Here is a 57,099-nt window from a genome sequence, read left to right as displayed (position 1 = left end):
GGGACGCTCCTTTTTTTTCAAAGCCAGAATCTTGGCTCTGACAGGAATGTTCAGGCTCCCATCCCTACTGGCACCCACTCAAGCCATCAACCAAAACCATCTACAGGGCAGAAGGACCGGTCCATCTGAGCCAATGGGATAACGGCTGAAAGAAGTCCAACCCCCTTCCCTGTATAATGAAGAAAGACCGTGTCCCGCTATAGGCGAGAACGGCCCTTCCATGCGTGCTATGAAATGTATTACCAGTGCTACCGCTTAAGCTTCATCCCAAAAACGCTTCAAATTTTTCAACCCGATCGCAGAGCCGACCCGGCAATCCTCCATGCCCTCGAACTCAAGCGTAATATATCCGTCATAGCCTGATTGCTTGATAAGCTTAATGATCTCCCGCATCGGCAAGTCGCCCTGGCCCAGAATCGCTCCCCGCAAAAAGTTGTCGTTGGCCGTGAGGAACCAGTCTCCCTCGCCCGGATGCTCATAGAACGGACGCACATAGAAATCCTTCACATGGACGAGCGAAGCATACGGCAAGTTTTTCTTCACGCCGACAAGCGGGTTCTCATCGACGCACAGAAAGTTCCCAACATCGAGCGTCGTCTTGAAGTTCGGACGGTTTACCGATAACAATACTCGCTGCACACGGTCGCTCGCTTGAGCAGAGAAGCCGTGGTTTTCCAAGGTCGTCGTAATTCCGAATTGTGAAGCATAATCCGCAATCCGGCGGCTACCTTCCACCATCAAATGCAGATTCGCCTCGAACCATTCGATCGTCATCTGCTCCTTCGGCAGAGTGAACGCCGTGACATCATGGCGCATATGCTTGATCCCCATGCGATGCAGCAGATCGACATGCTGCTTGACGCGCTCGACTTCGGCCTCGAATGCTTCATCCGTCTCCTGAACGAAGTTAGCCGGCATCGAATAGTTCGAGAGATCAATGCCCCGCTCCTTCGCCTTGTCGCGGACGGCATCCGCCAGCTCCAGGTTATCAACTAACGTGAACCCGTAAGGAACAATCTCCATATGCTCCCCGCCGTTGTCGGCAATCCAGTCGATAACATCCAATACCGTCATCTCGCCTGCTCTGATCGCTTGCAGCAGACTGTACGTGCTGAGACCTGCTTTCATCGCATCCACCTCTTCACTAATATGATACTTTCCCAGGGACAACTCTGGGATACCGATAACACAAATCCGTAAATGTAATCGCTTACCTCTGATTAAACTATACCATAGTTCACTCTCCAAAGGAAGAATCCTGCCACGCTCCAAGAAAAAAGCTGCCGATGCGTTCGGCAGCCCCTGTACTGATGCTGATGAATTGATCCAAGTGCTAAAAACCTGTTCCGTAATTATGCCGCGATGCCTAAAGGAGAGAATAAGATATATACGGCCACCATTAACAGCACCATGACGATCGTAAAGACTTTCGCATGCTTCCAAGGCGTCAAATCGACTTTGCCCGATTCGAATAGCTCGAAATCCTGCTCGCGCGGCTTCCATTTTCCGATAAGAAGCATGACCAGAACACACACCGGGAATAATACGCTTAAAATGTACAAGAAATTGATCGTGCCCATAAAGAACTTGGATAAGGTATATAGCACGATATGTACGACCAATGCAATCTTCGGCGCGATAGCCGGCACTTTTTTGCTGAAAAAACCGACGACGACCGCGGCAATGATCGGGATATTGTAAAACCCGAACATCTCCTGCAAGTAGTAATACAATCCTGAAGGCGCATACAAAATGAATGGCGCTACGATAACGGCAACGAGGCCCAGCGCGATGGCAAACCTTCTGCCTGCCTTCACCAATTGTTGCTCTGTCGCATCCGGCTTGAATATCGGCTTGTAAATATCGAGCGTAAACAAGGTCAACGAGCTGTTCAAAGCTCCGTTAAAGGAGCTTAAGATCGCGCCGAACAACACAGCGGCGAAAAATCCGGACAGCAGCGTGGGCAGGACTTCAATGACAAGCGACGGATAAGCCATATCGGCATTGCTTAACGAATTGTTGAACAGATGGTACGCGATTATGCCCGGGAGCACCAGATAGAAGGCGCCGAAGATTTTGAACATCCCGGCATACAGCACGCCCTTCTGTCCTTCCTTCAAGTTCTTCGCCCCCAGCGTACGCTGGACAATGGCTTGATTCGTACACCAATAGAACAGATTGTTGAACAGCAGCCCTGCAAAGATTGTTACCCATGGCACTGGAGAGGAACTGTCCCCTATCGAGTTTAATTTCTCGGGCTCTTTGTGCAGCAAGGTGCTCACACCTTCGACCAAGCTGCCCCCTCCAAGCGCGAACAGGCCAAGAAATGTAATCAGCAGGCCGCCGACAATAAGCCCGACGCCGTTCAACGTATCCGAGAACGCGCATGCGCGCAGTCCCCCGAGGACGACATAAGCGATCCCCGTAACTCCAATCGCAAGCGATACGATCAAAATGATATTGAAGTCATTCAAGCCGAATAGGTCTGAAATATTGAATATCGTATCCAGCACCAGCGCTCCGGAATACAGGACCGTCGGCAAGTAAGCCATCGCGTAACCCAGCAAAAAGAGAACGGAAATAATCTGGCGCGTTCGCAAATCGTAGCGCTGCTCCAGAAAATCAGGGATGGTCGTAATTCCCGTCTTCAAATAACGGGGCAAAAACACAAACGCCATAAAAATCAACGCAATCGGCGACGTGACTTCCCAGGCCATCACGACCATGGACGTCGCATAGCTTTGTCCGTTCAAGCCGACCATTTGCTCCGTCGACAAATTGGTCAACAGAAGCGAGAAAGCGATTACAACACCAGTCAAGCTGCGCCCGCCAAGGAAATATCCATCCGAGCTGTTGAGGTTGATGTTGCGCGTTTTGTACCAGGAGTACCAGGCGACAATCCCGGTGTACAACAAAAAGGTGATGACGGTAATGTAGGTCATGAGTGCCCTCCTTTTCCACGCCTAGAGAGTTCTGTAAAGAGCTACCTCGTATCGTGCGAGCCGATTAAGGCTGCGGGCGCAGCCACCTCAACCAAGCGGCCGGTGTCATACGATTCCTTGCATGCATATCCAAGCGCGGTCGACAGCACCCCGTCTTCGACCCTGACTCCGGGTTGTCTCCCCTCAAGAATGGCCTGCACAAATTCAATCGCCTCATCCAAGTATGCCTGCTCGAACCGCTCCAGGAAGCCTTGCGCACATTCGCGCACAACGCCGCGGTCATCCATGATCGCCACCTGGTTTTTCTCAGGAACCGTGCCGATGCGCAGCGTACCAAGCGTCCCGATAATCTCCGTCTCGATATGATAGCCATGCGCGCAATTGCGCCCCGCTACGAAGACCCCCATCTTATTACCGGCAAATTGAACCAGAGCCGCCCCTGTCTCGGCGTCTTGCAGCTGCGCCAGCTCCGTATAGCGGTGAGAGCCGCCGATGGCCCACACCCGCTCCGCTTCCACGCCCAAATACCAGCGCCCCAAATCCAGGTCGTGAATGGCCATATCGAGGAACAAGCCGCCGCTGTAGTTGCTCTTGGCGAACTGCAAAAGGCCGGGCATCGCTTGGGCCGGATCGAGCCCATAGCAGCGGATGAGCACGGGCTCGCCGATCGCTCCCGCTTCGATTTTCCGCTTAGCATACACGTAGGAGCGATCATACCTCCGCATAAAGCCGAGCATGAATACCTGATGCGGATGGCTCCGCACCGCCTCTTGAACACGAAGCGCTTCTTCCATATAAAGCCCGAGCGGTTTTTCGCTGAAAACGTGAAAGCCTGCCGCCAGTGCCTTTTCAATCTGATCGCAATGGTAGGAGGACGGCGAAGCGATGAAAATTGCGTCCAGCTCCTTGTTCCGCAGCATCTCCTCATAATCGGTATAACCGTAAGGAACGCCAAGCTGCGCCTGCGCTTCTTCAACCTCCTCCGCCTTGATGCTGCATACCGCCGTTAGTCTGCAGTTCGGAATGCGATGCGCCAAGTTCTCGGCATGCTGCCGTCCGAGCCGCCCCAAGCCGACGAGTCCTACCGATACGACTCTGTTGTCTCCCATAGGTCCATCTCTCCCCTTCGCCTGACTGAACTCGCAACTTATACGCCAGCTTGGCGCAAAATATAGTCCCTCGCTAACAAAGCGTACTCGAACGGATTTGCTTTGGCGGGATCCTGTTCCGCTTCCACGAGCATCCAGCCGCGGTATCCGGCCGCGGACAAGGCCCGGAATAGCGGCGCGAAGTCGATGCAGCCGTCTCCAGGAACGGTAAATACGCCTTCCTTCACCGCCTGCAGGAAGCTGAGCCCCTCCTCGCGCACGCGGCGCGCCACGTCGGCGCGGACGTCCTTCAAATGAACATGCTTAATCCGGTCCATATATCGGTTCAATATGCTAAGCGGCTCCTCGCCCGAGAACACAAGATGTCCGGTATCATAGAGCAAAGACACCAATTCCGGATTCGTTCCCTCCATGAGTCGGGCGATCTCCTCGGTCGTCTGCACGCCTGTGCCCATATGATGATGGTACACAACGTCCATATCTTTTTCCTTAGCCAACTCGCCAAGCACATGCAGACCGTCGGTTAAGCGCTTCCAATCCTGCTCGCCGAACACCGGCTTACGCTCGAAGAGCGGGGTATCCATCATGCCTTGGACGCTATGCCCCTGCTCAGATACGACAATCACCTTTGCCCCCATCGCGTCCAGGAAGTCGCGGTGTTGAACAAATGCCGCTGTCGTCTCTTCGAGCGGTTTTACCGTAAGGAAGGCGCTGAACCAGGCGCTGGCCACCTCCAGCTTCCGCAGACGGAGCGCCTTTTGCAGCGCGCCGATATCCCGCGGGTATTTGTTGCCCACCTCCGTGCCCGCAAATCCGGCGAGCGCCATCTCGCTTACACATTGCTCGAACGTATTCTCTCCGCCCAGCTCCGGCATATCGTCATTCGTCCAGCCGATGGGCGCAATCCCTATTTTTACGCTGCCTGCTGCAAACATGTCCATTCCTCCCTGATGTCATCGCTCCTTGGCAGAATGCGGGGCGGGCCGGGCGCCGCGTCGGCGAAAGCATGCGCATCTTAGCATGTTCCCCCGTCTGCCCGCCCGCTCCGCCAAGGCGCGATATTTCATTGTAGTCTTCGTATTAATAAGGTCTTGCTTGCTGCAAAAATCGCCGCCGCTCCTCGCTCGCGCGCGCAATGTCCGGCTTGCCGGACACTTCTGCGACGCCGACATTCCACCAAGCGCCGTAACCATTTGTCATCGTCTTCGGCAGCACTTTGATATCGATAAGCGTGGAGACCGTCTGCCGCTTCGCGTCGGCGACGGCCTGCTCCAGCTCCTCCAGCGTGCGAGCCGTATAGGTTATCACGCCGTAGCCTGCGGCGCTGCGGGCGAAATCAATCCCGACAAGCGGGCCGTCCAGCTTGCCGGTGGATGCATTGCGGGCGCGGAATTCCGTCCCGAAGCTGCCCATGCCGTGGCCCATTTGCAGGTTGTTAATGCAGCCGAAGCCATTGTTGTCGAACAGCAGCACGTTAATCTTCTGTCCTTCCTGAATGCTCGTAACGAGCTCGGAATGAAGCATCAGGTAGCTCCCGTCCCCCGCGAACGCATACACTTCGCGATCCGGCTCCGCCATCTTTACGCCGAGCGCCCCTGATATCTCATACCCCATGCAGGAATATCCGTACTCCATATGGTACGAATCCGGCGCTTCGGCCACCCACATCCGCTGCAGGTCGCCAGGCAAGCTCCCCGAGGCGCCTACGATGACCGCGTCGTCTTCGAGCAGCCGGTTCAAAGCCGCCAGCACCCGGGTCTGCGTCAGGCAGCCGCCGAGTGCTTCGGCATATTCCAGCAGCGCCTCGTCCAAATGCCCCGCGACTTCGGGCGTGAACGAACCGGGCGCGTACTGGATGCCGGCCAGCCGCTTCCACTCCTCGCCCCAAGCGGCGCGCGCCCCTTCAATCTCGGTCGTATAGCCCGAGCGGTACCCGGCCGCCTCCAGCCGCTGCCGCAGCGCCATCAGCGCGGCCTTCGCATCGGCCACGACCGGCGTCGCCTCCAGCTTCAGCACATGGAACTCGGACACGTTCACCGTCAGGATGTCCGTGCCGTGACCGCTGAACAGCTCCTTCGAGCCGGTCGTGAAGTCGGTGAAGCGCGTACCGACGCCGATAATAAGATCGGCCTCCTTGGCGATCGCGTTCGCCGCTCCGTTGCCCGTCACTCCGATGCCGCCGAGATTGAGCGGATGCGAACCCGGCACCGCGCTCTTGCCCGCCTGCGTCTCCGCCAGCGGAATGTGCAGAGCTTCCGCAAAGGCTTGCAGCTCCGACCCGGCCTCGGAGTAACGCACGCCGCCCCCGCAGATAATCAGCGGCTTGCGCTTGTTCATGATGAGCCGGAACGCATCCTCGAGCGCCGCTTCAGCGGCCGGGCGGCGGTCTATCCGATGCACGCGCTTCGCGAAAAACGATGCAGGGTAATCATACGCTTCCCCCTGCACATCCTGCGGCAGCGCGATCGTGACCGCTCCCGTATCGGCCGGATTCGTCAGCACGCGCATCGCATGCAGGAGCGCGGTCATCAATTGCTCCGGCCGCATGATGCGGTCCCAATATTTGCTCACCGCACGGAACGCGTCATTCGTCGATACCGTCAGGTCGTGCGGCTGTTCGATCTGCTGCAGCACCGGATCGGGTTGGCGCGAGGCGAACGTGTCCCCCGGCAGCAGCAAGACCGGAATCTGATTGGCCGTCGCCGTAGCTGCGGCCGTCACCATATTGGCGGCGCCAGGCCCGACCGACGACGTGCAGGCGCAGATCTGCCTGCGCCGCATCTGCTTCGCGAACGCCACTGCGGCATGGGCCATTCCTTGCTCGTTGCGCCCTTGGTATACCTCCAGGCCTCCGCTGTCTTCCTCCAGCGCCTGGCCTAATCCGAGCACATTGCCATGGCCGAATATCGTAAAAATCCCTTTGACAAAGCGCTGCTCCTCTCCGTCAAACTCGATATACTGCTGATCGAGAAATTTGACGAGCGCTTGGGCCGTAGTCAAGCGAATCGTTTCCATTCCGAACACCGTCCTTACCAGCGTGTAGTAATCATCTTTTTGCGCGTATAAAATTCCACCCCATCCGTTCCGTTCGCATGCAAATCGCCATAAAAGGAATCTTTCCAGCCCGAGAACGGGAAGAATGCCATTGGCGCCGGAACGCCCACGTTCACGCCGAGCATGCCCGCATCGATATGCTCCCGGAACTGGCGCATATAAGCGCCGCTTCCCGTAAACAGGCAGGCGCCATTCGCGAACCGGGATGCATTCGCCCACGCGATGGCTTCATCCAAATCGTTCACGCGCACAACCGACAGCACCGGTGCAAAAATCTCATCCTGCCAAATTTTCATTTCCTGCGTCACGTTATCAAAAATCGTCGGCCCCATAAAGTAGCCCTCGCCGCTCGCTTCCGCATCTTGACGGCCGTCGCGGACAAGCCGCGCCCCTTCCTGGACTCCGGAGTCGATATAACCAAGGGCACGTTCCTTATGCGCTTCACGGATAACCGGCCCGAGGAAGACGTCCTCCCGTGCTCCATTGCCGATAATGAGCTCATCGGAGGCTATGGCCAGACGCGATACCAGCTCATCCGCGACCGATTCCTGCACGAGCACAACCGCGCAAGCCATGCAGCGCTCTCCGGCGGAACCGAAGGCCGCATTGATGATTTGCGTCGCGGCTTGCCCCAAATCCGCATCCTCCATGACAATCGAGTGGTTTTTGGCTCCGGTCAATGCTTGCACACGCTTCAGGTTCGCCATTCCGCGCTTGTAGACGTACTCGCCGACAGGCTGGGAGCCAACGAAGGAAATCGCCTTGACCAACGGATGATCAAGCAAGCCGTTCACGACGTCATGCGCGCCATGCACGATGTTGAGGACGCCGCGAGGCAAGCCCGCTTCCTCCATCAGCTCCGCCAGACGGCAAGCGAGCAGTGGCGTGCGCTCGGACGGCTTTAGCACAAACGTGTTGCCGCAAGCGATCGCGAGCGGAAACATCCAGCACGGCACCATCATCGGGAAGTTGAACGGGGTAATGCCTCCGACGACGCCGATCGGGTAACGGTACATCCCGGATTCGATGTTCGTCGCGATGTCAGGCAATTGCTTGCCCATCATGAGCGTCGGCGCGCCGGCAGCGAATTCGACGCACTCGATGCCGCGCTGCACCTCGCCGTACGCTTCTTTGTAGTTTTTTCCGTTCTCCAATGTTATCAGCTTCGCCAACTCGTCCCAATGCTCGATCAAGAGCTGCTGGTATTTGAACATAATGCGTGCCCGGCGCGGCACAGCAGTGCGGGACCACGTCTTGAACGCCTCTGCGGCCGCCTCGGCCGCCTCATTCAGCTCTTCCCTGCTTGAGAGCGGCACGTGCGCAATCATTTCACCTGTCGCCGGATTATAGACCGGCTCCGTCTTCCCTGATATCGACGCCTTCCATTCCCCTCCGACATAGTTGCGAATGGTTTTTGCCTCTGTCATGCTCCATTCTCCTCCTGTCATGTCCGTAGTTGAATCACACACCATACTTATCCGGTTCCCATTCGTCCGGTTCCCACTCGGGATTTCGGGCCGGTGCGGCCGCACCGCCTTCAGGTCCGCCTTCCCGTGCCCAATCATTATTCTCCTCGCTCCGCGCTATCGATGAACGCGTCCAGCTCTTCCACCGTCGGCATCGCCTCGGAGCAGCTGTGGCGGGATATGACGATGGCAGCCGACGCGCTGCCGTATTCCATTGCCCGCGGCAGCTCCCATCCTTGCATCAAGCCATAAATCATGGCGGACGCGTAGGAATCGCCGGCACCGAACGTTTTCAGCACCTTCGTCTTGAAAATGCCGCCTCTATAGGCTCCGCCCTCCTTCGTGTAAGCGATGGAGCCGTCTCCCCCGTGCTTGATGAGCACCACTTGCGCATGATGCCCGAACCATTTCTCTGCCGTCAGCCGATCATCCGCCTGATGACCGGCGAACTTCTCCATCATGTCGAACTCTTCGCGGGTGCCGATAATAAAATCGCACTTCTCAGCCGCAAGCTGATAGTAGATCGACGTCTCGGCTATGTTTTTCCACGTGTAAGGACGGTAATCCAAATCAAAGAACACGAATACCCCGTGCTTGCGGGCATAGTCCAAAGCGACAAATACCGCCTCGCGCGACGGGCTGGCGGCCAGCGCCGTGCCCGACACAAGCAGCGCCTTCGTCTGCTTAATATACGACTCCGACACTTCCTCCGGCTTCAGCAGCAAGTCGGCCGCGTTGTCCCGATACATAAGAATGCTACAGTCGGTTGGACTTTTGATTTCGGTAAAAGCCAGCCCGGTCACGGCGCCCGTCTTATCCACGGACAGTTGTGACGTATCTATCGATTTATCTTTTAAATACTGCTCGATGTAACGACCCATTTGGTCATCGGCCAGCTTGCCGATGAAGCCGCTCTTCATCCCAAGGCGGGCTGCGCCAATCGTAATATTGGCCGGAGAGCCCCCGACGTATTTCGTGAACGTCCTCGTCTCCTCCATCGGCCGATGAATCTCGTTCGCATTCAAATCAATGCACAATCTCCCGATCGCAATCAGATCAAACGGGCGATTCTCTGGAAATACCAATGCACCCATGCCCTGTCAGCACCTCCGTGCGTTCTGCTTCAAGCCATGGCAGGCAGGCTGAAGCAAAGCGATGATGTAATTACTGCATCCATGCATTTGAGTTAAGCGCTTACCTTACGGCTAATTATAGGCACACCTTTTCGGCGATGTAAACGCTTTTTTCTGCAAATTTTAAGTTCTTTATTTCACAATGTATCCTTTTATCATATTGAAAATATATCGCGTTAGATTGAGGATTGATGCGGATTTATCGGACTCCTAAAGATTTTCGCCTTGATAACGCATTATTTATCGCGTATAGTTGATTATGAGTTAAGCGCTTTCCCTTGCTTTACCTAGATTTTATGCTACCGAGAAAGCGGGGATATTCATGCTTCAAGTGGGAATCATCGGTGCCGGGCGCATCGGCAAGCTGCACGCCGGCCATATTCAACAGATGCGCGATGCGCAAGTTCGCGCCATATCGGACGTATGTATCGCGGGGTTGGACGGTTGGGCTTCCGGGCTTGGAATTCCGGTGGTGACAAGGAATTACCGCGACTTACTGAATGATCCGGACATTCAGGCCGTGTTCATCTGCTCGCCAACGAGCACGCACGCCGCAATCATTGAGGAGGCAGCCCAAGCAGGCAAGCATATTTTCTGCGAGAAGCCGGTCAGCTTCTCCGTGAACACTACGGAGCAGGCCGTGGCTGCGGTGAGAGCAGCAGGCGTGAAGATGCAGGTTGGGTTCAACCGCCGTTTCGACCATAATTTCCAAAAAGCACGTGACATCGTGCAAACGGGCAAGATCGGGACTCCGCATCTGCTGCGCATCACGTCCCGCGATCCGGAGCCGCCATCGGCCGAATATATTGCCACATCAGGCGGCTTGTTCATGGACATGACGATTCACGACTTCGACATGGCGCGCTACGTCATGCAGAGCGAAGTGATCGAGGTGTATGCCCAAGGGGCCAATCTGATCGATCCGCGCATCGGTGAATTGGGCGATATCGATACAGCCATCGTCAGTCTCCGCTTCGCGAACGGCGCCCTGGGCATCATTGAGAACAGCCGCAAGGCCGTTTACGGCTACGATCAGCGTCTGGAAGCATTCGGTTCAGCGGGCAGCGTCACGACAGACAATGACCGCGCATCCACCGCTCTAGTCTCTACGGCGGACGGAGTGCATATGGACAAGCCGTTATATTTCTTTTTGGAGCGGTATACACAAGCCTATATTCACGAGGTCGAAGAATTCGTTCGCGCCGTGCTTGAGGATCGGCCTGTCGCGTGCGACGCGAACGACGGACTGCAGGCGGAACGAATCGCCCGCGCGGCGAAAGAGTCGCTGCACAGCGGATGCCCTGTCAAGCTGGAGCATGAGTCCGTATCTGTGCACGGGCGGTAACAGCAAGCCCGGACAGGAACTTCCGGCTGAGATCTGCAGATGCGGAATGCTCATCCGGCCAAAAGGTTCTCTGTCCCATGAGGCCGCCTGTGGAAAAACTATTGGCTCGGGAGGAGATTCTTTCATGTCTAAATTAGTGGTTGCACCTGGACCGAGAGACGAACACGGCCAAATACTATCCGTCACGCCGCATTCCGCCGGCTGGGAGTATGTCGGCTTCGAAGTATATTCCTTGCGCCAGGGCGAGATCTTGGAACGGGCAACGAACGACCGGGAGGTCTGCCTCGTCCTGTTGAGCGGGAAGGCAAAGATAGAGACCGCCAAGCAATCGTTCGGTACGCTTGGCCATCGAATGAGCGTCTTCGATCGCATCCCTCCCTTCTCCGTCTATGTGCCGAATGATGACCGCTACACCGTTCAGGCAGAGACGGCACTGGAATTGGCCCTCTGCTCGGCGCCGGGCAAGGGAACATACCCCGCCCGCGTCATCGCGCCTGAAGATGTCGGCGTAGAGACGCGAGGTTCAGGCAGCATGGAGCGGCATATCCATAACGTTTTGCCGGAGCAGAAGGAGGCAGATAGCCTGCTCGTCGTGGAGGTCTTTACGCCCGCGGGACATTGGTCGAGCTATCCGCCGCACAAGCATGACCGGGACGATTTGCCACGGCAGTCGTATTTGGAGGAGACCTACTACCACGAAGTCAATCCCGCACAGGGCTTCGTCATGCAGCGGGTCTACAACGACGATCGCACGCTCGACGAAAACATGGCGGTTCCGCACCGGCATGTCGTACTGGTTCCGGAAGGGTATCATCCCGTCTCGGCGCCTCCGGGCTACGACTCCTATTATTTGAACGTCATGGCGGGCCCGAAGCGGACCTGGAAATTCCATAACGATCCGGCTCACGAATGGCTGTTCGCCAAGTAGTCTTCTTTCGTTGTTCCACATCATCACGATTCGGCAAGGTCGAGGAGAATGGATGTAGTCCATTCTCCTTTTCTTATCTAGAGATGTCGTCCTTTCTCCATTTGTTTCTATACATGTAGTCCATTCCCCATTTGTTGTCTATAATTGAGATAGTTAAGAGTATGCATGATAGGTTTACGTGGTAAGCCAGTTAGAGAGGTTTGTTTATGAAAGCAACCATTTATGATGTCGCAAAAGCTGCCGGCGTCTCTATCGCCACGGTGTCCAAGGTGGTCAATCAAACGGGCAACATCAGCGGGAAGACGCGGGAGCGAGTCACCCATGTTATGAAGGAACTGCAGTACCAGCCAAGCGTCGTCGCGTCGGCGCTCACGGGCAAAAAGACGTCCACCTTCGGCCTGCTCATCTCCGATCTGGCCAACCCCTTCTTCGCCGAGGTCGCCCGCAATTTGGAGGATCAGGCCCAGGCGGAAGGCTACAGCATCGTTATGTGCAGCACCGACAACAAGGACGACAAAGGCCTTAACTATATTTCACTGCTGCAGCGGAGGCAGATCGACGGCCTTATCGTCGCCTGCGAATTTTCGCGTTGGCCGCTGCTTCAGGAGAGCATTCCCGAGGGCTTCCCTGTTGTGCTCTTCTCCAAAGATATTCCTTCCTTATCCATGCATACCATTACCGTGGATGATCATAAAGGAGGCTACGTGGCGATCCAGCACCTGATTGCATTGGGGCACCGCCGCATCGGCATCGTCACGGAGGACAGCCCAAGCGGCGAGTACCGGGTGCGAGGCGCGAAGCATGCGATGAGCGACGCCGGCATTGCCGTCAATGAGGATTGGATTGTGAAAGTGAACTCCTCGTTAGAGGACGGCTTGGCGGGTGCCGCCCGCGTGCTGGGAACCGAGTCCCGGCCTACGGCATTGTTCACCTGCAACGACCTGCTCGCCGTCGGATCCATGCAATCAGCACAACAGCTGGGGCTGCGCGTGCCGGACGACCTGTCGATCATCGGCTTCGACGACACGATTCTGTCCCGAATCGTCGTCCCTCGCCTAACGACAATACTGCAGCCGATTCCGGAGATGGCCAAGGAGACGATTCAACTGCTGCTGCGCCAATCCGACACCCCAGATATGCCGAAGCAAAAAATTATGTTCCAGCCCCAGCTCGTGGAGGGTAACTCCACTACCGCGGTGGTTGAGCAATAAAACACAGGCAGGGCCGGAGCACCGTCCGGCTCTCCCATACCCCGCTTCCTCCGTATATTTCGTAGCCATTGTGAGTAGGGGTGTTATACCTCTTATAGCCAGTCTCCCTAAAACTCAGGATGCAGCGCCCGATCCCCCGGGAGAAAGAATCACGTCCTTCAGGAAAATGTACGTAGCAAGGAAGGCTCTTACTTAGCTCTTACTTAGCTCTTACTTAGCTCTTACTTAGTTAATTAGCTCTTTCTTAGCTATTACTTAGCTATTACGTAGCTATTAAGTAGCTTTTACTTTTTCGCCTTTGCCCTATTATTTGCTGTTACTTTGTGGTTGCCTGGCTGCTACTGACTATTACGTTGCATTTACTTTGTATTACCGTGCCCCTACCTCCGCCCCCCCCCTTTAGGCTCTTATAGCCGATATCCCCATAACTCAGGAATGGCGAGTCGATATATTCTCCAAGAAATTTCACACCGCATTTCGGGAAAAACCAGAAAATAAAAATCGACAGCACGAAATAAGCTGTACTTACCCGATTGTCACTGAAGTACCTAATAAGGAACGGGAACAATCCCATATATACTCAGGCAGCCGCAAGGAAGCGGCAATAGTTTCGCGAGGAGGTTGTCCGCCATAAGTACCGCTTTCTTGCCCCGTTGTCTGCACAGCATATCGTAGCCAAGGGTTCCCATCCTTCCGTATCGCGGGCCCTGCTATTTTCACGGTAACAAAATTCATCCAGGTAATACTGCAGATACTTGCCGCTAATCCCGCGGAACGTATCGCATAACCAACGCTGCGCTCGACGAAATGTAGCATACAATGGACTGTTATGCTTGACCCGAAAGCGCTGGCGGATAATAGAAACGTTCGACTCCGGAGCAGAAATATGTTCTTCGATAAAACGATCACGGCCGCAAGGAAGCAGCAGCTTCCCGGACATGTGCCGCCGGTTCACTTGCTTCATTTTATAGTGCCGTCCATCCCCATTCGGGGCCAGCGAAGCCGCCACAATAATCGGTTGCTCCCGCGGCGCAAGATCGACACTGGGATACAGTCTAGGGCCATTGAAGGCAATAAAGCCATGCACATGCTCTTCAAGCGGCTCCCTTTCATCAGCACAACTAATCGCGGTACGAATTTTATGCAGCATCGCCCATGCCGTCTTGTAAGTGACATCAATAATCGAGCGTAGTCTGACCGCATTAATGCCTTCCTTTGGATTAGCGACGAGCCAAATTGCGGCGATCCACTTCCGTAAAGGGGTTCTGCTCCCCTCGAAGATCGTGCCTACCGTCAAGGATGTCTGATGGCGGCAAGAGCCGCATTCATACAGAGGAAGGCGACGTGTTCGGATAACGTAAGCTTGGGGATGCCGGCAATTCGGGCAGCGGAAACCATGAGGCCATTTGAACGAAAACAAAACAGGAACACAAGATTCTTCCGTGGGAAAACGATTCATCGCATCATCCAAAGTGCCTACACCCAACCAGCCTTTCATCACAGCACACCCCTTAATATTCAAATAAAACAAACATATGTTCTTATATTTAAGGTACCAAACATATGTTTCCACGTCAAGTGTATTAATGGAATAACGTTTATCCTTTTTGGGTAATATCACCAAAAAACAAGAGATTTGCAGCCTTTGCCCGATTAATGAATGAAATGCTTGTCTTGACTCTTGATTTCCCTGAGGGGTCGGGAGATTCACCATAAGGCCTTAAGGAGTACCTGACATCGGGCGATTCATCGTGTCATATGGAATAACCTGAACCGTTGGGAGAGTCATCGTATAGTCGTAGGGAGTACCTAAGCTGTTGGGAAGACCATCATCGTAGAATTGCAGGGATGCCTGAGTTGGGAAGACCATCGTAGAGTCACAAGGATACCTGGGCTGTTGGGAGAACAATAGACTCACAAGGGTACCTGGGCCGTTGGGAGAACAATAGACTCACAAGGGTACCTGGGCTATTAAGAGAACCATCCATCATATAGTCACAGGGATGCCTGAGCTGTTGGGACAACCATCATAAGGTCGAAGGAAGTACATGGACTGTTGAGACATTCATTTGGAAGGTTGTACGGATTCTTGAACGGTAGGAGATTCACCGGGATGAGATTTCGAGCGGCCGCCTGAGTGGCTGGGATAATCAGCATAAGAGTATGGGAGAAGCATGAGAAGCATTGTGTAAAATTGTGTATGGATACGAAGGAATCCTGAGCGAATGGGATTCTGGTCATAAGGCCGGAAAGAGCAGTGGGAATCTTGCAATGGGCCCAAATCATAACAAGGTAAGAGCGGTATTATGATAAGACAATAGAGCACTTGCATCGGCGGCACCAAGCACCAATTAGCGTAACAGCGTCAACGAGACAAAAAGCGTCAGCCTGCTCAAAGCAGCTACCCGCGCTTAAAGCACCTACCCGAACAAAAATGCCGGCCGACATAAGATGTCAGCCGGCACGTATTTCCTTCCTGAATCCAGCAGCCGGAGCATTAAAAATAACAGCCTGCTAGTGTGCTCTACCGTAGATAAATTGTCTGTCCGTTCCGCTGTTCTCTGTCTAAAAAAAAGGGATAGGCGCATTGTGAACGTTCGGTTTACTTCTCGACCAGCAGCGGAACGACAGCGCCCGCTTCGACGTCAATCAGTCCGAGGTCGGTAATCTTGAGCGAAGGGCTGACCGGAAGCGAATGCGTGCTGAGAGACATAATCGGGTTATAGTGCTCGTAGCCGAGGGACTCCATCGCTTCGCGCAGCCGCTTCACCGCCGGGCCGAATTCGTCGAGCGGCTGCTCCGACAGAATGCCGCCAACCGGAAGCGGCACATGGGCGATAACCTCGCCGCCCTCCACGACGCAGAAGCCGCCTTGATCGGCAATGACCGTGTTGGCGGCAAGCGCCATATCCTCGGTGGAGTGGCCGACGACGAGCAGGTTGTGGTTGTCATGCGAATACGTCGTCGCGATGGCGCCGCGCTTAATTGTATTGCCGGTAATCAGGCCGTACGCGCGGTTGCCGTTTTTGCCATAGCGTTCGAATGTCGCGATGAGCCCGTACGGGCTGGTTTCCCATTGAAGACGGCCGTCTTTTACCTCGACAGGCTTGTGCAGCTCGCTCGTATTCGTCGTGCCGTTCACGACTTCCATCACGCGGTACGAATGGGCTCCGTCCTTCGCCTCGATCCGGACCTCGAAGTCGGCCGCGGCCATCTCGGCAAGCTGCACGCTGCGGTAGAAATGGGCCGGGAAGCGACGAGCGGCTTCCCCCTGCTCATAGGGCGCTCCGGCTTCATACGCCAGCTGCCCGTTCTTATATACGGCGTCGATCGTGAACTGCTCCAGGTTGCTGAGCAGGACGAAGTCCGCTGCCTTGTTCGGAGCAATGGCACCACGGTCATGCAGCTGCATGCGCCGGGCCGGCGTGTAGGTCGTCGCGTAGATTGCTCGTTCCGGAGCCATCCCCATCTTGATCGCCTTGCGCACGATATGGTTCAGATGTCCGTCCTGAACGAAGGAATCGGCCATGACGTCATCCGTGACGAAGCAGAACAGCTCCGCCACGTCTTCCTCGATCAAAATCTTCATGATGTCCGGCGTCATCGACTTCTCCTGAATCTCCAGGAACATGCCGTTCGCCAACCGGTCGCGCATGCTGGCCGGCGCCTGTTCCGTATGGTCGGAGTCGACGCCCGCGAACATGAAGCGGGCCAGTTCCAGATCGACCAGCTTCTTCGGTGTATGCCCCTCGATGACCAGCTTCGGATAGTGCGAGCGGACATGATTGAGGATGCGGTTCGTCTTGCAGTCCGGATCGCGCAGCACGTCGACCGAATTCATGATCTCCCCGAGGCAGACGACGCGCTCTTCCTGAAGCAGCGCATCGATATGCTCGATATCGATCTCGCCGCCCGCCGTCTCCAGCGGCGTGGACGGAACCGAGCTTGGAATGGCGTACAAAATATCGGCGGCGCAGCCTTCGCTGGCCCGGATCATTTCCTGCACGCCCTCCAGCCCGAACACATTGGCCATCTCATGCGGCTCGGATACAATAGTCGTCACGCCGTTGCGAATAATTCCGTGCGAAAATGTATGCGGCGTCACCATCGTGCTCTCGATATGCAGATGGATATCAACTAGACCTGGAATCAGATAGCGGCCGCGGCCTTCTACCGTCTGCGCCGCCTCGAATGTCTCGTCTCCGCGCTGGCCGACATACAGACAGCGCCCGTCGAGCACGGCGACATTGCCCGGCACGAATCGCTTCAAATATACGTTGAACACTTGCACTTCTTTTATTAACAAATCGATCTTCATGGCTGCACTCTCCTTGTTGTCCTCGTTCTACCACTACTCACCAAGGCTTAGGCCTAAATACGATGTTCGCATATGTTCTATCTCGTGCTTACGCTTCGGCGCGAACCAGAACAACTTTCTCCTTCGGCAGCACCAGCTTGACCGCCGTGCCGCGTTCGAACGGCTGCTCCATTTCGCGGTTAACGGTGAAGTCGCCAAGGGCCGTCTCCACGACATATTGATAGCTCCGTCCGAGGAAGGTGCTGATTTTGATGCGGCCAGGAATCATATTCCAGCCTGCCGCCAGCTCCTCGGAGGTCAAGCCTCCTATAGGTCCAGCTATAGCTCCAGCCTCCTTGCCAGCGGCCCCGTTCAGCCCGCCAGGTCTGCTGTCCGTGAAGACCTTCAGTTCGCCCTCGGCCAGCACGATCAGATCATCCGGCCGGATGGCGCCTTTCATCGCATCGGTAATCGGATGTCCTGAGCGGTGGATGACCTGCAGCCGCACATCCCCCTCCCCTTCGAGGGTGATGACGTTGCCGTCCTGCTTCATGCTTCCGATGTTGATGAAGTTGTTGAACCCGATGAAGCGGGCAACGAATTCGGTAGCCGGGTATTTGTAGATGTTCGCCGGCGCGTCCAGTTGTTCGATGATACCTTTGTTCATAATCGCCACCTTGTCCGAGATCGAGAAGCATTCCTCCTGATCATGCGATACATAGACGGTCGTAATGCCGAGTTGCTTCTGAATACGGCGGATCTCGACGCGCATGTTGACGCGCAGATTGGCGTCCAGATTGCTAAGCGGCTCATCGAACAGCAGCAGATCCGGCTCGATGACGAGCGCACGGGCAATCGCGACGCGCTGGCGCTGGCCGCCGGACAGCTCGCCCGGAAAGCGCTTCTCGAAGCCCTTCAGATTGACGATCTCCAGCATGGCGAGGACGCGCTTCCCGATCTCCGCCTTGCCGACCTTCCGCAAGCGCAAGCCGTAAGCGACATTGTCGAACACAGTCATATGCGGGAATAGCGCATAGCTCTGGAAGACGAAGCCGAAGTTCCGCTTGTTCACCGGCATCTTCGTGTAATCCTTGCCCTTGAACATGAACTTGCCGTCCTTCGCCTCGAGGAAGCCCGCGATGAGGCGGAGCGTCGTCGTCTTGCCGCAGCCCGAAGGGCCGAGCAGGGAGATAAGCTCCCCTTCCTGAATATTGAGCGAGAAATCTTTTAAAATCGTATTTTTTTCATAGGCTACCGCTATATTTTGCAAGGATAGGTATTCCATGGTCGTCAGGCCTCCGTTTATGCTAGTTATTTTTCGTGAAGTAGGAGAGTCCCATCAGGCGCTCGATCAAGAACATCAGCAGGGCCGTCACGACCATCAGCAGCACCGAGATGGCAGCAATGGTCGGGTCGAAATAGTTCTCGACATAGGTCAGCATCTGAATCGGCAGCGTGCTGACCCCCGGTCCGGTCATGAACACCGAGATGTCGACGTTGTTGAACGATTCGAGGAACGCGAGCAGCACGCCCGCAATCAGTCCCGAGCGGATATTCGGCAGCACGACCGTGAAGAAGGTCTTCAGACGGCTGGCGCCCAGACTCATGGACGCTTCCTCGACCGCATAGTCGAAGTTCGACAAGCTCGATGCGATGACGCGAATGATGAACGGCAGCATCAGTACGATATGCCCGATTAACAGGCTGGTATAGATCGGCAGCTGGAACTGAACGACCAAATATTTGAGCATCGTGAAGCCGAGCACGACGCCCGGTATCAGGATGGGCGAGATGAAAATCGAATTGAGCAGCCCTTTGCCCCGGAAATGGAAGCGGCTGAGGGCATAAGCGGCGGGAACGCCGATAAGAAGCGCGATCAGGTTCCCCGCCAGCGCGACGACAATCGTCACCTTGAACGTCGTCATGAACATCTCGACGTCGAAAATATTGCGGTACCAGCGGAAGGAGAAGCCTTCCGGCGGAAATTTGAGCACGGAGCTGTCTCCGAACGACGTAGCCATTATGATAAGCAGCGGCCCCAGCAAAAAGAGAAAGACGAGAGCCGTAAACAGGGCAAGTCCGCGATGTGTGTCCTTCATGTTCGTTACCCCTTCGGATTCAATTTGCGCGCTAGCTGGTTCATCAATCCGATGATGATGAACGTGACGACAATCATCACTGTGGCGATAATGGATGCCATCGTCCAATCATTGAGCGTCATCGCGTTCTGATATAGGAACGTGGCGATAACGCGCTGCTTCCCGCCGAGCAGCTGCGGCGTCGTATAGGCCGTCAGGCTGCCGACGAAGACGAGAATGCTGCCGACGATGAGCCCGGGCACGCACAGCGGCACGATGATTCTCATGAAGCCTTTGAGGCGCGAGGCGCCCAGACTCTCGGAGGCCCGCAGCAGATCGCCGTCGATGTTCTCCATCACCCCGACGAGCGAGATGATCATGAGCGGCAGGAACAGATGGATTAGGCCAATTATCATGGCCGTCGGGGTGTACAATATTTTCAAGGGCTCGTCAACAAGGCCGATGCCGGTAAGCAGGTTGTTGACAATCCCGTTTTTGCCGAGAATGACCATCCAGCTGAACGAACGGACAATCGCGCTCGTCAGCATCGGGAACAGCGCCAGGGCCAGCAGAATGCCTTTGACCCGGGCCTTCTTTTTGGAAATGTAATAGGCCGTCGGGAAGCCGATAAGGATGCAGACGGCAGTCGTTACAAGGCTGACTTCCAGGGTCGTCAGCAAAATTTTCAAAATATACGGATCACCGAGCAGCTTGACATAGCCTTGAATCGTGAACTGCCCTTCATTGAAAAAGGTGGACCCGATCGTCAAAAAGATCGGAATAATCATAAAAACGGTAAGGAACAGAAGTCCCGGCAGCAGCAGCAGCCACAAAAATCGTTTTTTCATAGGTTGTGTTCTCCTGTTGTCTTGGCTTGTAATCCGCTAGGGTGGAATAAAAAAGAGGGTGCGTATTCCAGCAGCCCTCCCTACCTTCTATACATCCCGGCCTACTCGATCTCCCGGTTCCAGCGGTCGATCCAGTCTGCCATCTCTTGATTCACCTTGCGCAAATCCAATGTCTTCAGGTTCTCGACGACGTCTGCACCGTAGGTCATGCCTGTGGTTTGCTCTTCCGTCAAGGTAACGAGCTTGTTGGTCGGGGAATCGACCCGATCGAGCGCATTGGCTTGCTGCACTTCCTGGCTCAGATGCCAGTTGATGAATTTCTCAGCCAATTCTTTGTTCTTCGATCCTTTGACGACATTGACCGTGTTCAGCAGCGCATACGCGCCTTCCTTCGGCGTTACGAACTGGGCCGACGGCACCGCCTCCGACACACTGCCATAGAACGTGTCCTGCATCGGCGCGATGACAACCTCACCCTGCGCGAACATGTTCACGAGATCGGCCGACTTGGAGTAATATTTGACGACGCCCGGATTGATCTCTTTCAGCGCCTTGAAGGCCGCGTCGGTGGCCATATCCATGCTGCCTCCATGCTTGGCCGCCATGTCGATCAGCATCGGGCCGGTCGTAATCGTAATGTTCGGCAGCGAGAGCTTGTTCTGGAAGGCCGGCTTCCACAGATCCTCCCAGGATTCCACCGGCTCCTTCACCTCATCCGCGTTGTAGACGAGGCCGAGCTGCGCGACTGTATGTGCCGGGCCATAGTCTTGGCCAAGCGGGGCCTTGGCGATATCGTACAGGTTGTCGATATTCGGGATGTTATTGCGGTCGATTTTCTCGAACAGCCCTTCCTCGATGCCCTGCAGCGCGTAATAGTCGGACAAGTAGACCAGGTCGACCTTCGAGCTGCCCTGGCGAATCTTGTTGAGGCGGTCGGTGTTGTTGCCAATCTCGGTGACGATCTTGACATTGTATTGCTTCTCGAACGGCTCATACAGGTTCTTCTTCATTGCATCTTCGGCAAATCCCCATGTCGAGATGACCAATTCCGTCGGCTTGTCCTTGCCTCCTTCGGCATTGTTGCTGCCGGAGCAGGCTGCGAGCAGCGTGCCCAGGGCAAGTATCATAGCGAGAGTCGTTGCGAGTTTTTTCATGAAGTCAGTTCCTCCTGGATGCGATTCTTGGATGAAGCCAATGAACAGCTGGTATAACGTCTGCTGCACGGACGATGCCGTATGCATGCCGCCGGTGCGCTGAATCTATTAATGTCCGCCCATGAACACGTAGCGGAGAATGACGAGAACGAACAAAATCCACATCAGCCAATGTATTTTATATTTCTGCTCTCCCTTGCCGAATACGTTCGCGACGAAGGCCAGCAGCACGTAGCCGAGAATACCGAAGGAAATTCCGTTCGCGATGCTGTACGTGAACGGCATGAATGTAATCGTCATGAATGCCGGAATGCCGATAACCAGGTCATTGAAGTTGATCTCGCGCACGGCTTGCATCATCAGGACCCCGACGACAATCAGCGCCGCCGCCGTAGCCGGTCCCGGAATGAGGGCAATGACCGGCGCCAGGAACAAGGCGAGCAGGAAGCAGATGCCCGTCGTGACCGAGGTCAAGCCGGTGCGTCCGCCGGCTGCTACCCCGGCCGAGCTCTCGACGAAGGCCGTCACGGTGCTTGTACCGAGCACGGCGCCCCCGCCGACCGCGATGGAATCGACGAACATGGCTTTGCCGACGCGCTTGTTGCCTTCTTCGCGGTTCTTCATGAAGCCGGCGCGGTTCGCCGTGCCGACCAGCGTTCCGAAGGTATCGAACAACTCAACGAAGGTGAATGTCAAAATAATCGACACAATGCCGACGCCCATAATGCCGGCGAAGTCGAATTCGAACACCGTCATTTGCGTCAAGTCAGGCACCCATTGAGCGCCCTGCAAGGAGCTGAAATCAATCAATCCCATCGGAATGGCAATCAGGGCCGTTCCGATGATGCCGAACAAAATCGCGCCCGGCACGTTCAAAATCATCAATACCGAAATGAGCGCCAATCCGATAATGGTGAGCAGCACATTCGGGTCGGTGAAGCTTCCGAGTCCGAATACGGTCTCGAAGCCTTGCAGCGGCGTAAATACCCCACTGGGCACGTCGTTCACCGCTTCGACAGATACCGACAGCAGGCCGCTGTTCTTCAAGCCGACAATCGTAATGAATAATCCGATACCGACGGTAATCGCATGCTTCAACGCGTCAGGCACAGCTTCGAGCAGCTTCTGCCGAATATGCGTGATGGTCAGCAGGAAGAACACGATCCCGGAAATGAATACGGCGGTCAATGCCATCTGCCATGTAATCGGGTGATCCGAGCCGGCTGTCGATACGATGACCGTAGCGAAATATGCGTTAAGTCCCATCCCCGGCGCCAGCGCGACCGGGAAGTTGACGAAAATCCCCATCGCAATCGTGAAAATTCCAGCGGCAATCGCAGTCGCGAGAAAGACGGGATACCATTCCATGCCAGTCTTGCCGAAAGCGGTCAAAATGTTCGGATTGACGGCCAAAATATATGCCATCGTCATGAAGGTCGTAATCCCTGCCATTATTTCCGTTCTTACAGTCGACCCTTGCTCCTTAATTTTGAAGAAGCGATCCATGCGTTTACATCCTCCCTATGAACTCAATAATCATCTCTCTGTTCCGAGTAACCTAATGCCGCACTTCCCGCTTCCGCAGCACCTTCCCTTACAAAGGACAAAAAAAGAACTCAGGAGATTCTCCCGAGTTCCGGCTAATAAGGTCGGCAAGCTGCACCCGTCATTCACCTGAACGCTGCGCTCCATCCCTTGTCAATGGGAAAGCGCGCTGCAGCAGGCAGGGCAGATCGTTCGGACAGACGTATGCGCAGTCCGGTGCCAAAATCCTTCGTAGCCAGATCATTTACGGTGATCTCGTAGAAACTCCCGGGCCAATTCCCGGGATTATACGAAAAAGAGCACGTATGAGGTTACGTACTCATTGTATAGCTTACACTCGAATTTTGTCAACGGTAAATCCGAACATTGATATACCAAAGTTATGATTCGTTCGTGTTTTCTTCCACCTATAAAAATGTTGCCTTTCTCCCATCCTCCCGTCTAGTAGACGGTCAAGATAACCCTTTGCTCTTTAAATAGATCGTCTCATTTGCTGAACAAATTTCAATAACGAAACGATGCCAACTCCGATAGCCCCGCCGAATATGATCTTTTCTGGAGCGGTTATAGTTTCAGCAAAAAATTTATAATAGACGACAATCACTAGGCAGAGAACACACAGAATCAAATAAAAGATTTTTTTCCTCATTATTCCGCTCCTTTTCCACCAAATGTCTATCCGATAAGTAATATATCCTATTTGCTAATGTTTTCTCCAAATCCTGCAAATGACTTACGAAAATTACGGATTTGCTCTCTTCATAACTGTATTGCAGCAAAAAATCAATCATAATCTGCTGAGATTCCTGATCCAAAGCCGATAAAGGTTCATCCAAGAGAAATATTTCCGTCTCTCTTGCATACATACCGATAAAAAACAGCTTATGTTTCATTCCTAAAGAATAGCTGGAGACCGTTTTATCCAATGCGTCTGTCAGATTGAACTTCCCAGCCAAAGACTCTGCTTTTTCCCAATATAAATGTTTATCTTCTATCCCCCACATGTGCAAAAAGAATGCAAGGTTTTCCCTTCCTGTTAACAGATCATACAAGTAAGGTGTATCAGAAATATAAGCGATCCTTTTCTTGTATGCTCGCATGTCTTTCACAGGCATTCCATTGAATAGAATGGACGCCTCCGTATAAATGAGTCCAGAAATAATCTTTAGCAGGGTGGATTTCCCGGAGCCGTTTTTCCCCTTGATGCATACTCGCTCGCCTGGATAAATTCGTAAAGATAAATGTTCCAGAACAGGTTCTTGGCGGTAGGAGAAAGTCAAATCATCGATTTCGAGTTTAGGATACATAACTGATTACCCCTATCGAGTTAGTGATCACAGCCACTACAGCGACAATTCCGCAGAAAAACAGACAAAAGCCTTTATTCAATCCAACATATTGATGAAGCCCGTAATAAAATACTCGAACCGCCATAAAACTAATTACCCAGCTGCCAACTAACGATCCGAAAATGACAATGGGATAGTGAAAAGTGACTTGTAAACAAATAAGCAAGGCGCCAAACATAAACAGGAATGAATTTACGCTTATAATAATTGAATACGTCTTCAATAAAACGATTTCTACCCGAAAAATTAAACAAATCAAGGCAACGATTATCGTGTATATGAAATTCAAAATATAAAAAAATGGTATGACCAACACAGTTGCCAAAACAAGGAAAGTAACCGTTTTGCTTATTTCTTCAATATCCATCATCCTGACCATGATTAGGCCGAGAAAAAGAGAAGAGAAAAACAGCAATATTAAATTATATCCTAATAAATGTTTCGGATTTACATCTCGATGATGTAAAAAGGAACCGGGTTGAAACCAAAGTTTGTACATACTATCCCCCTCTTCCATTTAACCGGCTTGGGCTTCAAGCATCACTGCGCTGACATGTGCTTCAATGAAACTGGCCAACAGCAGCAGCAGGATAAATAAGGCTGATATCACCATACAATCCCTTGCGACAGTTCTAAGTTCCCCTTGCCTATGTTCCACACCTTTCATATATAACAACAAATATTTCCCGAAACTGAATCCCATAGCGGCACATAGCATGAGCGCCATAGATTCGGGAAAAAAATGCGGTACTAACCCTTCCATAATCGGTCTAAGCCCATAATTGGACGTGACACCTATAATTGTATATCCAATGATATACCCATTACAGAGAATAATAAGCGATGATAAAACTCCCCCAGTGATTAGACCGGATGAAATAATGATTAGACCTACAACGACATTATTCTTAAAAATGTCCCACATGCCGGATTCCATTGGCGCGAAACTGGGAGTATCCATAACAGACCCGGATAATATTCCCGCCAAAATTCCCGCCGCATAAAAAGCCGCACTTATAGCAAATAATATTTTCCACCTGGAATACAATTGAGCGATCATGTCTCGAGCCACACCCGCTTATCAATTTCTTTCAAGCCTCTGGCTGTTATCTTTTTAGCCATGAGCATTAAAGCAAGACTGACTATCGTGAAGTACACTGCAATAAAAAAAGGAAGGAAGTCTGAAATCTTGGATGGTATTATAAATGCCCCAAAATATAAAACAAGCATTAATGGCATAATAATGAACCTCCTTGGAGCAGTGTCAACTAGTGCTCGAAGCTCCAGTTCTTCTTTTGTTTTACCGATCTCTTGAATGCTTTTAAAATTGAATTTGGATATGAAAGGGGTAGAATATAGTTCAAAAAACGGCAGTGCCCAATAAGAAACCGACAAGATAATCAAAAATAGGCTGGAGGATACCGTAAAACCTTGAAGCGCACAAAGAACGCAATTTATGATGAAGATAATCAATCCCGGTACTATCATCATACATCTCATCAGCTTCATTTTTGCTTCAAACAAGAGCCGGATAGAATTCCCGGATAGTCTTATCAGATTTACATTTTTCCCTTCCGCACTAAGCAGGAATAAAAAAGGATATTCCGATCGAATGCCGGAAACATGATTTGCGACTGCTAACATTGTAAAGATACAAATCACAGAAACAATAAACCCAACATTTTGTAATGACAAGACTAGACCGACCGCAATTCCTGAATAAAAAAAGATTTCCGTCTCAACAAGCGCAAGTGAAAACAGCCCAGAGGCCAAATGCTCTCTGTTTCTGCCCATCATTGTAATTTCCCTCTCCACCATGTAATCCTTCCTATAAACCAAGTTGTTAAAGTAATGAAGAAGAGAAGTATAGAAAGAGAGAAAATCTGTGTGTTCTATTCGCTTCAACTGATTGTATTTATAAGGAAAGAGTTTGCATATAGTCGGAATAAGAATCGAACACCCCACACATAGCGCAAGCAAATGCAATAGATTAGGAGACTGGAACTGCTCATGCAGGTATACATGCGGCAACTTGGAATCGTAGACAATGTTCAACAGTCTATTCATGCCAGTGCTCCATTCTGCAGCTACGGAAGTGAGCAGATGGTTCCATATTTCCTCGCTGTTTAAGGCCTGCAGCGATGTAATATGCATTCTGAATGCGCGGATGTAGGGGAGGACCCATCGAATCAAGAGGAAACCAGCCTCAAAACAAATCAGGCTAAATAAGATGTAAAAAAGAAACCTTATCCATCCTACAGGCTTGCAAATTTTGTAGATTATGTATCTTCCAAAAAGACGGTTGCTAATGATAAACAGCAGAAAGGAAAGACAAAGCAGAAAAAAAACGCCTGTCACGGCCTCGATAAACGTAAGTCCATGTATGAGAATGAGTAAGGCGAACATCGTCGTATATAAACCAATATTATTAATTAATGACCAGATAAATTCCTCTGCCACGAGTAAACCGAAGATGAACGATTCACTTCTGGGAGAAGATAATAACAGTTCTTCATATACGGGCATATGCGTTCTTCTCCAAGCAGACATTCCAACGATAGCAGGGTAAAATAGAAAAAACAAAAAAATGGAGGCGCTCCAGTAAAAAGCATATTGTTCATTGTATACAAAATTCCACAATGCCCATATGAAAAAAAATGAAAGTACAAATTTAATAGTTAAAAAAAGAAGGTATGCTTTCGTCCTGCTCCATCTGTTTAAAAATTTGAAGGCGGTTGATAACAATAGCGAAAATTGCCCTGCGATTCTAATTTTAAGATGCAATACTAAGAGCATGCTGAATGGCAACAAAAAGTTCATTTCTGTTCAGCCCCCTGTCTAGGGGGTCTGTCCGATAGGCTTCCAGGGAAGATATGTATTATTGTAGCGCTTACCGGACAGACCTCTAGCTTACGTATTGAACAATAAATTTCACTGCATCAGTTTCTAGCGGTGATTACCAGGCAATAAATGCTTTTTTGCCCATTTCTCCGAATTTCCGCTTCAGGAACGCTTTGAGCGATTCCTTGCCGGCAGCCGCAACCAGCGATGCCCCGCCTGTTCCGATCGCCGCAAGAATAGCGGCTCCCGTAATGAGCCAATCTACTCCCTCAAGAATTTTCACAACTGCCCCGGCGGCGACGGCAGGCACACCAAACTCCTTGACCATGTCCGCAACCGGCAGCATGCTTACCATGCCGAAATACAAGGCCAAACAAGCTGAACTACCAATCAACAACAATGAGAGCTGAACGAACTTACTTTTCTTCAAAAATACATTTGTCATGTTCATGAATCCCCTTTCATGATTTTGTACATCGCGGTAATATACGTCGTCTATCAATTTCCAGATATAGGGTGCACCCATATTTATTATAACGCCAACCCACGTTTTGTCAATAAAACTTTTTTTATATATAAATTCTATGACTATACATATTTTACGTATTGCACATCTAAAGTAACAATATGCTGAAACAGCAAAAAAGGGGAAGAATTAAAAAAGATGACCCCTAACCAAATATAGGGATCATCTTCTAACTGTGGTGCATATATAATGCTTACCGATAATTTCCGGTTACAAAAATTTTTCCTTTGTCGAATACAGGGGTCTTGCCTTCGATCCGGATGCTCTTGCTTCCGCCAATATCCACGGAGATATCCTGGATTTTGTCCTGTGCCGACAGCTTGACATGCTTGAGCACGATGTCGCTGTCATCGTATACTTTGACGTCGATTTCGCCTTCAACGTTGAGCACGAAGACTTTCAAGTCCAGCTTCTGATATTTATTTTCCGGCTGGAGCTCGAACGACTTCGCAGCCGAGTTCAGATCATCGAGCACGATGCCGGAACCGTAATCGACTCCGCCCTGAACCGTATATTGCTTGTCTTTCGTCGACATCGAGGAGTAGCTGAGCTTGATTTTGTCGGAAGTAATCGGTGTCGTGCTTGATTTTTCTCCCAAATAAATCGTCTGGTTCTTCGAGTCATACTCGACGGCCGTGCCCAGCGCAATGGCTACCGCCCGCACCGGGAGGTAGGTGGTTCCGCCGTATGTTATCGGCGCCAGCTTGTTGCCGGCGCTGTCCTGCGCCTTCCATTCCTTCCCGTTCACCTGGAACTTGATGGACCAGTTCAGCTGCGCGCTAATCTTCTCCAATACCGGAGCGGCGCTGACGCCGGCGACAATGCCGAATGCCATCGCAGCCGCCGTAATCGTGACTACTGCTTTCTTTTTCATTACATGGGGCCTCCTTTGACAATTCGTTGTCCGCATTCTTTTTTCGTTATCCATATGTATTCTAGACAGTATATCGTTGGGCGCACCCAATCACCGCCCAGATATGGAAAAAAAGCCTTCGTTCCACATGGAACGAAGGCGTCCAGCAGTGACTTGCCGAGCTCTTACTCCCATTCAATCGTCGCCGGCGGCTTCGACGTAATGTCGTAGACGATCCGGTTGACGTTGTCGACCTCGTTCACGATCCGAACCGAGATCTTCTCGAGAATATCCCACGGAATACGCGCCCAATCGGCAGTCATCCCGTCAATGGACGTAACTGCACGAATGCCGACCGTGTACGAATATGTGCGGGCGTCACCCATGACGCCAACGCTCTTCATGTCCGGCAGCGCGGTGAAATATTGCCAAATCTCGTTATCAAGTCCCGCCTTGGCAATCTCGTCACGCAGAATCGCATCCGATTCGCGAACGATTTTCAGCTTATCCTCCGTCACTTCGCCAAGCACGCGAATCGCGAGCCCCGGCCCCGGGAACGGTTGGCGCCATACGATAGCGCGCGGCAGGCCCAGCTCTTCGCCGACCTTGCGCACTTCATCCTTGAACAGCGCGTTCAACGGCTCAATCAGCTTGAACTTCATATCTTCCGGCAAGCCGCCCACGTTGTGGTGAGACTTGATCGTCTGCGCGGTTGCCGTTCCGCTCTCTACGATATCGGTGTACAGCGTGCCTTGCGCCAGGAAATCGAACTCTCCCAGCTTCGCCGACTCTTCATCGAAGCAATAGATGAACTCATTGCCGATAATCTTCCGCTTCCGCTCCGGATCGGACACGCCGGCCAGCTTGCCCAAGAAGCGCTCGCGCGCGTCGATCTTGACCACATGCATGTCGAACTTGCCGACGAACGTCTCCATGACGCCTTCGGCTTCATCCTTGCGGAGCAGACCGTGATCGATGAACATGCACGTCAACTGATCGCCGATGGCGCGGTGAATCAGTGCTGCGACGACAGAGGAATCGACCCCGCCGCTCAAGGCGCACAGCACCTTCTTGTCGCCGACCATCTCGCGAATCTCGCGAATCTTATCCTCGATGAACGATTCCATCGTCCAGTCTCCGTGGCAGCCGCACACCTCATACAGGAAGTTTTTGATCATTTCGTTGCCGTGTACGGAATGGCGCACTTCCGGATGGAACTGCACCGCATAGAAGCTTTTCTCCGGGTGGCTCATGGCCGCAATCGGCGCATGCTCCGTGCCGGCATCGATGCGGAAGCCTTCCGGCAGCTCGACGACCAGGTCCGTATGGCTCATCCATACCGTCTGGTTCGGATCCAGGTTGCCGACAAGACCGCATCCCGGCTGGAAGACGACTTCGGCCTTGCCGTATTCACGCTTGCCTGCGCGTTCGACCTTGCCTTTCAATTGATGGGACATCATCTGCATGCCATAGCAAATGCCAAGAATCGGAATGCCCAATTCATAGACGCCCTCATCGACCAACGGCGAGTTCTCCTCGTATACGCTAGCAGGGCCGCCGGAAAACACGATCCCTTTCGGGTTCAGTTCCTTGATCTTCTCCACGGGGGTATTGTAAGGAATGAGCTCGCTGTATACCCCCAAGTCCCGAATACGGCGCGCGATAAGCTGGTTATACTGTCCTCCGAAATCAAGGACGACGATCATTTCATGTGGCTGTGTCATTGCCGAGCCTCCCAAACCATATTGCTCATAATTATAACGAACCGACAAAAGCCGAGTCAATCCGCAATACTTCCGCGAAAGCGCTCACTTTTTTGTTTCCCCCGATCTTCGAGCGGAGTAATTCCTTCCAACTCCTTAAAAACGCGGTAAAGTTGCTTGACATGCTCGTAACCCTGGCGGCTGATGTCCGCAATTTTGTCGTCTATCAAGCATCCGCTTCGCTTCCTCCAGCCGCAACTTTTTGACATCGTTCACGAAGCTGTGTACTGCTTGAACGCCTCGCTGAAATACGTACGTGTAGCTGAGCGAGACATGATTCGGCACCATCGCCATCGTCAGCGTCAGTGGCTTGCCGCAGTGCTCCCGAATATAGAAGATCGCTTCCTTCATCTCTTCCCGCCCCGAATGGGCCTGACGCACTTTGGACACATTGCGGCTCAGATTGAGCAGGAATTGCTCCAGCGCCTTCACGTTAGTCTGCGCGTCGCTGAACCGGAACATGGCGCAGACACCGCGTGAGCCGGCCAGCAAATCCGCCGGAGCAGCCCCGTACACGCGGAACACGTCGTCGATGACCTGCCCGTTAACCAGGCCGCGCAGCTCCTCCAGATAGGCGATACCGTACTCGATCAGCTTATCCTGATCGAACAGATCATATAGCAAGTCGCGCAATTCCTTATCGTGATCGGTGCCCAGCATGTTCGCCAGCTTATGCACTTCTTCCAGCGGCGGCTTCAACGAAAGAACGCGTCTCCGGGGTGGAGAAAAGAAAAAAGCAGGCCGCGAACGGAATCGCAACCTGCCTCTGGGACACAATCAAAACCCGTGAAAGAGGCCTAGCAAAATGAGCCATGCAAGAATAAAAACCAACGAGCCAATTATATATGCAGTCACTTCCATTGCTTTATTCTCTTTCTTAACGCGCAACGCGATGGCCTCATTGAAGACACCGAAAGACGAGATGAGCAGCATAATGCCCATATACATCGCTTTCGCTTTGTTCTCTTTACTTAAAAGTATTGCCACTCCACAGAGAAAAACCCCGAATGCGGCCAAATATTTGATAACTTTAAATCTATTCATTGTATTTAACTGGATGGCTGGTATCCATCGGCTCCTTCTAAAAGATTGTAGGCATTTCGCATTGCTTCATTACCGCTATTCGAATTCTCATAAATGGTTAATGCTAAAGGAACTGAACCAATTAACCCAAGGATAGCAGCACCAGTCACCACTGTTAAAACTCCCTCTGCAACTAGAGTAGAAGCAGCTATATCTATCGCGCTTCTCGCTGCAGCAACATTATTGGCATACATTTTGAAATCAGACAAATCGCTACCCGAATATAACCATTTTGTAATCTTACCGCCCCTAGGACTGTCCATAAAAATATTGTTTGATGTTTCGCGGGCAAGACACTTAAAGTAATTGTAAGGGGATATCCCCATATTCGTGTAGTATGTAAAGTCTTCTCGCCCCCCTGATTCAACCCGGCTGGCCGTCCTAAAACTATAATGATTTGATCCGTAATTAACTTCTGCATTCAGCTCTTCATCAGACAGTTGATCTCCGTCAATATAATATTTACCGTCCTCCGTAATTTCTATAACGCTTTCATTATGAGCATCTCTGAATAATCTCTTAAAACGTTCTTGTTGAGTAAAAAATTGATAACGGGTGGATTCACGAATTTTAATGGTTTTAACTCCGTCATTTTCAACCGTTGCAGTAGAGAATGCAGAAATTTTCGTTCCAACAATATTGAAATTTTCGTCAACTACGTTCGTCCGGATCGTATTGTAGTTCTCCTCAACATTGTCTGCAAATGTTGGTGTTGGTAAAAAAACAATCATAATTGCCATTGACAATAATACCGCCAGCATTTTCTTGAAAATCTTCAAATCAAACACCCTCTTCCTTTTTATTAAAAAAAAACATTACATTTACAATAATACCAATATAAAGAATATAAGGGAATACAAAATTATCTAATTTCTTTTTTTTTACTTTTCCCATGTAAAAAGATCCAAAGTGACTACATAAAAAAGGAGCACCCCATGATAAGCCAAGAGCTTATCGCGAGGTGCTTCCTCGTTACTCCCTACTTGAATTGGTTCAAAACTTGACACTCACAGAGCCCCATCATCCCCTGCTGACGGACTCCCCTTCCACGAGCGTCACGTAAATCCGTTCATGCTCCACCTTTTCCCCGGAAATAATTTTGATGAGCTGCTCCGAGGCCAGCGCGCCCCATTTATGCTTGGAATAATCGATCGTGGCGAGACGCGGCTGCATGTAACGGGTAAGCTCAATGTTGTCGAAGCCGATAACATGGATATGCTCGCCGATCCGGTACTCAGTGTCGGCCAATCGGTCGCACAGTCCGATCGCCATGTCATCATTAAGGCAGAAGACGGCTGCCGGCTCTGTATACTCCTGTATAATCTGATCTGCGGCACGCTCTCCGCCGCTCTTTTTGAAATTGCCCGGAATCTCGATCCATTCCACATCCTCGGCCCGGTTCGCGACCAGCTTCACGGCCTTCATTCGCTGATTGGAATCGTATGATCCCTCGGGACCCGTCACGACATAAATCTTCTTATGGCCCCGCTCGACCAAATATTCCGTCGCCAGCGTCGCTCCCGCCTTGTTGTCCAGCAGCACCTGATTAATATTCGGATGTTCCAGCTCCCGGTCCAGCACGACGATGCGATGATTGCGGTCCGCGTATTGAATCAGTTCTTCACTTGAAAATGTCTGGTCCAAAATAATGGCGCCATCAATCATCCGCTCGGGGAGCATGCGATGGGACTGCTTCCCGCTGCACACGATCAGATCATAGCCCTGCGCGTTGCAGACTTCCTTCATTCCATCGAGAAGCTCTCCGTATACATCCCCCTTGAAGTCCGTCAGGAACACGCCTACAATCTTCGACTCCCTCTTCTTCAATGTTCTTGCGGCAGCATTGGGCACATAGTTCAGTTCTCTGGCAATCTCCAATATTTTAGCGCTTGTCTCGTCCGTCACTTTGCTGCTGCCGTTAAGAGCATAAGATACCGTTGAGATCGAAACTCCGGCTTTTTTAGCGATATCCTTGATACTAACCACTTGTCCTCGCTCCTCTGTTGGGTCACCAGTCCTTCAATACATTAATTACGAATGGTAATGTTAACCCTATTGTAACATCCGGCAGCGCCACTACATAAAGATCTCGACTACGTTCCGATCCGGCTTCATCTCGCGTTCCAAGACAGCCTTCGCCACGCGCAGGCCGCCCTGGCGATACGGATTGGATACGCGTTCGCCATGCAGCGGCTTCCCGTTCATCACGACACGGCTGACCGCTCCATCCGTTATGCGATAGATGAAGGTCACCTTCGCCCCGGCGAAGCGGAAGTCGAACTGCATCCCGTCCAACCCGGCCGGAAGGACCGGATCGATCACGAGATCGCCGCCGTCCTGCCGGATTCCAAGCGCGTGGGAGATAAGCTGATTCATGTAGATTCCCGGTCCACTGGAGTAGATTCTCCAGCCTCCCTTTACCGGAACCTGCCCGCCGCGCAGCGCGTCGATATGAGCCTGAGCCTCATATCTGGTATTGAATTTGCCGTCGGAGCTGCTGAAGTAGGCATTGCTCTGGCGGAGCTCCGCGTTCGGCACGACCTCGTAAATGCCGACCGGATTAACCATCTCCAAGCCGTTCCACACGTCATCCGCATGCCCCAGCTTCGCCATCGCTTCCACATAGCGGATATGCGCATGCACATATTGAAGCCCGACCTCGCGGCCGAAGTTGGCCGCCTGTTCCGCCCGCTTGAAATGCGTGCTGACGCCGCCGGCGTATTGGGCCGGACGGTTCATCAGGCGGACGCCGTCCGGGAAGAACAGCTTGTCCTTAATGAGGCGGTAATTGGCCTCAGCCTGCTCCCGATCAACCAGTTCCGCGATAATGCTGCGCGTCATCGGCAGCAGCCGGAATTGGATGCCGGTGTCCGTATCCGTCGGATGCAGCATCCGCTTCACATGCTCCGGCTCCTCTATATAGAGGAAGCCCGGAATGATCTTCGTGTCCAGCATATAGCGGTTGTAGTCCCGCGCGATGCCGGACGCCATCTCCCGCAGCTCGGCCGCAAGCGCTTGATCTGCCGGAAACAGCGCGCGGGAGAGCTGGTTCAGCGCCTGATATGTCAGCGCGACGGTCCAACTGCTGACCATATACTTCTTCAGCTGCGCATTCGCCGGCTGGAGCGTGTCGTCCCAGTCTCCATCTCCGTACGAGGACAGGTGCGTATCATGCAAGAAATGAGTGCGGATATAATCGATTTCCTTGGTCGCATGCTCCCGTATCGTCGCCATGCGCTCGGTGAAATCAAACCGGTGCTTGATGGTATAAGGGACCTTTTCCTCCAAAATACTGTAATCCCGGGTAGCCGTCAAATAATCTCCCAAAACTTTCAGCGGCCAAACAATAATGTCGCCGTGGCTCTCTTCCTGCTGGATGGCGAAATATTTGTCGAACATGAACCATTGCGGCCAGTTGCCACCGTCTTCATACTGGTGGGAATAGACCATCTTCAAAATATCCCGCACCTGCTCGTATTTCTGCGTCGCCATGAAATATTCGACCGGTCCCTGACACACGTCCCGGGTTCCCCAGGCTGCGCCGCCATACTGCTCCAGCCCATGCGGAACCGCGTAATGGACAAGCATGTTATGCGTGTACCACCAAGCGAGGGCGTTCACCTTGAAAAGATCTTCCGCGCTCTCTCCGCCGCGCGACAGCCGGAATCCGTTCATCGTCTCTCCGAAAAATTCGCGATAATCCGCAATCTCTTCCTCCATGCTGCGCGAAGACCGGGCAGACTCCTCTCCGTCAAGCTGCCCTTGCATCGTCAGCGTCCACTCCGGGCTCGCGTCCAGCTGCAGCGTCACAAGGGAAGCGTCGCCGGAACAGATGCCGTCGGCCAGCGCCGTCTCGTCGCCGACAGCGGCGTCTGCGCCTTCCACCCACAGGCGGTACTGCAGCTTCGGGTAGACGCCTGCGCTAAGCGAAGCGGGAGCCGCGGAGAAGATCAGCTTGCCATGGTCGTTGCTCATCTGTACCGGAAGTTCATACTCATTGACATGCATCGTGACCTGATTCGTCACCAGATAGCGGTAAGACTTGCCGCTCTCCGCGCGCACATGCAAGCGCACCTCCGGCGCATCCGCCGCCGTGACGTTCGTAATGATCAGCATGTCGTCTTCCGTTTTGTAATACCACCGTACATAGTTAAATCCGATCTCGAACAGCGAAGGCATCGCGAGCAGCCGGTACTTGCCTTCCCGCTCTACGTAAATGCGCTGCCCGGCCGTCTTCGGCACGTTGAGCGGGTTACGGGCATTGCTCATCATTTTGTTGAAATTCGTATTCCCGACCACCACATGGGAATTGAACAGCCCGTACATATAGGAAGTGGTCGTCAGGACGTCGGCTCCCAGCTTCACGCTGCGGCCGCTCATCAGGATATGCCCGTGCGGGCGTTCGACAAGCAGTTCCTTCTCCTTCAGTACGACATGCTCATACGTGTCCGTGAAGAAGGCCAGCAGTTGCCCTTGCCCGTCGCGCTCCTCCTGATGAATGCGGGGGAAGCGCGCCTTCACTTCCTCCTCCTTCATGGAAAGGGTGCGAAGCGGCTCGCCAATCTCCTGCTTCAGGCGAACCGGGGGCAGCTCGCGCAGCGGCTCAGCCCCGTCAGCGGACAGATACGCCTCCCAGGCCGCCTGCACCTCATCCGCGTATTCCAGCTCCGTCACGGCGGCCGCATGATCCGGCTTGAAGAGGCCGTAGAAGACGAAGCGGGCTTCGCCGCTGAGCGCTACCAGCTGTGATTGAAGCGCCGTATAAGCGAACTCGTATTGATAGATTTCATTGGCCAGCTTAGCTTCGCTTAAGGCTGCCGGAATATTCGTCTCCTTGTAGGAGCGGCCAAAAAATTGGAATCCGTCGGTCGAAAAACCGGCAGCACCAGTCAGCGTGCCCTGCTGAACGTACGGGAACACTCCGCCCTGCGGCTGGTTCTGGCGCGAGCAGACGACATAGCCCTTCGCCTCGTCCTCGAATACGGCGTGGTCGATATACTGCGACAGATACGCTTCATTGCTGCGCACGGCACCGGCATCGGCGACGCCGATGTCCTGGCCGTAGATGACGTCGATCTTCACGCCGTCACCGCGCGCCTCGACGTCCCAGAACCAGACACCCTGCTTCATCGGCGCGAACGTCACCCGATATGCGACGCCTTCCGCCGCGCCCTCCCAGACGAGACGGCCTTCGCCGGCGCGAACCGTGCTGCCGGAGTGAACGCCGAGCAGTTGATAGAACCGGATGCCGGATTCTCCATGAATCCGGAGATACAGATTGTTCAAAGACCCGTCAAGCGGGCTTGCCAGTAGTTGATTGATCATCGTCTGGCCGCCGGTCCGGCCGCTTACGGCCTGATACAGATCCCCGCTCTCCCAAAAGGTAAAGCGCAGATCGCCGGCCAGAACATCAAGCTTGGACGTCTTGGATGTCTCTATGGTTGTCATGTGTGTGTCATTCCTCCCAGCTCTTGCATCAGCATCGAGCAGCAATTCATCTATGTTAGAGAATGTCAAATTCCTATATTAATAAGAAAAGAGGACGGCGATCGGTATCCTCCTTCAGATTGCCGCCGTGGTAGCCGCGGACGAACGCGCGCGCGAAGAGGCTGTTCAGATACGGATCTTCCCCGGTCGTCTCCATCACTCGTCCCCAGCGCGGATCGCGAACCAGATCCACCATCGGCGCGAAGGTAACATGGATGCCTGCCATCGCAGATTCCTTGGCGGCCACCGCGGCGCTTTTCTCGACAAGGTCCACATCCCAGGAGCAGCCGATCGCGAGCGGAATCGGAAATATCGTCTTAAACCCGTGCACGACATCCGCCATGAACAGCTGTGGAATACCGAGCCGGCTTTTGCTTAAATAGGATCTCTGCACGTCAATGACAGCCTGCGCGCCCGACACTCCAAGCACGGAGCCTCTGGCGGTCACCATCGATTCGGTGATCCCCATTTCTTCCATTGGGCCGGTTACTTGTCCTTCGCTCTCTGCGCCTTCATGAAAATGGGCCGTAAGCTGCAGCAATTGCGCGACTTTCTCTTCCAACGTCATTTGCTGCAACAGGGCGGTTAAGTGCGGGTTGTCCATATTTCGTTCCTCCATTGCTTCATTTATAAGGACGTGTTCATTGTTTTTTGCCGGAAAAAAAATCGATTTTCAAAATTGAATCACTGCCAGATTCCTTCTCCTTTCTCAGGAGCATGCATAACCGGAATGATAGCAGCACAATCATCGGCGCCAGCCCCCCCCCAGGTCATACACCAGCGCAGGAAATCCTCCGCTGCTGCAGTTATGCACATTCCTCATTCAGAAGAGCTGGACGATGAAGGGAAGAACCCGGCTGCACCGTACTTCCTGCATACCGGGTTCCATCGGCTCGGACCGCTGGCGGAACGCCTCGGGCCAACTTCACTTGCAGCTACATGCTTAGCTCTTGTTGTTTGTTTTATTGTTGGTTCAGTTCATCGAGAACCGGTTGGACAAGCGGCATTTTACTGTCCACCCATTTCTTCCAGTTCGCTTCCAGATCGCCATTTTGCAGAATCAGGTTCGTATATTCCGACTCATAGTTGAAGGTCGCCTGATTTTTGGCTTTAGAATCGTACAGTTGACCCGTCCAATCGTACTCGGCCAGCTTGCCGCCTTCTTTGCCGAGCTTGGCTTTGTTCTGATAATGAAGGATCGCTCTGTCGCGATATTCCTTCTTGATCGCCGGGTTGATCATGCTGAAGTCATCGCCCAGAAGGTACAACCCTTCGAAGCGGCTTGGATACTTGTCTTCCAGGGACGTGCCTTCCGGCAGCAGGCTGACGAGTTCTTTGTTGTCGCCGTATTCCCAATCCTTGCCCTCGAAGCCCATATTGAGCAGCATTTGTCCCTCTTGCGCCGTCGAATAATCCAGCAGATCCATGATGCGTTCGAATTTCTCCTCGCTAATATCCGGCGAGAAAATGAGCGCAGACCAGAAATTGACTTGCTCCAGGTTGCGGTACTTGCCGTCGTCGCCAAGCACGATCGCGGTATGAACGACTTCGTCGCTCTCTACGCCGAAATTTTTCTTCATCGCCTTATCCACGTCTTGTCTGTACGACGCCAGACCGCCAAGGCTCGTAATCGCGGCGGTGCCCTTCACCCGGAAATTGTCGCTGCCTTCGCTGTTCTTCCAGGTGTAGAACTCCGGATGGAGCAGTCCTTCCTTATATGCCTTCTGCATCAGCTTCAGACCGGTCAGCGTTGCCGGATCGGCAGGCCCCCAATGATATTTGCCGTCCTCGGCTTTGTAGAACGCGGACTCGACGCGGGAGTGCTCGCTGTTCGGCATGATAATATTCGTCAGCGCGTCGCCGGCATTATAAGAAATCGGCACCAGGTTCGATCCGACCTTGCCCGGATCCTTCTCCTTCACCAGCTTGGCGTATTCCATCAACTCGCTTGTCGTATATACGTCCTTCAAATCGAAGCCGACCGCTTCCGCCCAGTCTTTGCGCAGCGCGATGACGCCGATCTGGTTCACCAGCGGATCGGCTGGCTTATTCTCGTAGTAGACCGGCCGCGGCAGCACATAGGTGCCGCCCGTCAGCTCTTCCAGCTTCTCGCCCAGACCCGTCAGCTTGTAAGCCGCCGCCCCGTTCGGCCAACGCTCCTTCCAGTCATCCGGGAATTTGTAGAGAAGCCCTTGGTCGATATAATTCATCGCATCGCCGTGAATGTAGTTCCAGGTCGCAACGTCAGGCAGGTCGCCGGAGTTGATCCACAGCCGCAGCTTCTCGCCCCAAGAATCCCATTCGATGAAGTTGTAGTCCCAATCGATGTTGAACTTGTCCATCCAGAACTTGTGGAACTCATTGTCGAGCTGGCCGTCTTTAAGCTGAATCGTGCTCGCCACGGAAATGGTCAGCTTGTCTTTGTAGCTTCCGTCGCCGTCCTTCTCATTGCCGCCTTGCGCTTCCTGTTTCGAGCAAGCAGTCACCATCAGCATGACCACGCATAATGCGATAGCCAGAACAGATTTTACCGACAGCTTTTTGTTCGTTTTCATTGGATGTCTCCCCCGTGATTTTAGATTTTTCGTGCAAAAATCTAATTTTGTGAGTGTTCAAAAAGTTCGGGTTCGTGATCAAAAGCGAGCTTTTTGGAACTACCTCTATAAGTAGTTATCAGGTCTTGATGGCCCCTGTTAACACCCCTTTAGCGAAATGCTTTTGCAACATCGGGAAGAAGCACATAATCGGCACCATCGTCACGAAGACCGCAGCCATTTTCATCCCCGTTGAAAAAGCTTGCTTGCCGACCGCATCAACGCTGGAAGCGTTCGAGACGTTGGTTTGCGACTCGACAATGATCGTTCGCAGTACGTTTTGCAGCGGAAGCTGGTCCGCCTTGCGCAGGAAAATCATCGCGTCGTACCAGCTGTTCCAGTATGCGACGCCATAGAAGAGCGTAATGGTCGCCATTATCGGCGCCGCCAGCGGCAGGACAACGGAGAAGAGAATTCTCCATTCGCCCGCTCCGTCCAGCCTTGCGGATTCCATCAGTGATTCAGGCAGGCTCTGGAAGTAGTTCATCATCAATATCATGTTGAATGCGCTGAAGCTGCCTGCCAGGATGACGGACCACAGCGAGCCTGTCAGGTGGAGCGATTTCATAATCAGGTAGAGCGGCACGATGCCGCCGTTGAAGATCATCGTGAACAGCACGAGGAAGAAGATGATCTTCTTGCCCGGGAACTTGCTTCTGCTGAGCGCATAAGCCATGCTGCTCGTCAAGAAAAGACTAAGCGGCAAACCTACGATAAGCAGCTTGAACGTATTCCAGTAGCCCGTCAAAATACTTCCGTCCTCGAACAGCGCTTTATAGGAAGCCAAGGTCGGATTTCTCGGGAACATCATCAGCGGATTATCCGCATATTCCTTCGGCGTCGAGAAGGAAATCATGATGACATTCCAAAACGGAATCAGAATCAATAAGGCGAATAGAAGCAACAGGAAGAAAATAACGTAATCGAGCGCCGTCATTTTTCCGATGCGGAACTTACGCGGCTTGGCAGCTGTCTTGCTCATCCCTTGCACCCCTCTCTTATCGGAACAGACCGTCTCCGCCCAGCAATTTGGCCACCCTGTCCGCCAGAAGCAGCAGAATCATATTAATGAGAGAACGGAACAGGCTGACCGCCGTGGAAAACGAGAAGTCCGTCGAAGACTGGAACGTAATCCGGTAAATATACACATCCAATACTTCCGACACGTTCTTCGTCGCCGCGTTCGCCAAGTTGAAAATCTGGTCGAAGCCCGACGACATCAGGCCTCCCACCGACAAAATGAACATGATGGTGACGGTAGGCAAAATGTTCGGCAGCGTAATCCGGAACATCTGCTGCATGCGCGACGCGCCGTCGATCTGGGCCGACTCGTACTGATCCTGGTCGATCCCGGATATCGCAGCCAAATAGATGATCGCGCCCCATCCGGTCGACTTCCAAATATCCGTGAGCAGCAGCATCGGAACGAACATCTCCTCCGATCCGAGGAAATTGATCGTCGGCAAGCCGAGCAGCGCCAAGGCGCTGTTCACGAGCCCGTCATACGCCAGCACATTGATGACGACGCCGGATACGATAATCCAGGACAGGAAATGAGGAAACGTAAAGACCGTCTGGAAGATTTTTTTCGTCCGCCGCATCCGCAGCTCGTTCAGCATCAGCGCGAGCAGAATCGGAAACGGGAACTGAATGACGAGCTTAATAATATTGATGTACAGCGTTCTCCATAAGGCGTCGATGAACGCCGGATCGCGAAACACGTACTTGAAATTCTCGAATCCGACCCACGGGCTGCCCCATATTCCGAGATTCGCCTTGTAATCCTTGAAGGCGAGCGAGAGGCCGCCCATCGGCAAGTAGGCGAACAGCAGCAGCCATATCAATCCGGGAAGAAGCAGCGTATATACCATTCTGTTCTTCCATAGCTGCGCAAGCAGGCTTCCGAATTTCGAATGTCCTTTCCCATGTCCGTCTGGATCTAAAGCGGTGGCTTTCAAATTGCATCTCCTCTCTCTCCCTCATTCTTGTCCTCACAATTGTTCCCCGCCCCGTGCAGCAGGTACAGCGTGCTGCCTGACCGAAGCGGGGACTCCAGGGGATAGACGACGTGGATGTTCGTTGGCATTCGCAGTGTCGTTGAGCCCGTGTCTATCGTTACATGCGCCATATGTAATCCCTTTCATTTTCAAAAGTTTAAAAGCGTAGACTTCATCCTTTTTGCAACGGGTTCGCACTTGGGATTTTAAGCTTCCTTGCGGTGTTTTTTCTGTGAAAGCGTTTTATCGAATCGTTTCGATTAAATCATAAATCTCGCTCCCTGAGCCTGTCAATGATTTTTTCGGAAATAAGCGCAAAAAATATTGAAGCATAAACTCCATCGCCCCATTTTATCTATAAATATCCATATATTGATTTAACACGACCCAAGAAAACGCTTGCTATCTGTTCGTTGACATGCTATGAAAGCGATTGTAATATGATAAATATCAGCTTAGCGCTTAATTGCGGAAACGTTTCTATTACGATGTACATAGGGAGAAGCTCCCTTCCTGCCAACGTTGTTCACTGCATCATTTCGAAATCCAATAAGGAAAGAAGGACTGATGATGTCTAATGTATTAACCGGTTTTGTCCAGCGGATAACCGAAAAAAAACTAAACGTCCTCTCCGCCCGGGTACGGCAAGGCGGCCGTCTGGCGGGGCAGTGGGATGCAAGCGAAGATATCCGCCGCGTACAGCACTCGGTTAGCAAATCGTTCACCTGCATGGCGGTCGGACTGGCGATCGAGGAAGGGAAGCTGACATTGGATACGACGCTGGGGGATGTGTTTCCCCAGCATGTGCGGGAAGGAATGGCGGACGATCCCGCCCTTGAGCCCGGCCGCATCCGCTTGTACGATCTGCTGCGGATGTCCTCCGGCCATGACGCTCCGCCGCTGTGGGCCGACGAGAGAAAGTCGCTGCAGGAGAAGGACTGGGCCAAATACTATATGTCGCTGCCGCTGGACCGCCCTCCCGGCGAGCAGTTCACCTACAGTAGCGGCGACACCTTCATGATTTCGGCGATGGTGCAGGCCGCCGTTGGCCAGACGGTCCATCAATATTTGACTCCGCGCTTGTTCGAGCCGCTTGGGATGGAACGCGTCGAGTGGGACACATCCCCGCTCGGCGTCACGCTCGGATGCGCGGGGCTGCGCATCAGCAACGAGGAGCTGAGCCGCTTCGGACAGCTGCTGCTGCAGCAGGGCGCTTGGGAAGGCGAACAGCTCATCCCTGCGGAGTGGATTGCATTCGCCACGCGCAAGCATATCGACAACGAGGGCAGCATCGACTGGAGTCAGGGCTATGGCTGCCAGTTCTGGATGTGCACGCATGACGCGTATCGTGCCGACGGGGCGCACGGGCAGTTCTGCATCGTAATCCCCGGCCGGGATGCGGCGATTGCCATCAACAGCAATGAGGGAGATATGCAGAGCATCCTTGATGCGGTCTGGGACGAGCTTCTGCCGTTGCTGTAATCACGGCCGCCTTCATAAATCCCTTCCTGCAACAGCAAGCCCCGTGCCGAGCAGTCCGGCACGGGGCTTCGACTTCGGAATCGAGGCCATCATTTCGATTTCAGATAGCGCTCATACGCCGCTTGGTAAATCTCCAGGTAACGCTTCAGATTCATCTTTTCCAGCTGCTTCACATAATTGTCCCATTGATCGAATCCGACCGCGCCCGAAGCGAACTTGTCGCGCATCTCATCGACATACGTATGAATATCCGTCTGAAGCGTCGTCAACTCATCCTGCTCCTCCGGGGTGAAGTTGAAGGCCGGCCATACCTCGCTCATCGGTATCGAATGCGGCTCCGCCTCCTCGGCGTTCTTGACCGACGAAGGCAGCCCTTCCGCCCCCTTGAAGTACTTCTGCATCACCATGCCCGGATAATAGCCGCCCGGCCAGGTAAGATATTGGCTGACCGCCTGATCCAGGTTCAAGCCGTCCGGATTGTTCGTGATCGTATCCAGATACTCGTATTCGCCCTTGTCATTCACTTTGTATGTCACGCCTTCGAAGCCCATGAAGAACATTTTGACCCCTTCGTCGCTGTAGAAATGATCCATCCAGCGAATGGCCGCTTCCGGGTTCTTCGCTTTGTCCGTCAGCACGAACATGCCGATATTGCCGAGCGGCGATCCGATGTTGGTCGCGGTCTCGTCGCCGTACGGGCCCTCGAGCACCGGCATGCCGACATAGCCCTCCTGGTTGTAGACGGCCTTCGGATTCACGCCGTCCAGGAAGCCGTACACGCCGGCCGTCGCCTTGGACGTAAGGTCAGTGTCCTTCATCGTGAATGTCTCCGGATCGAACAGTCCGTCCGCGTGCAGCTTCGCGACATATTGCAGCAGTCCCTTGTACTGCTTCGTCGCCGGCACGAACCGGAGCTTGCCGGTATCCGGATCGAGGTCGACGTTCGGATTGGCCGTTCCGTTCTTGTTCAGTCCGAACGAGCCCTTCAGGAAGTTGATCATAATCCAGACGCCCCTGGACCCCCACGGGATCTCATCCTTTTTCCCGTTGCCGTTCGGGTCGCCGTCCTTGATCGCCTTCAGCACCGTATGCAGCTCCTCCAGATTGGTCGGCGGCTGCAGCCCCAGCTTGTCGAGCCATTCCTTTTTCATCCACGGCGTCCCGTAGAACAGCGACTTGAAGTCCGGGTGGAACACGGTCGGCAGGCCGTAAATGCTGCCGTCCGGCATCGTAATGCCCTGCTTCACGATCGGGTATTTCTCCATCAACGCCTTGAAATTCGGGGCATGCTCGTCGATCAGCTCGTTCAGCCGCAGGAAGGTGCCTTGGCTTCCGTACTTGATCAGATCGCTCTTGGCGAAGGCGGAGGCGAAGAAAATCTCGGGATAATCGCCGCCGGCCAGCTTGATGTTGCGCTTCTCCTTCAGGCTGTCGACCTGCACCGTCTCCCAATCGATATGAATATTGGTCATCTTCTCGTATTCTTCCCAGAGCATCAGCTTGCTCCAGTCCGCCGAAGCATAGAACTTCGCGGCGAAGCCGGACATCGTTATCTTCTCCTTGGCGATCGGCATCCCTTCCTTGTTCATCTTGGCGAGCCGCTCTTCGCTGTTGCCGGCATCGGCTCCTCCCCCTCCGCCGCTGCCTCCGCATGCCGTAATCAGCAGCGAGAAGCTCAGCAGCACACTCATTGTCGTCATCAGCCATTTTTTTGCTTGCACAACATTTCCCCCCTTTTGCTTGTGCTCGGTTACCCCTTCAGAGCTCCAATCATGATGCCCTTGACAAAATAGCGCTGCAGGAACGGATACAGGATGAGCATCGGCAAATTCGCCACCACCAGTACCGCATATTTCAATCCCTCCACACTCATCTTCATCTTCACCGCCGATTCCGACGTCAGCTTGATCATGTCGCCCGAATCGCTCTGAATCAGAATCTCGCGCAGAATGAGCTGCAGCGGGAATTTGTCCTTGCTGGACAAGTAAATCAGCGCGTTGAAATAGGAATTCCAGTGGCCTACCGCATAGAACAGCACCATGACGGCGATAATCGGCATCGACAGGGGCAGGACGATGCGCAGCAGCGTCTGCATATGGCTGCATCCGTCAATCATGGCCGCCTCCTGAATCTCGCCAGGTATCGATTGCTGGAAGAACGTACGCATAATGATGATGTTCCAGACCGCAACGGCGTTCGGAATCACCATTACCCATAGCGTGTCGAGCATATTCAAGTTTTTGATGAGCAAGTACGTAGGAATGAGCCCGCCCCCGAAGAACATGGTGAAGACGATCATGGCGGTAATCAGCCCTCGGCCGAGGAAGTCTTTGCGGGCGAGCGGATACGCCGCGCATATCGTCATGATGAGATTGATGGCCGTGCCGAGAAGGGTGTATAGAATCGTGTTGCCGTAACCAAGGAGGATGTCTTTATTCTGAAAAATTTTGGCGTATGCGTCGAAGTTGATTTGCTTCGGAATCAGCCACATCTCGCCGCGCAGCACCGTCTCCGGGTTGCTGACAGAAGCGCTCAGGACAAAAAGAAGCGGATAGAGCACAATGAGCATGACCAGCGTTAACAGGACGTAATTGACGACATCGAAGATGCGGTCTCCGATGGAGCGATCGATCATGGCAACCCCCTCCTTACCATAGGCTCGTCGTGCTTACGCGTCTGGCGATCGAGTTCACGATAATCAAGAGCGCGAAGTTCACAACCGAATTGAATAATCCGACCGCGGCGGAGAAGCTGTACTGCGCATCCAGTATCCCGCTGCGGTACACATAGGTGGAGATGACATCCGAGCTGGCGAGATTCAGATTGTTCTGCATCAGGAAAATTTTCTCGAACCCCACCGCCATGACCGTCCCGAGATTGAGGATCAGCAAAATAATTATCGTCGGGGCAATCGTCGGAATATTGATATGCCAGATGCGCTGCAGCTTGCTCGCCCCATCAATCGTCGCCGCTTCATGCAGTTGAAGATCGACACCGGACAAGGCCGCCAAATAAATGATCGAGCTCCAGCCCATCGTCTGCCACACATCTGACAGTACATACAGCGTCTTGAACCAATTCGCATCCGTCATGAAGGCAATCGGCTCCCCGCCCAGGGCGACAATCAGATGGTTGACGATGCCCATGCTCGGGTTCAGGAAAATAAAGAGCATGCCGACCACAACGACGACAGACAGAAAATGCGGCGCGTACGTAATCGTCTGCACGGTCTTCTTGAACCATTCCGCCTTCGCTTCATTCAGCATCAAGGCCAGCAATATCGGGATCGGAAAGCTGACCAGCAGCGTGTACAGACTGATTGTAAGCGCATTCACAATAAGACGTTCAAAGAAATAGCTGCTGAAAAACCGTTCGAAATGCTTGAAGCCCACCCAAGGGCTGTCCCAGATTCCTTTGGAAGCGATGAAGTCCTTGAACGCGATCTGCACGCCGTACATCGGCAAATAATGAAAAATGATATAGTAAATAACGACCGGCGTAATGAGCGCATACAGCTGCCAGTTGCGCTTGATCGAGCGCCAGACCCAGGAGGCTCTGCGCGCCGGGACCGCCGGGAGACTCTCGGTTGTAACCCCTGCTTTGCTCAACTCTTCATTCACTCTCCTTCCTCTCTCCATTGACAAAATAGCGCTGCTCGATACTGGCTTTTTTCAATTAAAAAACATCAATTATACTTTTTTGTAATTTTTTAACAAGATCAAATATTGGTTAATGGTTCCCGCTTCTCGATGCCGCGGAAATTCGCCGCACGAGCTGCGAGAACCTGCTTCATACCTATGTCAGTTGCCGCTGCCCTGGAGCACTGCCGCATCCGGCGCCGGAGAGACCTGCACCACACCGCCGCCGCCGCGCAGCGATTCCGTCGCTGCACAGCCTACAGCCACGCTCATGCGGCCCGCCAGCGGCGGCGCTACCGGCATCTTGCCGTCGAGAATCATGTCTACGAAGTCCTTGCAAATATTCGGATCGGCACCGCCATGGGATCCCTTCGCTTCCTTAATCTCGTACACCCGGTTGGACAGCTCGCGCGGATTGTTCGAGCGGCGGGTCCATACATAGACCTTGTTCTCCAGCTCGTTGTTCTCCATCCGCCCTTCGGTTCCGATAAATGTATAATTGCGCTGATAATCCGGCGTGAAATGACATTGCAAATACGATGCCTTAATTCCGCCTTCCAGCTCCATAATGACCATATTATTGTCTTCCACATTCACTTCCTCGCGGAAGGCGCATTCGATCAGGCTGCTTGGGCTGACCTCGGTGCACGTCTCCCGCTCATCGCATGCCGGACAAGTCAGGTCGTTCGGCTTGTCGCCGCCGTAGAAATCGAGCCCGCCGAACGCCGACACCTTCGTCGCGTAGCGTCCGGTAATCCAATGAATGATGTCGATATCATGAGAGCCCTTTTGCAGAAGCAGCCCGGTCGAATTGGCGGAATTCGCATGCCAGTCGTGGAAATAGAAGTATCCTCCCCAGCCTACGAAATGGCGCACCCATACGGCCTTAATCTCGCCGATGACGCCGGAATCGACAATCTCCTTCATCGTCCGATACATATTCATATACCGCATATTGAAGCCGACCATCAGCTTCTTGCCGGATTCCTGCCACGCCTTGAGGATGTTGTCGCAGCCGTCGACGGTGATCGCGAGCGGCTTCTCACAAAAGACATGCTTGCCGGCCTTCAGCGCAGCCACCGCATGCTCTTCATGGCAATAATCGGGCGAAGTAACCGCAATCGCATCAATATCCTCCCGCGTGAGCAGCTCGCGGTAATCGGTCGTCACGAAGGCATCCGGGTTAATCTCCTTCCGGAATTCCTCCAGCTTCTCCGGATAAATATCCGCTGCTCCGACGACGACGGAACGGCCGTCCGGCTTATGCCAGTACTTCGCAATCCCGCCCCGCCCGCGGGCTCCGATCATTCCTATGCGTACTTGCTGCATGATTCTGTCCCCTTTTCACCTTGGAGTATTCAACCTCTGGAACATACGATTACGCGCATAAGCGCAATGAAGCGGATGATGACAGGCAATAACTCGAGGCAGTTTTCTCATTGCGTTTGCGCAATAATCGGCGTGCGCAAATATGCGCAAATAATTGTGAACAAACAGGCTGCTATCGTCCGGCACCCGTCCATTGTCAAGGCTTTCTTTCATGCTTGTGGACATTATATATCGGGTGATTCGCCAACGTCAACCTGTATTGTTCAAAAAAACGTAAAAATTCATTTGGATATTTGGGGCAAATAATTTGCATCGCCCCGATCCCAGGGATATGCCAAGGAACAAGCCGTGCGGGGACAAAATAGATAACTTCAGGTCAGATACGTTAAAAATCGCCGCTCCCTTCCTTACAGGAAAAAGAGCGGCGATTGCCAACTTAATACATTCATATCACGTGCATAATTACAATCTCGCGATAAGAGACATCGTTATTCTGGTCATATCCATGAAGGGACTATCCCTCTTTACAAATCACGAACTTTCAAGACGGTTCCTTTCTGGATGATCATTCCGTGAGGTCATTCCTTATTGATCTCGATCATCTTATCCTCCACGGTTAAGTTCGCTTTATGAGTGACACATATTTTATAAAGCGTAAGCTAAATAAACCAGCTGCCAAATAGCCGACTGCCCCCGCGAGAATGGCCCCTGATCCAAACATTTGGTATCGGTCAGCCGGATAACCAACCAACCGGTTATCATTAAATTGATGTTGCGCACCAATTCTAGTGAATTTACGTACAGGGATGAGAAACCCCCATGCTTCCGAACGCAAAATATTGGATGCCGAAAGATATAAAAAACAAACATGAGTATATTTAAAGCGAGAAAATCAATGTTACGGTGATGAATGAATCACTACCGATCGGTAACATTTTTATATGAGTTGACACCTATAGAAATAGGTTGTTCGATATAAGTTGAATTAAGGCTGGAAAACAACGGAAAGGAAATTCAACCTGCATGTCGAATAAGATAAATTTTAAGTAGAGAAACGGTCTTTCTAAGCGGCAATCAGAGAATCATACACAGTACGGGCAAGCATCGCGAAGCTAAGCTGCTAGCAAAATAATGCGAGAATAATGGAAAAAATAAATAAAAGGTGGTTTTGGTATGAACAAACAAAATATTGGGTTTCTTCTTACGGACAAATTGTGGGAGGATCCAAATGCAGCGCTAAAAATACTGGAAGAGAATCAAGAAGATTTGCTGTGGTTGGATACCGATGCCTTATTTCCTTCACAAACATTTATTGTTGATCAATTTCCGCGAGTACTTAGATATCCTGCAAGTGATACCCTAGAGATTTTTTACGATAAATGTAAAAAAAATGAGTTGTTGATGAAAAAATATGCAAAAATCGAAGAACGTTACTTAGAAGTAATACAACAGTTGTGGGGCTTAAGCGATGTTATAATTTATAGTAATATTGTCGAGCGTATTGATCAATTATTGGAACAGTTCCCCTCCGAGAAAAGTTATTTTGATAGACTTTTAGAAAAAACAAAGAAAAAGCAAGAACAATTTATTTCATTGGATACGTTTGATGATATTGAGTTTTTAACCAAACTCTCCTTAAAAGATAAAGTCTGCTCTTGTTTTGTTTTTAAAAAAATAAAAATGACGGTATGGATTAATGGCTTGGTATTAAAAGTTTTTGTAGTAAACAAAGATGATCGAGAGTTATTGAATCTTATCTGTACCACTCACGGCCTGTACGTAAGACAACGGACTTCACTGTAGTTGATATATTTACCTGAATACATGGCTATACAGAACGCCTGCATACTCCTTTTTACGGTAACAGAAGAATTAAAGACTTCATGAAATTTTGCCATTGTGCGTAGGATCATGTTTGTGATATTTATAATGCTCCTCATTGTCAAGACACGTTTTTTTGAGAAATAAGCTATGTCCTCCTTTCGGCGAAATTCAAGATGCGATTTTCTTGTCATTATCGGCGTAAAATTGCACGGGACTCGCTTCGCCAAGTGACTGGTGAGGGCGCTCCTGATTGTAAAATTGGACGTAGCGAGCTATCCCATGACGTAGCGCACGAGGGTTCTCAAATTCTTGAAGAAGGATGCATTCATACTTGAGCGATCGAAAGAAGCGCTCTGTTTGGCTGTTGTCAGTTGCCCGGCCTTTGCTGTCCATCGAGACTTTGATCCCTTCCTTCTCAAGCAGTTCCAGATAGTCTTTGTTCGTAAAGTGCGAGTCTTGATCGCTATTCATGATATCCGGTTTACAGTGGCTAAATGCCCTCTTGAGGCATCTAAGCACGAAGCCCTTTTCAAGGGTACTGGACAGTTCGTAATCGATCACCTTCCCGCTGTACCAGTCGATGATGAGAAAGAGGTACATGAATCCCTTGCCCATCCCTAGATACGTAAACACCCCAAACGTGATTGGGGCGATCGATGTTCAGGCCGAAAAGCAAGTAAGGACGTTTGTAAAGGGAGTGAAGCCGTCTGCTAAGGTTTGGCTTCGGATAGATCGCTTCCAGACCCATGATCTGCATCAAGCGGCGTACACGCTTGCGATTCACTTCATGCGCTTGGTCGCGGAGGAACCTCGTCATACGCCGATAGCTGAAGTAAAAAGGTGAAGGTAGCCTGATAGGAAAGTAGTTACGTACAAAAGGAATAATTTACCTTTAATATTATTATCATTTGCCCTATCCGATATTATAAAAAAGAATAAAATCCCTTTTTATGGTATTATATCCCTAAAATAGTAAATACCTCAAAGGGAGTGTTTGCAATGAAAAAGATTTTTATCAAGTTGTTATCTGGACTTTTTATTGCTTCATTTTTACTTACAGCAGTACCCCAACCTTCCTCAGCAACGGCTTTGATGCTTTATTTAAAACTAGTACAAATGGCTCAGGATGTGGCAGACTCATTACCGAATGATATTATGGAAGATGATAAAACGGTAGACTTAGATAAATTCAAGGACAAGCATGGGAATACGCCTAAAACAAAAAGTTCAGGCGAATTTAAATATGGAAGATGGTCTATCGAGAAAGACACTGCTGGACATTTGGGGTATAACGGAAAGGAAAAGAAGTGGAAATTGAACAAAAGTGGTGAAAGAAAAGCTTCTCTGGATGAAGATGGAGTAGTTTTGGGCAAATAATCGAGTAAGAAGAATCGCATCATCGTTGCACGGTTCTTTCGTACACCATACTTTCAATAACATTACCACCATTAGAAAGTAGATTTTCTTGGCTCTTTCGCTTCCCAAAATATGGGAAATCGGAAGGGCTGATTTTCTTTAAATCAAGGATTGTACCTTTAAACAAGGTTACGAAATCTTGATTCTTTGAAAGCTTTCCTCGTGGTTGCTATGGTGGTGGAACAGGAGACATTCCCGACGACTATCTCTCTGTAAATAAAAGTACCGCTAACCACTCTACGTAATGGAGGATCATATTTTTGAAACGTTTATTGGCATACTTTTAACTGCAACGCAAATAACCTTCATTGGCATGAAGGTTATGGATAAATATGGATTTACGCTTTTTAGGGCTCGCTTTTATTAAGGATGGCATAGATGTGATGGAGAAGCTTGTTGGCCCAGGCGATCACAACCACCTTGTAGGGCTTGCCCTCTTTCCTTTTCTTCTCATAGTAATTACTTATCCTTCGGTTTGAACCTCTGCGAATTCCGCACTGTACAGCAAGATATAATGCCCGGCGTAGTCTCTTAGATCCCCGTTTCGTTATCCGGTTGCTTGTCGCTGTGAACTTTCCTGAGCTGTATATTCCCGGATCTAACCCTGCATAGGCAACGACTTGCTTTTGCATCTTTGAACTGACTTGCATCTCCGAGTTCCGCTACGATGGTTGCCGCCAGTTTGTTTCCCACACCCGGGATACTTTTAATCAATTCAACTTCAGGTAATTCCAAAGCCAACTCTTCAATCTGCTTTCCAAATGATTTAACTGCTTGTCAAACTCTAATAGCAATGAGACCATGCTAGTCAGCGCTATGCTCTGGGCTAAGCTTCTAACTTGGGTGTTCCAGACCAGCATGAGTTCTTTGAGCCGTTCTGTTTTCTCCGCAATCCATTTTTTCGAATGGGATTTACCCACACATGTACAGATGAGCTCTTGGGCATCTCCTGTCTTCTTCTCCAGGCATCGCTCTAGCTCTTTCAATGACGTTGTTGCATACAGATTGTGAAATAATCCGATGAACCTGGAAATACTTGTTCAAGTAATGCCCTGCTATTTAACTTAGCCTGCACGTACATCGCAGTTACAAACTCATGTTGCCTCGTCAAGTGCTGAAGCTCCGTGTAGGATTCTTCCCACTCACGGTGTGCTTTAACGTCCCCACGGTAGTACATTTCTGCCAAATGCCAAGCATCTGCTGCATCTGTTTTAACCTTACGCAACTGCGTGCCTTTTGATCGTTTAGCTTGCAGAGGATTGACAATGTAATGAATCCATCCGCCGCGTTTAAGATACCCGACTAGGCTACGATGGTAATGCCCCGTTGCCTCAAGGACAACGACTGGTTCAACGCCACTTACATCTCCCAGTTCACCCAACAATTCCCCTAACCGTTCAAAACCTTCCTCTCCGTGCTGAAGGTTCTCCATCCTCCTGTATGGTACGTTTCGTCCTATAAAGGACTGTATTACGCTAAATCCCTTCGCCACGTCAACTCCTACTACTGGCTGCATAATAACCTCCTTGACTCGATTCACCGGCATTCCCACATGGCTTCCAAACCCATAGCTTCGCTTGTGATGCGAGGTCAAAAGCCTCTACCAGCTCAAACATGGTCATTGGACGGTAGTGAGAGAACAGTTTTTTTGACGGGATCTGCGTCCCTAAGCCACCCTCGTTCTCCCGGCTACCACCATCGTAAAACACCTACAAAAATAGGCCAACCAGAAATCTCTGGCTGAACTAATAATACGAAAAGCCACTCTGCTTCCAAAATAGAAAGCGAGTGGCGAACAATTAAATCAGTCCGAACTCTTTGCCAACCTTCGTCAGCACTTCCTGGGCGAACGCGAGGTCCTGCTCGGTATGCTGCGCCGTCACGATGAGGCGGACGCGGCCTTTGTCCATGGCGACCGTCGGATAGACGATGCCCTGCGCGCAGATCCCTTCCTCCATCAGGCGGCGGGAGAATTGATTCGTGCGGGCCGGATCGCCGACGATAATCGGAATGATCGGCGTCTCGCTCACGCCGGTGTCGAAGCCGTCCGCCTGCAGCATGCTGCGGAACGAGTTCGCGTTGTGCCAGAGCCGCTCGGTCAATTCGGGCTCCGTCTTGAGCACCTCGATCGCGGCGAGGCAGGTGGCCGCGACTGAAGGTGGCAGCGACGTGCTGAACAGGAACGAGCGCGCTACATTGGTCAAGTAGTCCTTCAAGGAATGCGAGCTGGCCACATAACCGCCAACGGCGCCGATCGCCTTCGACAGCGTGCCAACCTGGATATGCACCCGGCCATGCAGGCCGAAGTGATCGGTGGAGCCTTTGCCATGCTTCCCGAGCACACCGCTGGCATGAGCGTCGTCAACATATACGATCGCGTCATACCGTTCCGCCAGCTCAACGATATGCGGCAGCGGAGCGATATCGCCGTCCATGCTGAATACGCCGTCGGTGACGACGACCCGCTGGCGGAACCCGCCGCTCTCCTTGAGCGCCGCTTCGAGCTGATCCATGTCCTTGTGCGCATAAATGCGCTTGTTCGTCTTCGTCAGGCGAATCCCGTCGATGATGCTGGCATGATTCAATTCATCGCTGATGACGACATCGTCCGGACCAAGCAGCGAGGCCAACACCCCCTGGTTCGTCGTGAAGCCCGACTGGAAGACCAGCGTCGCCTCTGTGCCCTTGAATTCGGCCAGCCGGCGCTCCAGCTCGTCATGGATGTCGAGCGTGCCCGTAATCGTCCGCACGGAACCGGCGCCGACGCCGTACTTCGCAATCGCGTCCGCAGCCGCCTGCTTCAATGCGGGATGCTGTGTCAGCCCCAAATAGTTGTTCGACGACATCTGCAGGACGCGCTTGCCTCCCTGCAGCGTCATCCAAGAATCCGATCCGCCTTCCCATACGGTAAGCGGACGGTAGCGACCCGAATCCTTCAAATCCTTCAATTGCTGCTCAATCACATCAAATCCGGCCATGCTGCCGCACCTCCATCTCTACATTTGTTATTGCTGGTGTATAAATACAATTTTGCCGCAATTCCCCGAAGACATCAAGTCGAATGCTTCCTCATACCGGTCCAATGTCAGCCGGTGCGTAATGAGCGGGGTCAAATCGATCCGTCCCCGTTCGAGCAGGCCTTTGAGCTGATACCATGTATCGTACATGCGGCGCCCGGTAATGCCTACCAGCTGCAAGCCTTTGAAAATGACATCCTCCGCGAGATCGAAGGAGACCTCCTTGCTCGGAATGCCCAGAAGCGAGACGCGGCCGGCTTGAGCCGCCGCCTTCAATGCGTCGCGGATCGCATCGGGGTGTCCAGACATTTCCAGCACCACTTCCGCGCCTTCTCCGTTCGTCGCCTCCCGGATCGCCTGTACCGAATTCACTTCCTTGCTGTTGACGATGACATCCGCCCCCATCGTCTTCGCCATCTCGAGCCGGTACGGATTGATGTCCACCGCAATAATCGTTCCGCTGCCGCAAGCCTTCGCGACCGCAATCGCCATCAGCCCGATCGGGCCGACGCCGACGACCGCGACGCTCTTGCCGACGATGTCTCCGGCCAGCACCGTCTGCACGGCATTGCCGAGCGGATCCTGCAAGCAAGCGATTTCAAACGGAAGCTTCGGATCGTTCTGGATGACATTGCTAGCCCGCAGAACGGCGTATTCGCCGAAGCAGCCGGGCAGCGTAATCCCGAAGCTGCGCGTATGCGGGCAGACATGGGCATTGCCGGTTCGGCATGCTTTGCATACGCCGCAGACGACATGGCCTTCCCCTGATACATGATCGCCCGCCTTCACATTCGTCACCCGGTCGCCGACAGCCTCCACAATGCCAGCAAATTCATGCCCGAACACATTCGGAGTGACGACCGTACGGGCCGCCCAATCATCCCATTTATAAATATGAACGTCCGTTCCGCAGATGGAGGACGCCTTGACGCGAACCAACACTTCATCCGGACCGTACGCCGGAACCGGTACTTCCTTCAAGACGGCTCCAGGCTTGCGTTCTGCCTTGACCAAACCGATCATCGTCGCTGTCATTTACGGATTGCTCCTCCCATATTTTTTACATACAATAGAAAGAAAACGGATACCAATACTTCATACTGTTGTATAATATACTACACAAATGTACGCTATATTGTATATGGTCTTTTGTATTGTTTTGAGATATCCGGTACAGAGTGGGAGAGGAGAACCGCCATGCAAGAACCGATCCACAAAAAAATCGGGAAAAACCTGCAAGAGATCCGCAAATCGCGGGGACTGAGCCTGGACCAGGTGTCGGACATGTCCGGCGTCAGCAAAGGCATGCTCGGGCAAATCGAGCGAGGGGAATCGAATCCGACCATTTCAGTATTATGGAAAATTGTGAATGGTCTGCGCATCTCCTTCGCAACCCTGATGGAGGAATCCACGCCGAGTGTGTCAATCGTCAAGGTGGAGGATATTACCCCGCTCGTGGAGGAAGATGGGGCATACCGTACGTTTCCTATCTTTCCATTTGAACAGGACAAGGGGTTCGAGGTGTATAGCGTGGAGGTGGACCCGGGGTGCTCCCATGTGTCGGAAGCCCACTACGACGGCGTCGAAGAGTTCATCATGGTGATTGACGGCGTGCTTCACGTCTCGCTGGGCGGCGACGAATACGTGCTGGAGCCGAAGACGACGATGCGCTTCACCGCCGACCAGGTTCATACGTACACGAACCGCACCGACCGCACCATTCGCTACATGACCCTGCTGCACTACCCGTCCGCGAACAGATAACGCTAGCCAGGAACGGAACATACTGTCCGTACTCCGAACAATAGAGAAGGCGCTCCCTGACCGGAGCGCCTTCGTGGCGTTATCTGCGGTTCCTCCTCAAGCCAGATAGCTGTAGACGGGCTCGATCTCGGGCATCCGCTTTCTGCTATACACAGGCCTGCCTTGGCCTTCATATGGAACGCTCCTAAAATAACCACCTTCGGCTTGCCAGACAGCTCAGCCACGCCGTCACCTCGCATCTTTTTTGCTCACCTGATTGGTAACGGCATTTCCACACGCCTCTGCCTTCTTCCTTCCTTTCATGCAATATCCCATTGGGTCAGGGGATCTCCCGGCTGTCTGCCGTTTCTCGCTTGGTTCATGGCGCTCCCTCGCCTGCATTATCCCGTCCGGTCAGGGGCTTCGTCCTTTGGTTCAATATCCCGTCTGGTCAGGTAACTCCCCGTATCTCTATTATCCCATCTGGTCAGATCACCCGCCTTACCTCCATTATCCCGTCCGGTCAGGCAACCCGCCTTATCTCCATAATCCCATCTGCTCAGGGGCTTCGTCCTTTGGCTCAATATCCCTTTCTATCAGGAAAAATAAATTCAAAATGTGCTCTGTTGACGTCAATATAGGCTGAAAAGAGGGGGAAAGAGCAACTCGGACATACCGGGTGTTCCGGAGGTACGTTTCACTCTGACCTGGAAGTGCTGCTCCTGAGCAAATGGGAGAGTGAAGTAAGGTGGCGGAAGAGGGTTATAATTATCCGTTCCGCTGCGCTCACCAAGGAAGGCGCGGTCTTGGACACACTGCCTGTAAGGCTGCCTGTCAGAAGGAAGGAAAGCTCCCGTATTAACGCACGGCATCACAAAACCCCCAATAACAGGCTGTTGAGAAAGTCCGAGGGATTTTGTGGCACTTCATTTTTTGTGTGGTGGATCTCGTCTCTCAGTAGAAAAAAATCGATTTAAAACACTGTGGGTGCCCACTAGCGTTGCATCAAACTTTTCACGACGTTCACCATAAGTCTCTATATTTGTA

The 57,099-nt window shown here is 52.3% G+C and carries 43 protein-coding genes, 2 pseudogenes and 1 riboswitch; of the genes and pseudogenes, 7 read left to right on the top strand and 38 right to left on the bottom strand.

From position 1 onward, the window contains the following. Window positions 1–255 precede the first annotated feature (255 nt). From DQX05_RS24655 to iolC, 7 genes are all read right to left on the bottom strand, one after another. On the bottom strand, window positions 256–1,128 hold the full coding sequence (locus tag DQX05_RS24655; RefSeq protein ID WP_119796003.1) for a sugar phosphate isomerase/epimerase family protein: 873 nt from the start codon (window positions 1,126–1,128) through the stop codon (window positions 256–258). Window positions 1,129–1,352: 224 nt separating this feature from the next. Continuing rightward, complete coding sequence (locus DQX05_RS24650; RefSeq protein ID WP_119796002.1) at window positions 1,353–2,942, bottom strand: solute:sodium symporter family transporter; 1,590 nt, start codon at window positions 2,940–2,942, stop codon at window positions 1,353–1,355. A gap of 41 nt (window positions 2,943–2,983) precedes the next feature. Next, the gene (locus DQX05_RS24645; RefSeq protein WP_119796001.1) at window positions 2,984–4,051 is read right to left on the bottom strand and encodes a Gfo/Idh/MocA family oxidoreductase; all 1,068 of its coding nucleotides are present in this window, start codon (window positions 4,049–4,051) and stop codon (window positions 2,984–2,986) included. A gap of 38 nt (window positions 4,052–4,089) precedes the next feature. After that, window positions 4,090–4,986, bottom strand: a complete 897-nt coding sequence (gene iolE, locus DQX05_RS24640) for a myo-inosose-2 dehydratase (protein ID WP_119796000.1) — start codon at window positions 4,984–4,986, stop codon at window positions 4,090–4,092. Window positions 4,987–5,131: 145 nt separating this feature from the next. Further along, window positions 5,132–7,066, bottom strand: a complete 1,935-nt coding sequence (iolD, locus tag DQX05_RS24635) for a 3D-(3,5/4)-trihydroxycyclohexane-1,2-dione acylhydrolase (decyclizing) (protein ID WP_119795999.1) — start codon at window positions 7,064–7,066, stop codon at window positions 5,132–5,134. A gap of 14 nt (window positions 7,067–7,080) precedes the next feature. Further along, window positions 7,081–8,532 (bottom strand): CoA-acylating methylmalonate-semialdehyde dehydrogenase, encoded by a 1,452-nt coding sequence (locus tag DQX05_RS24630; RefSeq protein ID WP_119795998.1) that lies wholly within the window; start codon window positions 8,530–8,532, stop codon window positions 7,081–7,083. Window positions 8,533–8,669: 137 nt separating this feature from the next. After that, entirely contained in the window at window positions 8,670–9,665 is a 996-nt protein-coding gene (gene iolC / locus DQX05_RS24625) for a 5-dehydro-2-deoxygluconokinase (RefSeq protein WP_119795997.1), read from the bottom strand. Between the two features lie 361 nt (window positions 9,666–10,026). Between iolC and iolG the strand changes: the two genes are divergently transcribed. The 3 genes from iolG (at window position 10,027) to DQX05_RS24610 (ending at window position 13,188) form a co-directional block, all read left to right on the top strand. After that, complete coding sequence (gene iolG, locus DQX05_RS24620; protein ID WP_397335989.1) at window positions 10,027–11,049, top strand: inositol 2-dehydrogenase; 1,023 nt, start codon at window positions 10,027–10,029, stop codon at window positions 11,047–11,049. A gap of 124 nt (window positions 11,050–11,173) precedes the next feature. After that, entirely contained in the window at window positions 11,174–11,977 is an 804-nt protein-coding gene (gene iolB / locus DQX05_RS24615) for a 5-deoxy-glucuronate isomerase (RefSeq protein ID WP_119795995.1), read from the top strand. Window positions 11,978–12,183: 206 nt separating this feature from the next. Next, window positions 12,184–13,188 (top strand): LacI family DNA-binding transcriptional regulator, encoded by a 1,005-nt coding sequence (locus DQX05_RS24610; protein WP_119795994.1) that lies wholly within the window; start codon window positions 12,184–12,186, stop codon window positions 13,186–13,188. A gap of 580 nt (window positions 13,189–13,768) precedes the next feature. Here DQX05_RS24610 and DQX05_RS24605 read toward each other — a convergent pair. From DQX05_RS24605 to DQX05_RS24495, 22 genes and pseudogenes are all read right to left on the bottom strand, one after another. Then, a complete protein-coding gene (locus DQX05_RS24605; RefSeq protein WP_119795993.1) occupies window positions 13,769–14,686 on the bottom strand; it encodes a transposase in 918 nt (305 codons plus the stop codon). 1,104 nt (window positions 14,687–15,790) lie between these two features. Further along, complete coding sequence (locus DQX05_RS24600) at window positions 15,791–17,506, bottom strand: adenine deaminase (RefSeq protein WP_119795992.1); 1,716 nt, start codon at window positions 17,504–17,506, stop codon at window positions 15,791–15,793. Between the two features lie 88 nt (window positions 17,507–17,594). Beyond that, window positions 17,595–18,770 (bottom strand): ABC transporter ATP-binding protein, encoded by a 1,176-nt coding sequence (locus DQX05_RS24595; protein WP_119795991.1) that lies wholly within the window; start codon window positions 18,768–18,770, stop codon window positions 17,595–17,597. 22 nt (window positions 18,771–18,792) lie between these two features. After that, window positions 18,793–19,584 carry an ABC transporter permease gene (locus tag DQX05_RS24590; RefSeq protein WP_111155980.1) on the bottom strand — a complete coding sequence of 264 codons (792 nt, stop codon included), beginning with the start codon at window positions 19,582–19,584 and terminating at the stop codon, window positions 18,793–18,795. A gap of 5 nt (window positions 19,585–19,589) precedes the next feature. Continuing rightward, window positions 19,590–20,411, bottom strand: coding sequence for an ABC transporter permease (locus DQX05_RS24585; protein WP_119795990.1), 822 nt, complete (start codon window positions 20,409–20,411; stop codon window positions 19,590–19,592). Window positions 20,412–20,512: 101 nt separating this feature from the next. Then, window positions 20,513–21,565, bottom strand: coding sequence for an ABC transporter substrate-binding protein (locus tag DQX05_RS24580; RefSeq protein WP_119796007.1), 1,053 nt, complete (start codon window positions 21,563–21,565; stop codon window positions 20,513–20,515). 108 nt (window positions 21,566–21,673) lie between these two features. After that, window positions 21,674–23,071: an NCS2 family permease gene (locus DQX05_RS24575; protein ID WP_119795989.1), complete on the bottom strand. Its 1,398-nt coding sequence runs from the start codon at window positions 23,069–23,071 to the stop codon at window positions 21,674–21,676. A 251-nt stretch (window positions 23,072–23,322) separates the two neighbouring features. Continuing rightward, window positions 23,323–23,423: riboswitch (purine riboswitch) on the bottom strand. Between the two features lie 271 nt (window positions 23,424–23,694). After that, on the bottom strand, window positions 23,695–24,417 hold the full coding sequence (locus tag DQX05_RS24570; protein ID WP_119795988.1) for an ATP-binding cassette domain-containing protein: 723 nt from the start codon (window positions 24,415–24,417) through the stop codon (window positions 23,695–23,697). Beyond that, window positions 24,407–24,958 carry a hypothetical protein gene (locus DQX05_RS24565; RefSeq protein ID WP_119795987.1) on the bottom strand — a complete coding sequence of 184 codons (552 nt, stop codon included), beginning with the start codon at window positions 24,956–24,958 and terminating at the stop codon, window positions 24,407–24,409. The genes DQX05_RS24570 and DQX05_RS24565 overlap by 11 nt, the downstream gene beginning before the upstream one ends. Before the next feature lie 18 nt (window positions 24,959–24,976). After that, window positions 24,977–25,519, bottom strand: coding sequence for a stage II sporulation protein M (locus DQX05_RS24560; protein ID WP_119795986.1), 543 nt, complete (start codon window positions 25,517–25,519; stop codon window positions 24,977–24,979). After that, window positions 25,516–27,279: a hypothetical protein gene (locus DQX05_RS24555; RefSeq protein ID WP_119795985.1), complete on the bottom strand. Its 1,764-nt coding sequence runs from the start codon at window positions 27,277–27,279 to the stop codon at window positions 25,516–25,518. Before DQX05_RS24555 ends, DQX05_RS24560 begins: the two co-directional genes overlap by 4 nt. A 136-nt stretch (window positions 27,280–27,415) precedes the next feature. Beyond that, the gene (locus DQX05_RS24550) at window positions 27,416–27,745 is read right to left on the bottom strand and encodes a circular bacteriocin, circularin A/uberolysin family (protein WP_220483256.1); all 330 of its coding nucleotides are present in this window, start codon (window positions 27,743–27,745) and stop codon (window positions 27,416–27,418) included. Window positions 27,746–28,019: 274 nt separating this feature from the next. Beyond that, complete coding sequence (locus DQX05_RS24545) at window positions 28,020–28,736, bottom strand: stalk domain-containing protein (protein WP_397335983.1); 717 nt, start codon at window positions 28,734–28,736, stop codon at window positions 28,020–28,022. A 128-nt stretch (window positions 28,737–28,864) separates the two neighbouring features. Continuing rightward, window positions 28,865–30,403 (bottom strand): glutamine-hydrolyzing GMP synthase, encoded by a 1,539-nt coding sequence (guaA, locus tag DQX05_RS24540; protein WP_119795983.1) that lies wholly within the window; start codon window positions 30,401–30,403, stop codon window positions 28,865–28,867. Between the two features lie 135 nt (window positions 30,404–30,538). Beyond that, the gene (locus tag DQX05_RS24535; RefSeq protein WP_119795982.1) at window positions 30,539–31,141 is read right to left on the bottom strand and encodes an AraC family transcriptional regulator; all 603 of its coding nucleotides are present in this window, start codon (window positions 31,139–31,141) and stop codon (window positions 30,539–30,541) included. A gap of 350 nt (window positions 31,142–31,491) precedes the next feature. Next, window positions 31,492–32,304: a hypothetical protein gene (locus DQX05_RS24525; RefSeq protein ID WP_119795980.1), complete on the bottom strand. Its 813-nt coding sequence runs from the start codon at window positions 32,302–32,304 to the stop codon at window positions 31,492–31,494. A gap of 241 nt (window positions 32,305–32,545) precedes the next feature. Beyond that, window positions 32,546–33,511, bottom strand: a complete 966-nt coding sequence (locus DQX05_RS24520) for a LacI family DNA-binding transcriptional regulator (protein ID WP_119795979.1) — start codon at window positions 33,509–33,511, stop codon at window positions 32,546–32,548. Window positions 33,512–33,601: 90 nt separating this feature from the next. Further along, the gene (locus DQX05_RS24515; protein WP_119795978.1) at window positions 33,602–36,973 is read right to left on the bottom strand and encodes a GH36-type glycosyl hydrolase domain-containing protein; all 3,372 of its coding nucleotides are present in this window, start codon (window positions 36,971–36,973) and stop codon (window positions 33,602–33,604) included. A 97-nt stretch (window positions 36,974–37,070) separates the two neighbouring features. Next, window positions 37,071–37,616 (bottom strand): annotated as a pseudogene (locus tag DQX05_RS24510) (glycoside hydrolase family 3 N-terminal domain-containing protein); the annotation flags it as partial. Between the two features lie 358 nt (window positions 37,617–37,974). Then, window positions 37,975–39,567 carry a type 2 periplasmic-binding domain-containing protein gene (locus DQX05_RS24505; protein ID WP_119795977.1) on the bottom strand — a complete coding sequence of 531 codons (1,593 nt, stop codon included), beginning with the start codon at window positions 39,565–39,567 and terminating at the stop codon, window positions 37,975–37,977. A gap of 118 nt (window positions 39,568–39,685) precedes the next feature. After that, window positions 39,686–40,588, bottom strand: a complete 903-nt coding sequence (locus DQX05_RS24500; protein ID WP_119795976.1) for a carbohydrate ABC transporter permease — start codon at window positions 40,586–40,588, stop codon at window positions 39,686–39,688. A 16-nt stretch (window positions 40,589–40,604) separates the two neighbouring features. After that, on the bottom strand, window positions 40,605–41,564 hold the full coding sequence (locus tag DQX05_RS24495; protein ID WP_119795975.1) for an ABC transporter permease: 960 nt from the start codon (window positions 41,562–41,564) through the stop codon (window positions 40,605–40,607). Between the two features lie 609 nt (window positions 41,565–42,173). On the opposite strand from DQX05_RS24495, the gene DQX05_RS24485 reads away from it, so the two are divergent. Then, window positions 42,174–43,085, top strand: coding sequence for a serine hydrolase domain-containing protein (locus tag DQX05_RS24485; RefSeq protein WP_119796005.1), 912 nt, complete (start codon window positions 42,174–42,176; stop codon window positions 43,083–43,085). 89 nt (window positions 43,086–43,174) lie between these two features. On the opposite strand, the gene DQX05_RS24480 is transcribed toward DQX05_RS24485, so the two are convergent. The 4 genes from DQX05_RS24480 to DQX05_RS24465 all read right to left on the bottom strand — a co-directional run bounded on the left by DQX05_RS24480 (window position 43,175) and on the right by DQX05_RS24465 (window position 48,052). Next, window positions 43,175–44,806 carry an extracellular solute-binding protein gene (locus tag DQX05_RS24480; RefSeq protein ID WP_119795974.1) on the bottom strand — a complete coding sequence of 544 codons (1,632 nt, stop codon included), beginning with the start codon at window positions 44,804–44,806 and terminating at the stop codon, window positions 43,175–43,177. A 29-nt stretch (window positions 44,807–44,835) separates the two neighbouring features. After that, a complete protein-coding gene (locus tag DQX05_RS24475; RefSeq protein WP_119795973.1) occupies window positions 44,836–45,720 on the bottom strand; it encodes a carbohydrate ABC transporter permease in 885 nt (294 codons plus the stop codon). A 13-nt stretch (window positions 45,721–45,733) separates the two neighbouring features. Continuing rightward, window positions 45,734–46,723 carry an ABC transporter permease gene (locus DQX05_RS24470; RefSeq protein ID WP_259392208.1) on the bottom strand — a complete coding sequence of 330 codons (990 nt, stop codon included), beginning with the start codon at window positions 46,721–46,723 and terminating at the stop codon, window positions 45,734–45,736. 162 nt (window positions 46,724–46,885) lie between these two features. Then, window positions 46,886–48,052: a Gfo/Idh/MocA family protein gene (locus DQX05_RS24465; RefSeq protein ID WP_119795972.1), complete on the bottom strand. Its 1,167-nt coding sequence runs from the start codon at window positions 48,050–48,052 to the stop codon at window positions 46,886–46,888. Window positions 48,053–49,225: 1,173 nt separating this feature from the next. On the opposite strand from DQX05_RS24465, the gene DQX05_RS24460 reads away from it, so the two are divergent. After that, window positions 49,226–49,855, top strand: coding sequence for a hypothetical protein (locus DQX05_RS24460; protein WP_119795971.1), 630 nt, complete (start codon window positions 49,226–49,228; stop codon window positions 49,853–49,855). 189 nt (window positions 49,856–50,044) lie between these two features. On the opposite strand, the gene DQX05_RS32540 is transcribed toward DQX05_RS24460, so the two are convergent. Beyond that, window positions 50,045–50,509, bottom strand: a complete 465-nt coding sequence (locus tag DQX05_RS32540) for a transposase (RefSeq protein ID WP_397335978.1) — start codon at window positions 50,507–50,509, stop codon at window positions 50,045–50,047. Continuing rightward, the gene (locus DQX05_RS33320) at window positions 50,406–50,693 is read right to left on the bottom strand and encodes an IS3 family transposase (protein WP_119795969.1); all 288 of its coding nucleotides are present in this window, start codon (window positions 50,691–50,693) and stop codon (window positions 50,406–50,408) included. Before DQX05_RS33320 ends, DQX05_RS32540 begins: the two co-directional genes overlap by 104 nt. 182 nt (window positions 50,694–50,875) lie before the next feature. Here DQX05_RS33320 and DQX05_RS24445 point away from each other — a divergent pair, with 182 nt between their 5' ends. Further along, window positions 50,876–51,253: a hypothetical protein gene (locus DQX05_RS24445; protein WP_119795968.1), complete on the top strand. Its 378-nt coding sequence runs from the start codon at window positions 50,876–50,878 to the stop codon at window positions 51,251–51,253. A 386-nt stretch (window positions 51,254–51,639) separates the two neighbouring features. Here DQX05_RS24445 and DQX05_RS33465 read toward each other — a convergent pair. From DQX05_RS33465 to tdh, 3 genes and pseudogenes are all read right to left on the bottom strand, one after another. Next, window positions 51,640–52,808 (bottom strand): annotated as a pseudogene (locus tag DQX05_RS33465) (IS110 family RNA-guided transposase). A gap of 283 nt (window positions 52,809–53,091) precedes the next feature. Next, a complete protein-coding gene (locus DQX05_RS24435; RefSeq protein ID WP_119795967.1) occupies window positions 53,092–54,270 on the bottom strand; it encodes a glycine C-acetyltransferase in 1,179 nt (392 codons plus the stop codon). 27 nt (window positions 54,271–54,297) lie between these two features. Continuing rightward, window positions 54,298–55,344, bottom strand: a complete 1,047-nt coding sequence (gene tdh / locus DQX05_RS24430; protein ID WP_119795966.1) for an L-threonine 3-dehydrogenase — start codon at window positions 55,342–55,344, stop codon at window positions 54,298–54,300. Window positions 55,345–55,506: 162 nt separating this feature from the next. Here tdh and DQX05_RS24425 point away from each other — a divergent pair, with 162 nt between their 5' ends. Next, the gene (locus DQX05_RS24425) at window positions 55,507–56,073 is read left to right on the top strand and encodes a helix-turn-helix domain-containing protein (protein WP_087442758.1); all 567 of its coding nucleotides are present in this window, start codon (window positions 55,507–55,509) and stop codon (window positions 56,071–56,073) included. Window positions 56,074–57,099 lie beyond the last annotated feature (1,026 nt).

This window comes from Paenibacillus thiaminolyticus (genome assembly GCF_003591545.1).
In the GTDB taxonomy this organism is placed as follows: Bacteria; Bacillota; Bacilli; order Paenibacillales; family Paenibacillaceae; genus Paenibacillus_B; species Paenibacillus_B thiaminolyticus_A.
The sequence above is the reverse complement of the archived record's forward strand: the minus strand, read 5'-3'. Positions and strand labels throughout refer to the sequence as shown.

Excerpts from the sequence above, each read along its gene's own strand:
- DQX05_RS24575 (WP_119795989.1), bottom strand. The coding sequence starts at position 23,071 with ATGGATCGCTTCTTCAAAATTAAGGAGCAAGGGTCGACTGTAAGAACG.
- DQX05_RS24505 (WP_119795977.1), bottom strand. The coding sequence starts at position 39,567 with ATGAAAACGAACAAAAAGCTGTCGGTAAAATCTGTTCTGGCTATCGCA.
- DQX05_RS24500 (WP_119795976.1), bottom strand. The coding sequence starts at position 40,588 with ATGAGCAAGACAGCTGCCAAGCCGCGTAAGTTCCGCATCGGAAAAATG.
- iolE (WP_119796000.1), bottom strand. The coding sequence starts at position 4,986 with ATGTTTGCAGCAGGCAGCGTAAAAATAGGGATTGCGCCCATCGGCTGG.
- DQX05_RS24445 (WP_119795968.1), top strand. The coding sequence starts at position 50,876 with ATGAAAAAGATTTTTATCAAGTTGTTATCTGGACTTTTTATTGCTTCA.
- iolD (WP_119795999.1), bottom strand. The coding sequence starts at position 7,066 with ATGGAAACGATTCGCTTGACTACGGCCCAAGCGCTCGTCAAATTTCTC.
- DQX05_RS24470 (WP_259392208.1), bottom strand. The coding sequence starts at position 46,723 with ATGGAGAGAGGAAGGAGAGTGAATGAAGAGTTGAGCAAAGCAGGGGTT.
- DQX05_RS24645 (WP_119796001.1), bottom strand. The coding sequence starts at position 4,051 with ATGGGAGACAACAGAGTCGTATCGGTAGGACTCGTCGGCTTGGGGCGG.
- DQX05_RS24655 (WP_119796003.1), bottom strand. The coding sequence starts at position 1,128 with ATGAAAGCAGGTCTCAGCACGTACAGTCTGCTGCAAGCGATCAGAGCA.
- DQX05_RS24585 (WP_119795990.1), bottom strand. The coding sequence starts at position 20,411 with ATGAAAAAACGATTTTTGTGGCTGCTGCTGCTGCCGGGACTTCTGTTC.
- DQX05_RS24595 (WP_119795991.1), bottom strand. The coding sequence starts at position 18,770 with ATGGAATACCTATCCTTGCAAAATATAGCGGTAGCCTATGAAAAAAAT.
- DQX05_RS24550 (WP_220483256.1), bottom strand. The coding sequence starts at position 27,745 with ATGACAAATGTATTTTTGAAGAAAAGTAAGTTCGTTCAGCTCTCATTG.
- DQX05_RS24425 (WP_087442758.1), top strand. The coding sequence starts at position 55,507 with ATGCAAGAACCGATCCACAAAAAAATCGGGAAAAACCTGCAAGAGATC.
- DQX05_RS24610 (WP_119795994.1), top strand. The coding sequence starts at position 12,184 with ATGAAAGCAACCATTTATGATGTCGCAAAAGCTGCCGGCGTCTCTATC.
- DQX05_RS24565 (WP_119795987.1), bottom strand. The coding sequence starts at position 24,958 with ATGTACAAACTTTGGTTTCAACCCGGTTCCTTTTTACATCATCGAGAT.
- DQX05_RS24600 (WP_119795992.1), bottom strand. The coding sequence starts at position 17,506 with ATGAAGATCGATTTGTTAATAAAAGAAGTGCAAGTGTTCAACGTATAT.
- tdh (WP_119795966.1), bottom strand. The coding sequence starts at position 55,344 with ATGACAGCGACGATGATCGGTTTGGTCAAGGCAGAACGCAAGCCTGGA.
- DQX05_RS24630 (WP_119795998.1), bottom strand. The coding sequence starts at position 8,532 with ATGACAGAGGCAAAAACCATTCGCAACTATGTCGGAGGGGAATGGAAG.
- DQX05_RS24475 (WP_119795973.1), bottom strand. The coding sequence starts at position 45,720 with ATGATCGATCGCTCCATCGGAGACCGCATCTTCGATGTCGTCAATTAC.
- DQX05_RS24555 (WP_119795985.1), bottom strand. The coding sequence starts at position 27,279 with ATGAACTTTTTGTTGCCATTCAGCATGCTCTTAGTATTGCATCTTAAA.
- iolG (WP_397335989.1), top strand. The coding sequence starts at position 10,027 with ATGCTTCAAGTGGGAATCATCGGTGCCGGGCGCATCGGCAAGCTGCAC.
- DQX05_RS24465 (WP_119795972.1), bottom strand. The coding sequence starts at position 48,052 with ATGCAGCAAGTACGCATAGGAATGATCGGAGCCCGCGGGCGGGGCGGG.
- DQX05_RS24560 (WP_119795986.1), bottom strand. The coding sequence starts at position 25,519 with ATGATCGCTCAATTGTATTCCAGGTGGAAAATATTATTTGCTATAAGT.
- DQX05_RS24580 (WP_119796007.1), bottom strand. The coding sequence starts at position 21,565 with ATGAAAAAACTCGCAACGACTCTCGCTATGATACTTGCCCTGGGCACG.
- DQX05_RS24485 (WP_119796005.1), top strand. The coding sequence starts at position 42,174 with ATGTCTAATGTATTAACCGGTTTTGTCCAGCGGATAACCGAAAAAAAA.
- iolB (WP_119795995.1), top strand. The coding sequence starts at position 11,174 with ATGTCTAAATTAGTGGTTGCACCTGGACCGAGAGACGAACACGGCCAA.
- DQX05_RS24650 (WP_119796002.1), bottom strand. The coding sequence starts at position 2,942 with ATGACCTACATTACCGTCATCACCTTTTTGTTGTACACCGGGATTGTC.
- DQX05_RS24590 (WP_111155980.1), bottom strand. The coding sequence starts at position 19,584 with ATGAAGGACACACATCGCGGACTTGCCCTGTTTACGGCTCTCGTCTTT.
- DQX05_RS24515 (WP_119795978.1), bottom strand. The coding sequence starts at position 36,973 with ATGACAACCATAGAGACATCCAAGACGTCCAAGCTTGATGTTCTGGCC.
- iolC (WP_119795997.1), bottom strand. The coding sequence starts at position 9,665 with ATGGGTGCATTGGTATTTCCAGAGAATCGCCCGTTTGATCTGATTGCG.
- guaA (WP_119795983.1), bottom strand. The coding sequence starts at position 30,403 with ATGACACAGCCACATGAAATGATCGTCGTCCTTGATTTCGGAGGACAG.
- DQX05_RS24570 (WP_119795988.1), bottom strand. The coding sequence starts at position 24,417 with ATGTATCCTAAACTCGAAATCGATGATTTGACTTTCTCCTACCGCCAA.
- DQX05_RS24545 (WP_397335983.1), bottom strand. The coding sequence starts at position 28,736 with ATGCGGACAACGAATTGTCAAAGGAGGCCCCATGTAATGAAAAAGAAA.
- DQX05_RS24435 (WP_119795967.1), bottom strand. The coding sequence starts at position 54,270 with ATGGCCGGATTTGATGTGATTGAGCAGCAATTGAAGGATTTGAAGGAT.
- DQX05_RS24460 (WP_119795971.1), top strand. The coding sequence starts at position 49,226 with ATGAACAAACAAAATATTGGGTTTCTTCTTACGGACAAATTGTGGGAG.
- DQX05_RS33320 (WP_119795969.1), bottom strand. The coding sequence starts at position 50,693 with ATGACGAGGTTCCTCCGCGACCAAGCGCATGAAGTGAATCGCAAGCGT.
- DQX05_RS24605 (WP_119795993.1), bottom strand. The coding sequence starts at position 14,686 with ATGAAAGGCTGGTTGGGTGTAGGCACTTTGGATGATGCGATGAATCGT.